48 protein-coding genes, 3 tRNA genes and 1 pseudogene (1 of these 52 only partly in view) are annotated in these 45878 nt (G+C 56.4%); 34 read left to right on the top strand and 18 right to left on the bottom strand.

The features are described 5' to 3' along the window. From deoD to deoC, 4 genes and pseudogenes are all read right to left on the bottom strand, one after another. Window positions 1–507 (bottom strand): annotated as a pseudogene (gene deoD / locus UTM25_RS21715) (purine-nucleoside phosphorylase); the annotation flags it as partial. A gap of 90 nt (window positions 508–597) precedes the next feature. Continuing rightward, the gene (gene deoB, locus UTM25_RS21710) at window positions 598–1821 is read right to left on the bottom strand and encodes a phosphopentomutase (protein WP_047060214.1); all 1224 of its coding nucleotides are present in this window, start codon (window positions 1819–1821) and stop codon (window positions 598–600) included. A 52-nt stretch (window positions 1822–1873) separates the two neighbouring features. Beyond that, window positions 1874–3196 carry a thymidine phosphorylase gene (deoA, locus tag UTM25_RS21705; protein ID WP_194400816.1) on the bottom strand — a complete coding sequence of 441 codons (1323 nt, stop codon included), beginning with the start codon at window positions 3194–3196 and terminating at the stop codon, window positions 1874–1876. 109 nt (window positions 3197–3305) lie between these two features. Then, window positions 3306–4085, bottom strand: coding sequence for a deoxyribose-phosphate aldolase (gene deoC, locus UTM25_RS21700; protein ID WP_023310320.1), 780 nt, complete (start codon window positions 4083–4085; stop codon window positions 3306–3308). A 262-nt stretch (window positions 4086–4347) separates the two neighbouring features. Between deoC and UTM25_RS21695 the strand changes: the two genes are divergently transcribed. Both UTM25_RS21695 and UTM25_RS21690 read left to right on the top strand, forming a co-directional pair. After that, on the top strand, window positions 4348–5895 hold the full coding sequence (locus UTM25_RS21695; RefSeq protein WP_194400818.1) for a YjjI family glycine radical enzyme: 1548 nt from the start codon (window positions 4348–4350) through the stop codon (window positions 5893–5895). Beyond that, window positions 5870–6730 carry a YjjW family glycine radical enzyme activase gene (locus tag UTM25_RS21690; RefSeq protein ID WP_194400820.1) on the top strand — a complete coding sequence of 287 codons (861 nt, stop codon included), beginning with the start codon at window positions 5870–5872 and terminating at the stop codon, window positions 6728–6730. Before UTM25_RS21695 ends, UTM25_RS21690 begins: the two co-directional genes overlap by 26 nt. Here UTM25_RS21690 and UTM25_RS21685 read toward each other — a convergent pair. The 8 genes from UTM25_RS21685 to UTM25_RS21650 all read right to left on the bottom strand — a co-directional run bounded on the left by UTM25_RS21685 (window position 6725) and on the right by UTM25_RS21650 (window position 13088). Beyond that, window positions 6725–7507 carry a TatD family hydrolase gene (locus UTM25_RS21685; RefSeq protein WP_194400822.1) on the bottom strand — a complete coding sequence of 261 codons (783 nt, stop codon included), beginning with the start codon at window positions 7505–7507 and terminating at the stop codon, window positions 6725–6727. The two genes, UTM25_RS21690 and UTM25_RS21685, sit on opposite strands and share 6 nt — an antisense overlap. Beyond that, entirely contained in the window at window positions 7504–8556 is a 1053-nt protein-coding gene (locus UTM25_RS21680) for a patatin-like phospholipase family protein (RefSeq protein WP_194400824.1), read from the bottom strand. The genes UTM25_RS21685 and UTM25_RS21680 overlap by 4 nt, the downstream gene beginning before the upstream one ends. Before the next feature lie 122 nt (window positions 8557–8678). Beyond that, window positions 8679–8840, bottom strand: a complete 162-nt coding sequence (locus tag UTM25_RS21675) for a DUF1328 domain-containing protein (protein ID WP_003856556.1) — start codon at window positions 8838–8840, stop codon at window positions 8679–8681. A 127-nt stretch (window positions 8841–8967) separates the two neighbouring features. After that, a complete protein-coding gene (osmY, locus tag UTM25_RS21670) occupies window positions 8968–9585 on the bottom strand; it encodes a molecular chaperone OsmY (protein ID WP_194400826.1) in 618 nt (205 codons plus the stop codon). Window positions 9586–9884: 299 nt separating this feature from the next. Beyond that, the gene (gene prfC, locus UTM25_RS21665) at window positions 9885–11474 is read right to left on the bottom strand and encodes a peptide chain release factor 3 (protein WP_047173724.1); all 1590 of its coding nucleotides are present in this window, start codon (window positions 11472–11474) and stop codon (window positions 9885–9887) included. A gap of 91 nt (window positions 11475–11565) precedes the next feature. Further along, window positions 11566–12243: a pyrimidine 5'-nucleotidase gene (gene yjjG, locus UTM25_RS21660; RefSeq protein WP_168980448.1), complete on the bottom strand. Its 678-nt coding sequence runs from the start codon at window positions 12241–12243 to the stop codon at window positions 11566–11568. Between the two features lie 19 nt (window positions 12244–12262). Next, window positions 12263–12706: a ribosomal protein S18-alanine N-acetyltransferase gene (gene rimI / locus UTM25_RS21655; protein WP_194400828.1), complete on the bottom strand. Its 444-nt coding sequence runs from the start codon at window positions 12704–12706 to the stop codon at window positions 12263–12265. Further along, window positions 12675–13088, bottom strand: a complete 414-nt coding sequence (locus tag UTM25_RS21650) for a DNA polymerase III subunit psi (protein WP_194400830.1) — start codon at window positions 13086–13088, stop codon at window positions 12675–12677. Before UTM25_RS21650 ends, rimI begins: the two co-directional genes overlap by 32 nt. Window positions 13089–13190: 102 nt before the next feature. Between UTM25_RS21650 and rsmC the strand changes: the two genes are divergently transcribed. The 4 genes from rsmC to UTM25_RS21630 all read left to right on the top strand — a co-directional run bounded on the left by rsmC (window position 13191) and on the right by UTM25_RS21630 (window position 14712). Beyond that, the gene (rsmC, locus tag UTM25_RS21645) at window positions 13191–14219 is read left to right on the top strand and encodes a 16S rRNA (guanine(1207)-N(2))-methyltransferase RsmC (protein ID WP_194400833.1); all 1029 of its coding nucleotides are present in this window, start codon (window positions 13191–13193) and stop codon (window positions 14217–14219) included. A 172-nt stretch (window positions 14220–14391) separates the two neighbouring features. Next, window positions 14392–14478: transfer RNA gene (locus UTM25_RS21640), tRNA-Leu, on the top strand. A 28-nt stretch (window positions 14479–14506) separates the two neighbouring features. Continuing rightward, window positions 14507–14593, top strand: a tRNA-Leu gene (locus tag UTM25_RS21635). Between the two features lie 33 nt (window positions 14594–14626). Next, window positions 14627–14712: transfer RNA gene (locus tag UTM25_RS21630), tRNA-Leu, on the top strand. Between the two features lie 41 nt (window positions 14713–14753). On the opposite strand, the gene UTM25_RS21625 is transcribed toward UTM25_RS21630, so the two are convergent. Next, on the bottom strand, window positions 14754–15023 hold the full coding sequence (locus UTM25_RS21625; RefSeq protein WP_032660829.1) for a DUF1435 domain-containing protein: 270 nt from the start codon (window positions 15021–15023) through the stop codon (window positions 14754–14756). Window positions 15024–15238: 215 nt separating this feature from the next. Between UTM25_RS21625 and UTM25_RS21620 the strand changes: the two genes are divergently transcribed. After that, window positions 15239–16303 (top strand): GGDEF domain-containing protein, encoded by a 1065-nt coding sequence (locus UTM25_RS21620; RefSeq protein WP_029740020.1) that lies wholly within the window; start codon window positions 15239–15241, stop codon window positions 16301–16303. Between the two features lie 95 nt (window positions 16304–16398). After that, window positions 16399–17187, top strand: a complete 789-nt coding sequence (gene fhuF, locus UTM25_RS21615; RefSeq protein WP_194400835.1) for a siderophore-iron reductase FhuF — start codon at window positions 16399–16401, stop codon at window positions 17185–17187. A 94-nt stretch (window positions 17188–17281) separates the two neighbouring features. On the opposite strand, the gene UTM25_RS21610 is transcribed toward fhuF, so the two are convergent. Continuing rightward, window positions 17282–18628 (bottom strand): PTS sugar transporter subunit IIC, encoded by a 1347-nt coding sequence (locus tag UTM25_RS21610; protein ID WP_023310306.1) that lies wholly within the window; start codon window positions 18626–18628, stop codon window positions 17282–17284. A gap of 328 nt (window positions 18629–18956) precedes the next feature. On the opposite strand from UTM25_RS21610, the gene UTM25_RS21605 reads away from it, so the two are divergent. Beyond that, window positions 18957–19415 (top strand): YbaK/EbsC family protein, encoded by a 459-nt coding sequence (locus UTM25_RS21605; RefSeq protein WP_008502085.1) that lies wholly within the window; start codon window positions 18957–18959, stop codon window positions 19413–19415. A gap of 38 nt (window positions 19416–19453) precedes the next feature. Here the strand turns inward: UTM25_RS21605 and bglJ are convergent, their stop codons facing one another. Together bglJ and UTM25_RS21595 are read right to left on the bottom strand one after the other, a co-directional pair. Next, a complete protein-coding gene (gene bglJ, locus UTM25_RS21600; protein ID WP_194400942.1) occupies window positions 19454–20089 on the bottom strand; it encodes a DNA-binding transcriptional activator BglJ in 636 nt (211 codons plus the stop codon). Next, entirely contained in the window at window positions 20086–20823 is a 738-nt protein-coding gene (locus UTM25_RS21595) for a helix-turn-helix transcriptional regulator (RefSeq protein ID WP_194400836.1), read from the bottom strand. Before UTM25_RS21595 ends, bglJ begins: the two co-directional genes overlap by 4 nt. A 410-nt stretch (window positions 20824–21233) precedes the next feature. Here UTM25_RS21595 and UTM25_RS21590 point away from each other — a divergent pair, with 410 nt between their 5' ends. The 18 genes from UTM25_RS21590 (at window position 21234) to UTM25_RS21505 (ending at window position 36445) form a co-directional block, all read left to right on the top strand. After that, entirely contained in the window at window positions 21234–22010 is a 777-nt protein-coding gene (locus tag UTM25_RS21590; protein WP_109845621.1) for a threonine/serine ThrE exporter family protein, read from the top strand. After that, entirely contained in the window at window positions 22001–22474 is a 474-nt protein-coding gene (locus tag UTM25_RS21585) for a threonine/serine exporter (protein ID WP_023310302.1), read from the top strand. Before UTM25_RS21590 ends, UTM25_RS21585 begins: the two co-directional genes overlap by 10 nt. A gap of 67 nt (window positions 22475–22541) precedes the next feature. Beyond that, window positions 22542–23183, top strand: a complete 642-nt coding sequence (locus tag UTM25_RS21580; RefSeq protein WP_194400838.1) for a TetR family transcriptional regulator — start codon at window positions 22542–22544, stop codon at window positions 23181–23183. Window positions 23184–23224: 41 nt separating this feature from the next. Further along, a complete protein-coding gene (locus UTM25_RS21575; protein ID WP_194400840.1) occupies window positions 23225–23677 on the top strand; it encodes a MarR family winged helix-turn-helix transcriptional regulator in 453 nt (150 codons plus the stop codon). Window positions 23678–23760: 83 nt separating this feature from the next. Further along, window positions 23761–24189, top strand: a complete 429-nt coding sequence (locus tag UTM25_RS21570) for an organic hydroperoxide resistance protein (protein WP_013095463.1) — start codon at window positions 23761–23763, stop codon at window positions 24187–24189. A 148-nt stretch (window positions 24190–24337) separates the two neighbouring features. Next, window positions 24338–24883 (top strand): primosomal protein DnaT, encoded by a 546-nt coding sequence (gene dnaT / locus UTM25_RS21565; protein ID WP_194400843.1) that lies wholly within the window; start codon window positions 24338–24340, stop codon window positions 24881–24883. Beyond that, entirely contained in the window at window positions 24880–25617 is a 738-nt protein-coding gene (gene dnaC, locus UTM25_RS21560) for a DNA replication protein DnaC (protein ID WP_194400845.1), read from the top strand. The genes dnaT and dnaC overlap by 4 nt, the downstream gene beginning before the upstream one ends. Before the next feature lie 83 nt (window positions 25618–25700). Further along, on the top strand, window positions 25701–26183 hold the full coding sequence (locus UTM25_RS21555; protein ID WP_121425077.1) for a DUF2501 domain-containing protein: 483 nt from the start codon (window positions 25701–25703) through the stop codon (window positions 26181–26183). Window positions 26184–26452: 269 nt separating this feature from the next. Next, window positions 26453–28744: a phosphatidylglycerol--membrane-oligosaccharide glycerophosphotransferase gene (gene opgB, locus UTM25_RS21550; protein WP_194400847.1), complete on the top strand. Its 2292-nt coding sequence runs from the start codon at window positions 26453–26455 to the stop codon at window positions 28742–28744. A gap of 180 nt (window positions 28745–28924) precedes the next feature. Then, window positions 28925–29563, top strand: a complete 639-nt coding sequence (locus tag UTM25_RS21545; protein ID WP_194400849.1) for an EAL domain-containing protein — start codon at window positions 28925–28927, stop codon at window positions 29561–29563. After that, on the top strand, window positions 29560–30102 hold the full coding sequence (locus UTM25_RS21540) for a helix-turn-helix transcriptional regulator (protein ID WP_194400851.1): 543 nt from the start codon (window positions 29560–29562) through the stop codon (window positions 30100–30102). Before UTM25_RS21545 ends, UTM25_RS21540 begins: the two co-directional genes overlap by 4 nt. A 32-nt stretch (window positions 30103–30134) precedes the next feature. Then, on the top strand, window positions 30135–30629 hold the full coding sequence (locus UTM25_RS21535; protein ID WP_194400853.1) for a spore coat U domain-containing protein: 495 nt from the start codon (window positions 30135–30137) through the stop codon (window positions 30627–30629). A gap of 2 nt (window positions 30630–30631) precedes the next feature. Continuing rightward, window positions 30632–31408, top strand: coding sequence for a fimbria/pilus periplasmic chaperone (locus UTM25_RS21530; protein ID WP_194400855.1), 777 nt, complete (start codon window positions 30632–30634; stop codon window positions 31406–31408). Further along, complete coding sequence (locus tag UTM25_RS21525) at window positions 31329–33617, top strand: fimbria/pilus outer membrane usher protein (RefSeq protein ID WP_233469405.1); 2289 nt, start codon at window positions 31329–31331, stop codon at window positions 33615–33617. The genes UTM25_RS21530 and UTM25_RS21525 overlap by 80 nt, the downstream gene beginning before the upstream one ends. Then, window positions 33608–34564 carry a spore coat protein U domain-containing protein gene (locus UTM25_RS21520; protein WP_194400857.1) on the top strand — a complete coding sequence of 319 codons (957 nt, stop codon included), beginning with the start codon at window positions 33608–33610 and terminating at the stop codon, window positions 34562–34564. Before UTM25_RS21525 ends, UTM25_RS21520 begins: the two co-directional genes overlap by 10 nt. A 126-nt stretch (window positions 34565–34690) precedes the next feature. Then, window positions 34691–35431: a winged helix-turn-helix domain-containing protein gene (locus tag UTM25_RS21515; RefSeq protein ID WP_194400859.1), complete on the top strand. Its 741-nt coding sequence runs from the start codon at window positions 34691–34693 to the stop codon at window positions 35429–35431. A 1-nt stretch (window position 35432) separates the two neighbouring features. Continuing rightward, complete coding sequence (locus UTM25_RS21510; protein ID WP_194400861.1) at window positions 35433–35906, top strand: hypothetical protein; 474 nt, start codon at window positions 35433–35435, stop codon at window positions 35904–35906. 29 nt (window positions 35907–35935) lie between these two features. Next, the gene (locus UTM25_RS21505) at window positions 35936–36445 is read left to right on the top strand and encodes a GNAT family N-acetyltransferase (protein WP_194400863.1); all 510 of its coding nucleotides are present in this window, start codon (window positions 35936–35938) and stop codon (window positions 36443–36445) included. Here the strand turns inward: UTM25_RS21505 and tsr are convergent, their stop codons facing one another. Continuing rightward, window positions 36446–38110, bottom strand: a complete 1665-nt coding sequence (gene tsr / locus UTM25_RS21500) for a methyl-accepting chemotaxis protein (protein WP_194400865.1) — start codon at window positions 38108–38110, stop codon at window positions 36446–36448. Between the two features lie 83 nt (window positions 38111–38193). After that, window positions 38194–38634, bottom strand: a complete 441-nt coding sequence (gene hpaR, locus UTM25_RS21495) for a homoprotocatechuate degradation operon regulator HpaR (protein WP_023334396.1) — start codon at window positions 38632–38634, stop codon at window positions 38194–38196. A 271-nt stretch (window positions 38635–38905) separates the two neighbouring features. On the opposite strand from hpaR, the gene hpaG reads away from it, so the two are divergent. The 7 genes in view from hpaG to hpaX are tightly spaced (at most 21 nt apart) and all read left to right on the top strand, a layout consistent with a single transcriptional unit that may run on beyond the window. Next, a complete protein-coding gene (gene hpaG / locus UTM25_RS21490; protein WP_194400868.1) occupies window positions 38906–40183 on the top strand; it encodes a 4-hydroxyphenylacetate degradation bifunctional isomerase/decarboxylase in 1278 nt (425 codons plus the stop codon). Beyond that, on the top strand, window positions 40180–41646 hold the full coding sequence (hpaE, locus tag UTM25_RS21485) for a 5-carboxymethyl-2-hydroxymuconate semialdehyde dehydrogenase (RefSeq protein ID WP_045400869.1): 1467 nt from the start codon (window positions 40180–40182) through the stop codon (window positions 41644–41646). The genes hpaG and hpaE overlap by 4 nt, the downstream gene beginning before the upstream one ends. 2 nt (window positions 41647–41648) lie before the next feature. Further along, window positions 41649–42500 (top strand): 3,4-dihydroxyphenylacetate 2,3-dioxygenase, encoded by an 852-nt coding sequence (gene hpaD / locus UTM25_RS21480; RefSeq protein WP_045355043.1) that lies wholly within the window; start codon window positions 41649–41651, stop codon window positions 42498–42500. Window positions 42501–42509: 9 nt separating this feature from the next. After that, complete coding sequence (locus tag UTM25_RS21475) at window positions 42510–42890, top strand: 5-carboxymethyl-2-hydroxymuconate Delta-isomerase (RefSeq protein WP_194400870.1); 381 nt, start codon at window positions 42510–42512, stop codon at window positions 42888–42890. A gap of 8 nt (window positions 42891–42898) precedes the next feature. Then, window positions 42899–43702: a 2-oxo-hept-4-ene-1,7-dioate hydratase gene (gene hpaH / locus UTM25_RS21470; protein WP_194400872.1), complete on the top strand. Its 804-nt coding sequence runs from the start codon at window positions 42899–42901 to the stop codon at window positions 43700–43702. Window positions 43703–43712: 10 nt separating this feature from the next. After that, window positions 43713–44510: a 4-hydroxy-2-oxoheptanedioate aldolase gene (gene hpaI / locus UTM25_RS21465; protein ID WP_058840497.1), complete on the top strand. Its 798-nt coding sequence runs from the start codon at window positions 43713–43715 to the stop codon at window positions 44508–44510. Window positions 44511–44531: 21 nt separating this feature from the next. Then, window positions 44532–45878, top strand: the 5' portion of a protein-coding gene (gene hpaX, locus UTM25_RS21460) for a 4-hydroxyphenylacetate permease (protein ID WP_194400873.1). 6 nt of this gene lie beyond the right edge of the window; only the first 1347 of its 1353 coding nucleotides appear in the window; the start codon lies at window positions 44532–44534; its stop codon lies off the right edge, out of view.

The following is a 45878-nucleotide window of genomic DNA, read 5'->3' as shown; positions in this document are numbered from 1 at the left end:
GAACATCTCGCCGCCGTCCGGGGCATAGAACAGGTCAGCAGAGAAGATGTTACCCACGCGCGCTTCAACGCCCAGCGCTTTTGCCGCGTCAACCGCGTCGCGCACCATACCGAAGTCAGCAATCGCCGCGAAGTCATGGTCTTTGAAACGCATGCGGTTAACTTTGGAATCGGTGCAGGCACCCATACCGATAACGATGTCGCGCAGCTTAACGTCCATGCGCACCGCGCCGCAGGAGCCAACGCGGATGATTTTCTTCACGCCGAAGTCGGTGATCAGCTCTTTGGTGTAGATAGAGCAGGATGGGATACCCATACCGTGGCCCATAACGGAGATTTTGCGGCCTTTATAGGTACCGGTGAAGCCCAGCATGCCGCGAACGTTGTTCACTTCACGCACGTCTTCCAGGAAAGTTTCTGCAATGTGCTTCGCGCGCAGCGGGTCGCCCGGCATCAATACGACGTCAGCGAAATCACCCATTTCTGCGTTAATGTGAGGAGTTGCCATCTTCAGTTCCTTTTACATTGTTTATTCTTTTCACCCTCTCCCTGTGGGAGAGGGCCGGGGGTGAGGCCATCAGACCTCACCCAACATGATTCAGAACATGGCCTTGCCATATTCCATGTCAGACGTACCAAAGTATTTCGCCAGGGTCTGGCCAATGTCCGCGAAGGTTTCACGGTGACCGAGCGAGCCCGGCTTCACTTTCGGGCCGTACACCAGCACCGGGATGTGCTCACGGGTGTGGTCGGTACCGGTCCAGGTTGGGTCACAGCCGTGGTCCGCGGTCAGGATCAGAATGTCATCTTCACCCACCAGCTCCATCAGCTCCGGCAGACGGCGGTCGAACAGCTCAAGACCTGCTGCATAGCCTGCGACGTCGCGACGGTGGCCCCAGGAGGAGTCGAAGTCCACGAAGTTGGTAAAGACGATAGTCTTGTCGCCCGCTTCTTTCATCTCTTTGATGGTGGCATCAAACAGCGCGTCCAGACCGGTGGCTTTCACTTTTTTGGTGATGCCGCAGTTGGCGTAGATATCTGCGATTTTACCCACGGAAACCACGTGACCGTCTTTCTCTTCAACCAGCTTCTGCAGCACGGTTGGCGCCGGTGGCTCAACGGCCAGGTCATGACGGTTACCGGTACGCTGGAAGTTACCCGCTTTGTCGCCCACAAACGGACGCGCGATCACGCGGCCAATGTTGTAGCCGCCTTCGGTCAGCTCTTCACGGGCGATTTCGCACAGCTCGTAGAGTTTATCCAGGCCGTAGGTCTCTTCGTGGCAGGCAATCTGGAACACGGAGTCAGCAGAGGTGTAGAAAATCGGCTTGCCGGTTTTCATGTGCTCTTCGCCGAGCTGATCCAGAATCACGGTACCGGAAGAGTGGCAGTTACCGAGGTAGCCCGGCAGGTTGGCGCGCTTCACCAGCTTATCGAGCAGCTCCTGCGGGAAGCTGTTCTCGTGATCGGAGAAGTAACCCCAGTCGAACAACACCGGCACACCGGCGATTTCCCAGTGGCCAGACGGGGTGTCTTTACCGGAGGAGAGCTCGTGAGCCCAGGCGTAGGCGCCCACGACTTCCGCGTTGCCGTCCATACCGGCAGCGATTTTACCGGTAGAACCTTCATGCGCTTTCACCAGACCGAGGCGGGTCAGGTTAGGTAGAGTCAGAGGGCCTTTACGACCGTTGTCCGCTTCGCCTTTTGCACAGGCTTCCGCGATGTGGCCCATGGTATCGGAACCCACGTCACCAAAACGTTCTGCATCTTCGGTTGCGCCGATGCCGAATGAGTCCAGCACCATAATAAATGCACGTTTCATAATTGTTCTCCGTACGTAGTGCTTAAAAATGATTGATCAGATCAGTATACCGCTATTCGGTGATACGACGATAGACAGTCGGTGTGGTTTCCGGCGCTTTATCGTCAAGCGTAATAGCCGCTTTCACCGCTTTTGCCGCTTCCTGCCAGCTGGCTTCGTCTTTCGCGTGGATCACCGCCAGCGGACGTTGACCGTCAACGCTGTCGCCCAGACGGGCCATATCGGTAAAGCCGACGCTGTAATCAATGGTGTCGGAGGCCTGACGGCGGCCGCCGCCCATCGAGACCACCGCCATACCCAGCGCACGGGTGTCCATTGCAGAGACAAACCCTTCGCTATCGGCATACACCGCTTTGCTGAGCGTCGCGGTTGGCAGGTATTTCGCGTAGTTTTCGACGAAATCGGTCGGACCTTTCTGCGCCGCGACCATACGGCCGAAGATGTCCGCCGCTTTGCCATTATCCAGCACCGCCTGAAGCTTCGCGCGCGCTTCTGCGTCGTCTTTGGCCAGCCTGCCGGAGATTAACATCTCAACGCACAGCGCCATGGTGACGTCAAACAGGCGTGGGTTACGGTATTCACCGGTCAGGAACTGCACCGCTTCGCGCACTTCGACGGCGTTACCGGCGCTGGACGCCAGCACCTGGTTCATGTCGGTGAGCAGCGCGGTGGTGCGCACGCCCGCGCCGTTGGAAACGCCAACGATCGCTTCGGCCAGCGCAGCAGAAAGTTCATAGGTCGGCATAAACGCGCCGCTACCCACTTTTACGTCCATCACCAGCGCGTCCAGCCCTTCCGCCAGTTTCTTCGCCAGGATAGAGGCGGTGATCAGCGGGATGGAGTCAACGGTCGCGGTGATGTCGCGGGTCGCGTAGAAACGCTTGTCTGCCGGAGCAAGAGAGCTGGTCTGGCCGATAATCGCCACACCAACGTCTTTAATAATGTCGCGGAAGCGGTTGTCGTCCGGGAAGATATCGAAGCCCGGAATGGCTTCCAGTTTGTCGAGCGTACCGCCGGTGTGGCCCAGGCCGCGCCCGGAGATCATCGGGATGTAACCGCCGCAGGCTGCCACCATTGGGCCGAGCATCAGAGACGTCACGTCGCCCACGCCGCCGGTGGAGTGTTTATCCACGATCGGGCCGTTAAGGTTGAGGCTTTTCCAGTCCAGAACGGTTCCTGAATCTCGCATCGCCATGGTCAGCGACACGCGCTCAGGCATCGACATATCGTGGAAGAAAATGGTCATCGCCAGAGCCGCAATCTGCCCTTCTGAGACGGTGTTATCACGAATGCCGTTGATGAAGAAACGGATCTCTTCATCGCTTAATGCATGACCATCACGTTTTTTACGAATAATTTCTTGTGCGAGAAACACGGTAACCTCCATGCGGAATCGGGGGAGTTGTGGCGGGTGGCGCTACGCTTACCCGCCCTACGATCCTGTCGACCGGATGAGCGAAGCGTCATCCGGCATTGTCTGGCAATCAGTAGCTGCTTGCGCTCTTACCGTCGCCGTGACCCAGCGCTTTCAGGAGGCTGGCCAGCAGGCTGGACGCACCGAAGCGGTAGTGACGGGAATCGGCCCAGTCGGCGCCAAACAGCTCGTCGGCAATCGCCAGGAACTGCTGCGCGTCTTCGGCGGTACGCACGCCACCCGCAGGTTTGAAACCAACGGTTTTAGATACGCCCATGTCGCGGATCACTTCCATCATGATGCGCGCGCTTTCCGGGGTCGCATTCACCGGCACTTTACCGGTAGAGGTTTTAATGAAATCCGCACCGGCTTTGATGGAGATTTCAGATGCCTTACGAATCAGCGCCTCTTCTTTCAGCTCGCCGGTTTCGATGATCACTTTCAGCAGCACGTTTGCCGCCGCGCACGCGTCTTTACAGGCTTTCACCAGATCAAAACCGACCTGCTCGTTGCCGGCGATCAGCGCGCGGTACGGGAACACCACGTCAACTTCGTCTGCGCCGTAAGCAATCGCCGCGCGGGTTTCTGCCAGCGCGATCTCGATATCGTCGTTGCCATGCGGGAAGTTAGTTACGGTTGCAATGCGCACGTCCGGCGTACCCTGCTCTTTCAGCGTCTTACGGGCAATCGGGATAAAGCGCGGGTAGATACAGATGGCTGCGGTGTTACCCACCGGCGTTTTCGCCTGATGGCACAGGGCGATGACTTTTTCATTGGTGTCGTCATCGTTCAGGGTGGTCAGGTCCATCAGTTTCAACGCGCGCAGGCTGCTTGCAGTTAAATCGGTCATAACATTCTCCAACGGCAGTGCCGTATAAATTTTACCTTGCGGGTCTGTGAGTATTCTAACATTCACCCGCATCCACACTTCGACATTCATCACAGTTAATGAAAACTGCATACAAATTTGCATTACTGTAATGAGATCTTCTTCAAACTTTAGCGCGTAAATTGCCGACTAAAGCAGCGATACCCCTTGTCGGATCAAAAGCCCCGACAGGCAGGCTTCCTACAATCCGTTCATCATCCGCAGAACACTCAAGGAAGCGACTATGCCTCACTCCAGCCCCGACGCCCTGCAACAACGTTGCCAGCAGATTGTGACAAGCCCGGCGTTAACCCCGGAACAAAAACGTCATTTTCTGGCGCTGGAAGCGGAAAACAACCTGCCTTATCCGGCACTTCCTGAGGCCGCACGAGCCGCGCTGGACGAAGGTTTTATCTGCGACATGTTCGAAGGCCATGCGCCCTACAAACCCCGTTACGTTCTGCCGGATTACGCAAAATTTCTCGCTAACGGTTCAGAATGGCTGGAGCTGGAAGGGGCTAAAGATCTGGATGATGCCCTCTCGCTGTTAACCATTCTGTACCATCATGTTCCGTCCGTCACATCGATGCCGGTGTATCTCGGTCAGCTTGATGCGATATTAACGCCATATGTTAGAATTCTAACACAAGAAGAGATCGATAGCCGAATAAAACGTTTCTGGCGCTATCTTGACCGTACGCTGCCCGACGCGTTTATGCACGCAAACATCGGGCCTGCTGACGGCCCCATCACCCGTGCTATTCTGCGTGCCGACGCAGAGCTGAAGCAGGTCGCACCTAACCTGACCTTTATCTACGATCCAGATATCACCCCAGACGACCTGCTGCTTGAGGTGGCAAAAAACATATGTGAATGCAGCAAACCGCACATTTCTAATGGCCCGATGAATGATAAAATTTTCACAAAAGGCCGTTACGGCGTGGTGAGCTGTTACAACTCCCTGCCGCTTGCAGGCGGTGGCAGCACCCTGGTGCGCCTTAACCTCAAAGCCATTGCTGAATACAGCACATCCATCGAAGACTTCTTCACACGCACGCTCCCGCACTACTGCCAGCAGCAAATGGCCATCATCGATGCCCGCTGCGATTTCCTGTATCAACAATCGGGCTTCTTTGAGAATAGCTTCCTGGTAAAAGAGGGGCTGATTGATGCCGATCGGTTTGTGCCCATGTTTGGCATGTACGGCCTGGCGGAAGCGGTGAATACGCTCTGTGAAAAGGAGGGCATTGAAGGCCGTTACGGAAAAGACGAACAGGCCAACGCGCTGGGCTATCGCATCAGCGAACAGCTTGCAGCATTTGTTGAAAACACGCCGGTGAAACACGGCTGGAAGCAACGCGCGATGCTTCATGCGCAGTCGGGGATCAGCTCCGACTCGGGCATCACGCCGGGCGCGCGCCTGCCCTACGGCGACGAGCCGGATCCCATCAGCCATCTGCTGGCAGTGGCCCCCCATCACAAGCACTACGCTTCCGGGATAAGCGATATTTTAACGCTGGATGAGACGATTAAACGCAACCCGCAGGCTGTGGTCCAGCTGTGCCTGGGCGCGTTCAGGGCGGGTATGCGCGAGTTTACCGCCAACGTAGCGGGTAACGATCTGGTGCGCGTCACCGGGTATATGGTGCGGCTATCGGATCTGGAGAAATACCGGGACGCGGGGTCAAGAACCAACACTACATGGCTGGGGGAAGAAGCCGCACGCAATACCCGTATTCTGGAACGACAGCCGCGCGTGGTTAGCCATGAACAGCAGATGCGCTTTAGTTAGTCAGGTTATTCCTTTTTCCTGCGTGGACGGGCCGGGCAGCCGCCTGGCGCTGTTCCTGCAGGGCTGCAACCTGCGCTGCAAAACCTGCCACAACCCGTGGACGATCGGCCGCTGCAACGACTGCGGGGACTGTGTGCCCCACTGCCCGCACGACGCGCTGACCATTCAGGCCGGACGCGTCTGGTGGCAGGAGAGTGACTGCCAGCAGTGCGACACCTGCCTGCACCTGTGCCAGCAGCAGGCAACGCCTATGGCGCACCGCTTCAGCGTGGAAGAGATCCTCACCCAGGTCCGCAAATCCGCCCCCTTTATCGAAGGGATCACCGTGAGCGGTGGTGAAGCCACAACGCAATTGCCGTTTTTGATCGCCCTGTTCACCGCGATCAAAGCCGATCCCGCCCTGCGCCACCTCACCTGCCTGGTAGACAGCAACGGTCTGTTAAGCGAAACCGGCTGGCAAAAGCTGCTGCCGGTACTGGATGGCGCGATGCTGGATCTGAAGGCGTGGGGGAACGAGCATCACCGCTTCCTGACCGGGCGCGAAAACCCGCAGATTAAGCAGAGCATCCGCTGGCTGGCAGATCGTCACCGTTTGACGGAACTCCGCCTGCTGGTTATTCCGGAGCAGTGTGATTATCTGGAACATCTCAAAGCGCTAACGACCTTTATCCACGGGCTTGGAAATGTGCCGGTGCGCATCAACGCGTTTCATGCGCATGGCGTTTACGGTGAGGCGGCCTCATGGCGCAGCGCCACGCCCGAGGACGTTGAACCGCTGGCACTGGCTCTGGAAAAACAGAAGATAACGGTGATCCGTCCGGCGCGTTACCTATAGCGTGATGCCAAATACCGAACGGGTATTTTCCAGCAGCGCATCGGCAATCACCTCTTCAGGCTCTTTTCGCAGTTCACACAGGGTGGTAAACACGCGCGCCGCCTGTTCCGGGCGATTCGGCTGGCCCTGAAAACCATTCAGCGGCATATCCGGCGCGTCGGTTTCCAGCAGAAGCGCCGACAGCGGCAGCTGTGCCATCACGTCCCGGGTTTTACTGGCGCGCGGATAGGTGATGGTGCCACCGACGCCGATTTTATAGCCCAGTTCAATAAAACGCTGCGCCTGCTGCAGGCTGCCGGAGAAACCGTGCACGACGCCCCTGCGCGGCAGATCGATGCGTTTCAGGTGCATCGCCAGCTTATCGTGCGTGCGTCTTGAGTGGAGGATCACTGGCAGATCTTGGCGCTTCGCCAGCCTGAGCTGCGCGTCGAGGATCGTCTGCTGGCGCTCAAACTGCGGATCCTCGCGATAAAGATCGAGGCCGATCTCACCGATGGCGACAAGTTTGTCTCCTGCGGTTTGCACGGCCTCATCAAGCCTCTCAATGTGCTCATCAAGATGCCGCTCAATCACAATCGGATGCAGACCGAGCGCGGCATAGAGCGCGGGGTGCCGCGCGGAAAGATCCAGCACCCGGGAAAAATAGGCCGCTTCGACTGCCGGCACAATGATGGCCTGAACGCCTGCCTCAGCCGCTTTCGCAATGCTTTGCTCTTCATCCCCCGTAAACGGCGGGAAATCAAAGTGGCAGTGGGTATCGACAAAGCGGAGCGTCACGCCAGATCCTCGTTATCCAGTAAAGCGTCATTCGCCTGCGGAATATCCATCAGCGGAGTCGTCAGGGCGTCGTTGGCGACAATCGCAGGCGGCAAAATAATGCGTTTATGGCGATGAAGCGGCGGTTGCTCCACCAGCATTTTCCCCACCGTCGCCAGGAAGTAACGCCCGCACAGCCGCCCCGTTTTGTAATCCATGCGCAGCGCAGGGACGCGGCTGCCCAGGGCCATGCTCAGCAGCGGCTTAGGCGGATAGATTTCAAAAATACGCAGCTTACCCGGCGGTTTTTCAATGAAGCGCTGCATCGCGCCGTATGTGGTTTCATGCTGCTTCGCGATGTTCACCAGCGGCTGCAGGCTGCTGTCGCCCAACCAGCGCTCCATCCGTTTGAACCACTGCGGCGTGTAATACATTTGCGACGGAACGGTACGGATCACCACAATGGTTTTCGCCCCGCGCCGGGCGGCTTCCTGCACCGGCACCGCGTCACTGATCCCACCGTCCAGATAGCTAATGCCGTCCAGAAGGGCACCGGTACGATAAAAGCCGGGGATCGCGCTGGAGGCGCGGATGATGTCCAGCCAGTTCTCCTTCTGCGGAGAAAAATAGCCCGGCGAATAGTCATCGCCCCGGCTGGCGCACATCCAGAACTCTTTGCCGCTATCAAACAGACGGGCAGCGGTATCCATGGCCAGCGGCATCTGGCTGGAGGTCGACTCCAGCAGCCAGTCGAGATCGATCAGGTTGCCGCCGCGCACAAAGCGCACCGGATTAAAAAATTCTTTTGCCGTGGTGTAGCGCATGATGACCTTTCGCGCATAGCCAGGCTGGTTACAGACATAGGCAGAGAGGTTCTGCGCCCCGGCAGAGGTGCCGAAGTAAAGGTCAAACGGGTTGAACTGCGCGCGCATAAATTCATCCAGCACGCCGGCGGTGAAAATGCCGCGCTGTCCTCCACCTTCGCAGACCAGCGCGAGTTGTCCTGCGCGAAACGGCTTTAACGTCAGCGGCGCAATATTGCCGAGCGTAACGGGAATTCGTTGCCCCACCTCTGCTTTCCTGTTTTTTGATTATTTTATAACACCACAGTAACGCACCCGACCTGTTACGCAAATAAGAAAAAGCCAGTCACAGTGACTGGCTTTATTTTGTTGAAGGAATATTGCGTTTGCTACGGACGTCTACGACCCGTAAACAGGCTGACCAGGAACAGAATAATACCTACAACGAACACAATCTTAGCTGCCCATGCCGCTGTACCTGCCAGTCCACCAAAGCCCAATGCGGCGGCAATTAACGCGATAACCAGAAATATAATGCCCCAACGAAACATAAGCTTCTCCTTTACCATAGTTAATGTCGGCCGCTAAACGTGAGCGCTCAGGTCACTCACCGGCGTTTTTCCAGAGTCGTTCTTATTTAGCCCGCAGGTGTTAGCCAGACGGGCGAATGGTCCAGATTTACTTCGTTTTCAGATCGTTTTTAACGCTTTTCACACCGTCAATCGCTTTCGCGATGGACTCGGCACGTTCACTTTGCGCCTGCGAATCTACCGTACCGGAAAGCTGAACCACACCATCGGTGGTTTCCACTTTCACCTTACGGGACGGCACGATGTCATCTGCTAAAAGTTTAGCTTTGATTTCGCTGGTAGTAGCGGCATCACCGGCATAACCTTTCACCGACGCGTTTTTACCGTCACGTACGTGCAGCTTATCGCTGACGGACGCAACGCCTTCAACGCCCTTCGCGACTTTCACCGCCTGTTCGGCCTGAGCCTGGCTTTCCACGAAGCCGCTCAGCGTGACCACTTTCTTGTCGGTCTTAACGGAAATATCGGTACTTTTGATGGATTCATCATCCACCAGTGCGGCTTTCACTTTTGCTGTGATTGAGCTGTCGTCCATGAAGTTGCCGACTTTATTCATAGAGCTATCGATTTTTTGCCCTGCGCTATCGGCCGTGGACTGGGCTTTATCCATGGTGGTACTTTCCGCCAGAGCGGAACCGCTCACCAGAACGCTACCCAGGGTTACAGCCAGCAGAGTTTTCGAAATCTTCAGTCTTGTCATATTCATCGATCTATTCCTGTGTTTACCCGTTATTCGGGCTACATACTTCCTTAGTAGTTTTATATATTGCGAATAAACACGGGGGCAAAATGGATAACCTAAAGTCATGCATTGAACAGTTAATTTATCCACGCCCGGTGTTAAACACTGAGTTAAATATAGAACACTCTCACAGAGCCGCTTTCAGAATTGGGTAAAAAACGCGCGAATAGCGTGAAATTGCGTTGAATTAAGAACATTCCGCAAGGGATTAATAAGACAGGAATTAAAGAAGAGCACGGCTCCCGCCGTGCTCTGAGAGGGGATTAGTGCTCGCGGGTTTTACGGAACTGAACGTCAGGGTAACGTTCCTGCGTCAGGTTCAGGTTCACCATGGTTGGCGCGATATAGGTCAGGTTATCGCCGCCATCCAGCGCCAGCTGAATTTCGTTCTTACGCTTAAATTCTTCGAATTTCTTCACGTCAGAACACTCAACCCAGCGCGCGGTCGCAACGTTCACAGACTCGTAAATCGCTTCCACGTTGTACTCGCTCTTCAGACGCGCGACAACCACGTCGAACTGCAGCACGCCGACCGCACCAACGATCAGATCGTTGTTCGCGATTGGGCGGAACACCTGCACGGCGCCCTCTTCGGAGAGCTGAACCAGGCCTTTCAGCAGCTGTTTCTGCTTCAGCGGATCGCGCAGACGGATACGACGGAACAGCTCCGGTGCGAAGTTCGGAATACCGGTGAACTTCATCATTTCACCCTGGGTGAAGGTATCGCCGATCTGAATAGTGCCGTGGTTGTGCAGACCGATGATGTCGCCCGGATACGCCTCTTCAACGTGCGAACGGTCACCCGCCATAAAGGTCAACGCGTCGGAAATCACCACGTCTTTACCGGTACGCACCTGGCGCAGCTTCATGCCCTTTTCATACTTACCAGACACCACGCGCATAAAGGCCACGCGGTCGCGGTGTTTCGGGTCCATGTTGGCCTGAATTTTGAACACGAAGCCGGTGAATTTCTCTTCCTGCGCTTCCACTTCACGGGTGTCGGTGTTACGCGGCATCGGGCGCGGCGCCCACTCCACCAGACCGTCCAGCATATGGTCAACGCCGAAGTTACCCAGCGCGGTACCGAAGAAGACCGGGGTGATTTCACCGCTCAGGAACAGCTCTTTGTCGAATTCGTGAGACGCACCTTTGACCAGCTCCAGCTCGTCGCGCAGCTGCGCGGCCAGCTCTTCGCCGACTGCCACGTCCAGCTCAGGGTTATCCAGACCTTTCACCACGCGAACTTCCTGAATGGTGTGGCCTTTACCGGTCTGATACAGGTAGGTTTCGTCTTTATAGAGGTGATACACCCCTTTGAACAGCTTACCGCAGCCAATTGGCCAGGTGATGGGCGCACAGGCGATCTTCAGCTCGTTTTCCACTTCATCCATCAGCTCCATCGGATCACGGATGTCACGGTCGAGTTTGTTCATAAAAGTGAGGATCGGCGTATCGCGCAGACGGGTGACTTCCATCAGCTTACGGGTCCTGTCTTCTACACCTTTCGCTGCGTCAATCACCATCAGACAGCAGTCCACCGCCGTCAGGGTACGGTAGGTATCTTCGGAGAAGTCTTCGTGGCCCGGGGTGTCCAGCAGGTTCACCAGGCAGTCGTGATACGGGAACTGCATCACAGAGGTGGTAATCGAAATACCACGCTGCTTTTCCATCTCCATCCAGTCAGATTTTGCGTGCTGGCTGGAGCCTCGGCCCTTCACGGTACCGGCAGTCTGGATTGCCTGTCCGAACAGCAACACCTTCTCAGTGATGGTCGTTTTACCGGCATCCGGGTGCGAGATAATGGCAAAAGTACGGCGCTTGGCCACCTCTTGCAGATAAGGAGACAACGTCATAATTAAATCTTCTTTTATAAGCGCGGCAGCACGCCACGCGTCATGGAATACAAAATTGCGGCTATTTTACCCATCAATGGGGGGCAGGCAATCATTGTTTACACAGGAGTTGCTCCAGTTCGTTCAACGACGTGACGGTCCAGGTCGGCTCGATGCCTTCAGGCTTCACGCGGCCATGCGCATTGAGCCAGACGGTCGACAGACCGGCATTCATACCGCCCAGAATATCGGACTCTGCCGTGTCTCCCACCATCAGTACACGATCGCGGTCAGGATTCCCGGCCTGCGACAGTGCATAATCGAAAATACGCGGATCCGGTTTAGGTACGCCCACCTCTTCCGAGATCACCAGCGCGTCGAAATGATCGCGCAGGCCGGTGCGCTCGAGGCGGATCTGCTGCAGGGCGGTGAAACCATTGGTGATGATCCCCAGTTTCACCTTGCCTTTCAACGCATTCAGCAGGGAAACCGCACCCGGCAGTGGCGCACAGATATCGGCCATCGCGTTCAGAAACGCATCGTTCAGCGTCCCTGGACTAACCTTTAAGCGTTCCGCCCAAACGTCAAAGCGCTGGTGCTGAAGCTGTAACGCGGTGATGGCACCATTCTGGTAATCCACCCACAGCGGCTTGTTTACCGCCTGATAGTCCTGAAAATCTTCAGCGGTGAAGGTCACGCTATAGTCGAGAAACATCCGCTGCAGGCCGCCGAACGAGTCAAACGTAAACAGCGTTTCGTCGGCATCAAAGAAAATCCAGTCCCATTTCATCGTTACAACCTTATATTCGTTATCCAATCGGCAGAGCCATTATGATGGCGTCTTCACGTCCCTCTGCGGTGGGGTAGTAGTTACGGCGGACTGTCGCCTCGTTAAAGCCTAAGCTTTCATAGAGCGCGATGGCGGCGACATTCGACGCGCGCACCTCCAGCCACAGGGTGAAAACGTTACGGGTTTCGAGCTCACGGATGAGGTGCTCGAGCAGTTCTCTTCCTAGCCCACGGCGCTGGAACGCGGGATCAACCGCAATATTAAACAGCGTCGCTTCATCAAGAACAACCTGCGTGATCGCGAAGGCGGCCATGGTGCCGTCAACGTCCAGACGGTAGTTCAGATACCGTTCGCCCTGATTGCTGGCGAAGGTTTTTTCGCTCCACGGAAAGGCGTGGGCGCGTGTTTCAATCGCAAACGCTGTGGTCAGGTCAGGCGTCGTGAGGGAAGAAATCGTGTTCATATTCGCAGATTTGTTGCCATAGCGCGCTGCGCGCTTTTGGGTTGGCTTTCAGTTCGTCCAGCGCTGGCGAGCAGATCTGGCTCCCCTGGAGAGGCATGTCGTTTACCTCCCCGATGCGCCAGCTGTTACAGCGGCTTTCGGGAGGAAGCATCGTGACACGCTCTGGCGTCAGCTGTAAAACCTCGTCGGCCGTCAGCTTCAGGCTGCGAAGGACATCACCGATAAGGGGTTCATTCAGGGCAGGCAGTTCTTCCGCCACCATCACCAGCCGAACGTGCGCAGGGATGGAAATGGCGATTTCGCCCTGCAACGCCGTCGGGCGACGCAAGGCCCACTGGGTGATGCCCAGCTGCTGCAACTGCCAGTCTCGTCGGGATGTCATAGGGAAAACTCCTGTCTCTCAGGCGCGCAAATATAGCAAATGTGTCGAAAGTGCGCCATCTACCTACTATAATCCCCGCCTGAGTTTATTGAGGAACAATTCATGTCTGCATTTACCCCGGCAAGTGAAGTCTTGCTGCGCCACAGTGATGATTTCGAACAAAGCCGTATTCTGTTTGCCGGAGATATGCAGGATGACCTGCCTGCGCGTTTCGACTGTGCTGAAAGCCGTGCCCACACCCAATACTACCACCACTGGCAGGTGCTGAGCCGCCAGATGGGCGAGCGCGCGCGCTTTAGCCTGGTGGCAGAGCAGAGCGATGTTGCCGACTGCGATACGCTGATCTACTACTGGCCGAAGAACAAACCGGAAGCCCAGTTCCAGCTGATGAACCTGCTCTCCCTGCTGCCGGTCGGCTGCGATATTTTCGTGGTGGGCGAGAACCGCAGCGGCGTGCGCAGTGCAGAACAGATGCTGGAAGCTTACGCCCCGCTGAACAAAGTCGACAGCGCCCGCCGCTGTGGCCTGTACCATGGCCGTCTGGAAAAACAGACAACGTTTGATCCACAGGCTTACTGGGACGAGTACCAGCTTGACGGCCTGACCATCAAAACCCTGCCGGGCGTGTTCAGCCGTGACGCGCTGGATACGGGCAGCAAGCTGCTGCTCTCCACCCTGACGCCGCACACCAAAGGCAAAGTGCTGGACGTGGGCTGCGGCGCGGGCGTGCTCTCTACCGTGCTCGCCAGCCATTCACCAAAAGTCCGCTTAACCCTGTGTGACGTGAGCGCCCCGGCGGTAGAAGCCAGCCGCGCAACGCTTGCCGCAAACGGCATTGAAGGCGAGGTGATTGCCAGCAACGTCTTCTCCGACGTCACCGGTCGCTTCGACATGATTATCTCCAACCCGCCGTTCCACGACGGTATGGAGACCAGTCTGGAAGCCGCGCAAACGCTGATCCGTGGCGCAACCCGTCACCTTAACAGCGGCGGCGAGCTGCGTATTGTCGCGAACGCCTTCCTGGCGTACCCGAAAGTGCTGGACGAAACCTTCGGCTTCCACGAAGTGATCGCGCAGACCGGCCGCTTTAAGGTCTACCGTACCGTCATGACGCGCCAGGCCAAAAAGTAATCTCCACTCCAGCAGGCCGGATAAGCGCAAGCGCCATCCGGCTCCGCATGGCGCCTGCATCGGCCATTTTTGCAGCAATCAAGGCGTCACGCGCACTTTTCTGTTGACGTAAAGCTGAAAACATCTAGAATGCGCCTCCGTGGTTACGATACTTTTACAGTATCGATGGTATGCGAAGGTGGCGGAATTGGTAGACGCGCTAGCTTCAGGTGTTAGTGTCCTTACGGATGTGGGGGTTCGAGTCCCCCCCCTCGCACCATAAATCACAATGATATTGCTCGCACTGGGCGAAGGTGGCGGAATTGGTAGACGCGCTAGCTTCAGGTGTTAGTGTCCTTACGGATGTGGGGGTTCGAGTCCCCCCCCTCGCACCAACGAGGCGATATCAACAATAGTAAGATGACTGTGCGAAGGTGGCGGAATTGGTAGACGCGCTAGCTTCAGGTGTTAGTGTCCTTAGGATGTGGGGGTTCGAGTCCCCCCCCTCGCACCAATTATCTTACATCCCTTCTGAAGTTTCTCTTGTTTTCCCTGTTATTTCAAACTCATCAGTATCACCAAAATTCCACTGACCAGTGCTACGCATGATGGCAGTAAAACAAAGTGGCGCAGCTGTTTATGCCAGATCATTCCAGACGTGACTAACAGGCCTGACACAATGATCGCTTTCCAGGTATCAAGGGAGAGATCGGCAAACATCAACCCGCCGAGAATGGCTCCCGGTAGCAATACCCCCCAACCACTGCCAAGCGCCCTGTTCAACATGATCTGCCCTCTCACAACGATAATGATAACCAATATCATATGACACACATTATCATTTGTCAGCTGAATGAATCAAAATCCATCGACCTTTACCTTTCCCGTAATGACAGGAATTGCCTAAGGTGATAAATTGCCCACCTGTTAACAACATCTAAAGATTTTCTGATAATTACTCTTTGAGTTATTTGCATGTTTTATTGCGAAACGGCACCTACTTATTTGTTTTAATTAAATTTTAATAAAAACGCACGACTATGACATCACAATCCTGGCGGTCTTTGGTTCACAGAAAATATCAATTGTCGTTACGTTTATTTTTATTTCTGAACGCAACCTCGGCAGTGTTCTCGGTAACAAATCCGCTCAATTCTGTACGCCTGTTATCTGCCCCACTTATTGCTATTTTCTCCATCAGCACCGGCCTGTTCGTCTGGCACTGGAGAAAGCGCGCGCGGAAGATAAATATTCCCGTTGTTTCAGGGATCTTCGGTATTTTGTGGGCCTGGCAAATTGTGTCTAAATTCGCCTTAATTACCCACGACCACGCGACGTATTTGTTAATCGCCCTATTAACGGTACTTTTTATCGGAACGCTGGCATTCGCCAGTAATATCAAAGCATTTACGCTGCACTCATTGCCCACCTTTATTGTCTGCCTGTGGCTAAGCGATCACGATATATGGCTGAGAATGACCTATTCTTTCGCACTTCCTGTGGTGGCAATTGCTATTCATAACATTTTGCAAACGCGTAACGATCGTTTTGCTCAGGAATTGCTCTCACGCCTGTTGGAAGAGCGAGAAACCCTTACCGATCTCAGCATGATGGACCCGCTTACCGGCCTCTATAATCGTCGTGGTCTGCAAAGCCGTCTGGAGAACCTTCCGACGGTAGAAAATGGCGAGCACTTTGTTCTGCTGATGGATATCGACCACTTTAAAGCCTATAACGATCATTATGGCCATATGATGGGCGACCAGGCGCTGAAGCGCGTCTCTGCGGCAATCCGCGACGCCGTGCGTTCTCGCGATATTGTGGCGCGTTTTGGCGGAGAAGAGTTTATGGTGCTGCTGACCAATATTTCACTCGAACATGCCCGCCAGACGGCAGAGCGGATCCGTCAGAAAGTCTACGATTTGAAAATCCCACATCTGTTTAACGAGAGTGTCGCGACAAACGTCACCATCAGCATTGGTATTGCTATTTTCGAGGATGAAGACGTGGAAGGTGCGCTGGAAAAAGCAGACAAAGCCCTCTACGAAGCAAAGCATATGGGGCGCAATAACATTCTGTTAAGCGAAGAGCTGCAGACGGCATAAACATCACGGCGATGTCACCCGGACAAAAGTCTTGCCATTGGTATGAGCAATAGTTAGGATTGGCAATCATTATCATTTAGATTTCTATCTATACTATGGCTACGCATACCGCACACATCGTCGACCCCCTCCTCTGGCGAGCGCCCCTCACCAGCGGGAATGTTTCGCTTGCGGATGCCATACGGGATAAGATTGCGGAGACGCGAGCCCACCTGCTGGACTTTATCCGGCTTGATGAAGCGCCCCCGAACCACGCCATGACGCTCTCAGAGTGGCGAAAACCGACAAAACTGCAGTCGCTTCTGGCCACCTATTCCGACCATATCTATCGCAATCAGCCCACTCTTACGCGGGAAAATAAACCGCTGCTCTCTCTCTGGGCACAGTGGTATATCGGGCTGATGGTGCCTCCCCTCATGCTGGCGCTGTTAACCCAGAAGAGCATGCTGGAACTCTCGCCGGATAATTTCCACGTCGAGTTTCACGAAACCGGGCGTGCGGCCTGTTTCTGGATTGATCTGCACGAAGACCAGAACGCTGAACGCCTGACGGCTCAGGAGCGCATGGAACAGCTTATCACCCAGGCCCTGATCCCGGTGGTGGAAGCGCTTGAAGCAACGGGAGAGATTAACGCGAAGCTTATCTGGAGCAATACGGGCTATTTAATCCACTGGTATTTAACGGAAATGAAGCCTCTGCTTGGTGATGAGAACGTTGATGCCCTGCGTCAGTCCTGTTTCTTTGCAAAACAGCTTTCCGATGGTCGCGACAACCCGTTATTCCGAACTGTCGTGCTCCGTGATGGGCTTCTGGTTCGCCGCACCTGCTGCCAGCGCTACCGTCTGCCAGATGTTAAGCAGTGCGGGGATTGCACGCTCAAGTAGTCTGCCCGGCCTGATGCCCTTACCCTGCCCCTCTCCCGCAGAGAGAGGGAACAAACACTAAAAACGGCAACCTGAGTTGCCGTTTTGCTTTTACCTAAGCCACCTGCTGATTGTCCTCTTCCGCGTTACGCTGTGCCTCTTCCGCTTCCTGCTCCAGCAGCTGTTTCTCGTACACTTTGAAGAACGGGAAGTAGATGATTGCCGATACGCAGGCCAGAACCACAACCAGAATAGCCGCGCGGAAATCCCAGCCCAGAGCCCACGCTGCGCCTATTGGCGCCGGTGCCGTCCAGGGGACCACTGAGATGACGCGGCCAATCAGGTCAAACGTCATAGCCGCCCAGGCCAGCACTGCATTTACCATCGGTGCCAGCAGGAACGGAATAAAGAACACCGGGTTCATCACAATTGGCGTACCGAAAATGACGGGTTCGTTGATGTTAAAGAAGCTGGGTACCACGCTCAAACGCCCGATGGAGCGTAAATGCGCTGAACGGCTACGCAGATAGCAAATCACCAGCCCCATCGTGGCGCCCGACCCGCCAATCACGATAAAGAACGTCCAGAACGCCTCCATAAAAATATGCGGCAGAGGCTGGCTGGCGGCCAGCGCGGTCTGGTTAGCGCCCAGGTTAGTCAGCCAGAACATCTGCAGCATCCCGGAGACGATGGCGGCTCCGTGGATCCCGGCGAACCACAGCAAATGGCCAATCAACACGGCCAGCAGGATCGCAGGCAGGGAATCCGCTGCGGAAACCAGAGGTTTAAAGACCGACATAATGGCCTGCGGGATCAGCATACCGAACTGAGACTGAATGAGCAGGCTCAGAGGATAAAGCGTCAACACCACCACCAGCACCGGGATGAGCAGATCAAAAGAGTTTTTGATCATCGGAGGTACCTGGTCTGGCAGGCGAATACCGATGTTATGCGCCTTGAGGAAACGCATCATCTCAACGCAGTAGATCGCCACCAGAATCGCGGTAAAAATGCCCGTTCCACCCAGGCTGTCGACGGGCAGCGTGCCTTTGGTTTTCGGTGCCGCAACCAGCAGAAACGCCATCAGCGACAGCATGGCGCACATAAACGGGTCTAACTGATGTGATTTGACATAGTGTTTGCCAAGGTTATACGCAATGGCCGCACAAATATAAATGGACATAATGCCCATCGTCATATCAAACGGCGTCAGGATCTGGCCTTCAAACTGCTTCGCCATATCCAGCCAGGCTCTGGCGAAACCCCAGGTGGTATCCGGCGAAAATGGCGGGTATGCGAACACTAACAAAAATGAACCCACAATCATAAATGGCATCGCGGAGATAAACCCATCACGAATAGCCATAACATGACGCTGGGAAGAGATCCGCCCGGCAATCGGGCTGACGTAATTTTCAACAAAACGGAATATCAGGTTAAATGCAGCATGGTTGGCAGACATGGCAGATCTCCTGTCAGACGTTTGTTACGGGCGCATTTGCGCCGCACGTTGTTCCATAAATCAGCTTCACAACCTTGCTGGCTTGTGTACCAGCGGTACTGCTCAGACGGAATGGTTTCATAATGTGCTCTTATTATTGGATACAGGGGACGTTACGTACTCAGTATTAATCGACGCATCACGCTCTGCAACCGGTTACTGTAACCGGTTTCCGTGATTGTGAAGAGGATCCAGAAATCAACGGTTCGGGATATTTGTTACTTAAGAGATATTTACAGAGCCTGAATGCTTATGACAGATTACGCAGGATATTTGTCAGGAGGAAACAATGAGTTTGCAGTCTGTACAGCAGTTTTTTGCCGACAACGCGCCGGATATAGACGTCATTGAACTTAGCCAGAGTACCGCTACCGTTGCGTTGGCTGCTGCCGCCCACCGTGTTGAACCGGGACAAATCGCCAAGACCTTATCACTGAAGGTGAAAAATGAGGTGATTCTGGTGGTAGCAAAAGGCGATGCGCGCCTGGATAACAAAAAGCTGAAAGATACCTTTGGTGCAAAAGCGCGAATGCTCAGCAGTGATGAAGTGGTGACCATCACCGGTCATCCCGTTGGCGGCGTATGCCCGTTCGGCCTGGAAAACCCGCTTGCGGTTTACTGCGATATTTCATTAAAGCAGTACGCCGAAGTCCTGCCCGCCGCAGGCGCAATTCATAGTGCCGTGCGTATCTCACCTGACAGAATGGCAGAACTGACTTCCGCAAAATGGGTTGATGTCTGCATCTGATTGATGCGCCAGAGCCTGCCTGGCGCGCAACAGACAGGTTATAAAAAGGTCGGATTGCTGAGTGTCGAGCTTTGCAGTTCTCTTGCCGGAAGGTGGGTAATAATATCTGCCGCATCGAGTAACCCTACGTCAGAATTCACCCCCAGCTTCACCATCGCGTTAAACTTATGCGCCCGGATGGTCTTGATATTGCGTTCAAGCTGTGCCGCGATTTGAGGAATGGAATAGCCGCAAGACATATAACGCAATATTGCCCGTTCCGTTGGGCTTAACATTCTGCTTTGACTCCGGTACCAGTGGTTCATCATATTGTCATTGATGCGCAGGGTTTCACTCAGTAACACCATAAGTTCATTCTGCAGGTGCTCAAGCGTCAGCGATTTGCTGACCACACCGTGAAGGCGTGACGGGGAAAGATGGCTAATTAATCTTGCTTCCATATCATCAGCGACCAGGATAATGCGCTGGATATGGCCATGCGTAAACGCAAAATCCCGCAGGTGCGCCAGGCAGTTACGACGCTCTTCTCGCGCATCGGAATATGAATAGATCAGCGAGAAAAAATTGATGTGCTGAAGTGCTTTCTTAAAGCTGTCAAATTCACTAAACAGATGCAGCTGATAATGATTCAGGCCAGGCATCGCAAAAAGATGCTGTAGCCCAACAGCACTCATCGCGCAATTTTCGACGATGGCGATATGTCTTGTTGAATCGGTTTTTTCCATTCCTCGAACTCTCCATAGGCTGACATCAAATTCAGCTCTCGCATTCCCTGTGTACTGTTTATCCAGGCGTACATATCGGCATTACTGCGTAATGACAGCCGTCGCATCGCACTGTTTTTCTGCGCACTGACGGTTTTATTACTCTTCTTGAGCAATGTGGCGATTTGGTTAATCCCCCATCCTTTACCTAACAGCCGCAATACTTTGCGTTCGGAGTGCGTGAGCGCGATAACCTGTTCTTCTTCTTCCCCCGGACTTTGAGGTTCCGGGGTTAGCAACGCCTGGCTTACCCGCTCTGCGCGTTCGCTACCTGCCCGAATAGCGTTAACAAGCCCTTCAATGGGTTCAATATCAGAAAGCAACGTACTTTCCGGACGCACAAGTAACTCGACGGCAATAGGGTTAAGCGGCCGCGAAACTAAAAAGATCCAGTGAATATTCCGGTATTGATTCAATAAACTGAAATACTCTTCGAGCGCGCCCCGAGGATTCCAGTATTCGCCTGAAATATCGGCAATGATGACGTCAGCGCGGCGTAGCTGGAGCAGTGTTAACTCCTGCAATGAGCTGCAATAGGTCAATTCAAAATCGGGGAAATGGCGAGTCATCACGCCCCCTAACCCATTTTGCATGACCGGTATCCGGCTAATGATAACGCTATGCTTACCGTGCAAAGACAACATAGACCCTCCGTGTCCATTCTTCATGTGATGAGTAACGTTAAAATGCATCAACGTATGAGTATTTTTCGTCCCTGAGTGTAAAGCAGGTTAATGCAAGCAGAAGATGAGATGTATTCTTAGTTTAAGAAATGCCTAAACAGCAGTAATATCTCATAAAGCGAAATTAAATTTAATTGCAGTGTCATTAAAATAACTACAATATAAAATTAGAATAACTAAATATAAATAACTTATATTTTAATATTAATAATTCACCAAAATGATGAATTAATCCCAACCCCTTCCGCACTTAAGGGCAGTAACTGTTTGCATAAACCTTGATCTGGCCCACAGCAAGTGGCACTGCACTTTGTGCTAAAAATAATCGCTATGGGCCAACCGGCAACTTTCCACCTTCTTCAGGACAATACATGCAGGCAGATCGGTCAACGCAGCGTGCTATCACGCGGCTATGTATTCAGTGCGGTCTTTTTCTGCTCCAGCACGGCGCGGAAAGCGCATTGGTTGAGGAGCTTTCCACCCGGCTGGGACTGGCGCTGGGTATGGATAGCGTAGAAAGCGCTATTTCATCTAACGCCATCGTGCTGACCACGATCAAAGACGGTCAGTGCCTGACCTCCACCCGCAAAAACCATGACCGCGGCATTAACATGCACGTCGTGACCGAAGTGCAGCACATCGTCATCCTCGCTGAACATAAGCTTCTCGATCTTCGGGAGATTGAAAAACGGTTCAACCAAATTAAGCCATTACGTTATCCGCGCTGGCTTGTCGTGGTGATGGTAGGGCTGTCTTGCGCCTGCTTTTGTAAGCTCAATAAAGGCGGCTGGGACGGCGCGATCGTCACCTTTTTCGCCAGCAGTATCGCCATGTACGTTCGCCAGCTGCTGACGCACAGACAGCTGCATCCGCAAATTAACTTCTGCATTACCGCATTTGTCGCCACCACGGTTTCCGGCCTGCTGCTGCGCCTGCCGCAGTTTGCCACTACCCCGACGATTGCCATGGCCGCCAGCGTGCTTCTGCTTGTTCCGGGCTTTCCGTTGATCAACGCCGTTGCCGACATGTTTAAAGGGCACATTAATACCGGTCTGGCACGCTGGGCTATTGCCAGCCTGCTGACGTTGGCGACCTGCATCGGCGTAGTGATGGCCATGACACTCTGGGGGTTACGCGGATGGGCGTGATAGATTTTCTGCTGGCGCTGGCACAGGACATGCTTCTGGCCGCCATTCCTGCCGTCGGCTTTGCGATGGTGTTTAACGTTCCGCAACGCGCTCTGCGGTGGTGTGCGCTGCTGGGCGCGATTGGCCATGGCTCGCGAATGGTGATGATGACCGCAGGATTTAACATCGAATGGTCGACATTTATGGCCTCCATGCTGGTTGGCAGTATCGGCATCCAGTGGTCGCGCTGGTATCTGGCGCATCCCAAGGTGTTCACCGTCGCCGCCGTGATCCCAATGTTCCCGGGCATATCTGCGTATACGGCGATGATTTCCGCGGTGAAAATCAGCCATTTTGGCTACACCGAGCCGCAGATGATCCTCCTCCTGAGCAACTTTCTTAAGGCCTCGTCCATCGTCGGCGCGCTCTCCATCGGCCTGTCGATCCCCGGGCTGTGGCTGTACCGCAAACGCCCACGCGTTTGATATTTGTGTTATTTCGCTGCCATGGAGATAATCCTTCTGGTCCGTTTGGTGAAAATAAGGAAAGGATGTGGCTAACCCTGGCAGCGAACACCTCGAGCACAGCGAAGAATCCAGCCTGAAAGAGAAAATTTTTCAGAGCGCCATCGCGCTTTTTGCCGAGTATGGATTGAACGGTGCCCGCATGGAGCAGATCGCGGAAAAAGCGGGCACCACCAAACGCATGGTGGTTTACCATTTTAAAAATAAAGAGAATCTCTATCTCCTGGTTCTGGAACATGTTTACACCCAGATTCGCGCCAGTGAAAAAGCGCTAAGCCTGGCGGGAATGCCCCCCGTCGAAGCGCTGGTCAACCTGGTTGAAGCCACCTTTGACTATCATGCCGACCACCCGGACTACATCCGGATTATCTGTATGGAAAACATGCAGCGGGGCCGCTTTATGCAGCAGTCGAGCTATCTTCGCCAGGTCAACCGTAGCGCGCTCGACCTGCTGGAGGGCATCCTGCTCCGGGGCAAAGAAAAACAGCTCTTCAGCCAGACGGTTGACGCCCGCGATCTTCACCGCCTGATAAGCAGCTTCAGCTTTCACTACGTTGCCAACAGTTACACCTTCACGCTCCTGTTTGAAGACGGGGCGGACGAACAGGCTCAGCGCCAGCACTACCGCAAAATGGCCGTTCAGGTGGCGCTCCGCTACACCTGCCCATAAAATTGCTTGCAATTAAATCGCACACTACTTATATTCATCTCATGAACGCGAAAACGAACGACGCAACCGCTGCGCTCAAGCTGGATAACCAGCTCTGCTTTGCCCTCTATTCGGCAAACCTGGCGCTCAATAAGCTGTACCGGCAACTGCTGGCACCGCTGAACCTGACCTACCCGCAATACCTGGTGATGCTGGTGCTGTGGGAGCAGGATGACATGACGGTGTCGGACATCGGCGAACGCCTGTTTCTGGACTCTGCAACCCTGACGCCGCTGTTGAAACGGCTGGAAAGTGCCGGGTTAATCAACCGTCACCGTTCGCGCCAGGACGAACGTCAGGTCGCCGTCACCCTGAGCGAAGCGGGACGTGAACTGCAGCAGCAGGCATTGGGTATCCCCCATGCGGTGGGTTGCGCAGCGCAGTGTGATACCGACACCCTGCTGGCGCTCAAACAGCAGCTCGAACTTTTGCGACAACAGCTACACCGCGCGTAAGACTATACTTTACGCGTGATTATCACCCATATATATCGCACGCTATTTAATAGCACACACTTAAGCAAGATGAGGAACCTGCCATGTCTTTAGAAAAAGTTGTTTATACCGCCAAAGCCAAAGCAACCGGTGGCCGTGACGGTCGAGCCACCTCTTCCGATGGCGTACTGGACGTAAAACTGGGCGTGCCAAAAGAGATGGGCGGCATGGGGGGAGAAGTGACGAACCCTGAGCAGCTGTTTGCTGCCGGCTACTCTGCCTGCTTCCTGGGCGCGATGAAATTTGTGGCGGCGCGCGATAAATTTACCCTGCCAAAAGAAGCCTTTATTGAAGGCGAAGTGGGTATTGGCCCGCTGCCAACCGGTTTTGGTATTGAAGCGAAACTGAACATCCACGTTGAGGGTATGGATCCTGCAGAAGCCAAAAAGCTGGTCGACGCGGCGCACATTGTTTGCCCGTACTCTAACGCGACCCGCGGCAACATCGACGTGACCCTGAATATCATCGCGTGATAAATGCCTGATGACGCTGCGCTTATCAGGCCTACGACCGTAGCCCCGGTAAGCGCAGCGCCACCGGGGAAATCCCCTCCTTCCCTTTCCTCTCTCTGTGCTACCATAAGCCCATATCTCGCCCGTAGTAATCAGTAGAGTAAGCGTTATGTCCTCCAGAATCCTGACCACCAGCATTGCTGGCATTGATGCCTTTATGCGCGACCCACGCGGTGTGTTGACCCACGCCGAAGGCGGCACGGTTGCAGTTTTTGCCGACAACGTTCCGGCGTTTTACGCAATTACACCGGAACGCCTGGCACAGCTTCTGGAGATCGAAGCGCAGCTGTCGCGCCCGGCGAGCGATGTCACGCTGGACAACCAGTTCTTTGATGAACCGGTGAATGTCCCCGTGACCGTTCCGATGGGAAAATTTGCCCTTTACGCGGGCTGGCAACCGGATGCGGATTTTCAGCGGCAGGCCGCGCTGTGGGGCATTGCGCTAACCCAGCCGGCCACCGCGGAAGAGCTCGCCGCTTTTACCGCCTGGTGGCAGGCGGAAGGTAAAGTCTTCACCCATATTCAGTGGCAGCAAAAGCTCGCGCGTCATCTTCAAATCACCCGCGCCGGCAACAATGGGCAGCCAAAACGCGATATCAACGCGTTTTCAGAACCGGATAAACAGATCCCCAGCGGATTCCGAGGTGCGAAATGAAGAACGTCGGCGACCTGATGAAACGTCTGCAAAAAATGATGCCTGCCAATGTGAAGCCTGCTTTCACCACGGGTGAAGAGCTACTGGCCTGGCAAAAAGAGCAAGGAAAGATCCGTGCCGCCGCGCTCGCCCGGGAAAACCGGGCGATGAAAATGCAGCGCACCTTTAACCGTTCCGGTATCCGTCCCCTGCACCAGAACTGCTCGTTCGATAACTATAAAATCGAAACCAACGGGCAGATGAACGCCCTTGCCGCCGCCCGTCAGTACGTAAATGAATTCGACGGCAATATCGCCAGCTTCATCTTTAGCGGCAAGCCGGGCACCGGAAAAAACCACCTTGCAGCCGCTATCTGCAACGAGCTGCTTCTGCGGGGTAAATCGGTTCTTATCATCACCGTGGCCGATATCATGTCCGCGATGAAAGACACCTTCAGCAACCGCGAAACCAGCGAAGAACAGCTGCTTAACGATCTGAGCAATGTCGACCTACTGGTCATCGACGAGATTGGCGTTCAGACCGAATCCCGCTATGAAAAAGTGATCATCAACCAGATAGTCGATCGCCGCTCCTCGTCCAAGCGCCCCACCGGCATGCTGACGAACCACAATATCGACGAGATGACCCGCTTACTGGGTGAACGCGTCATGGACCGCATGAAGCTGGGTAATAGTCTTTATGTCATCTTCGACTGGGAAAGTTACCGCAGCCGCGTTACCGGCAAAGAGTATTAAGACAGTTCCAGAAATCGCCGACAGGTCCCAGGTATATACTGGTACCCATTCGGCCCAAAACGGACCTTTTTGAGAGAGCCATGATGAAAAAACAGATTCTAATCAGCACCTTTTTAGGCGCGCTGCTGGTGACCGGCGCAGCGCAAGCGGCGTCATGGCAGGAGTCTCTGTCAAGCGCAGCAAATGAGCTGACCAAAGAGAGCAGCAGCTCTCAGGGTGGACTCTCCGCTTCTTCCCTCACCAGCCTGCTGGGCAACAGCTCTCAGAGCCTTAGCGCGGGCACGATGAACAACGCGGCGGGGATTCTGGAATATTGCGCGAAGCAAAAGCTGGCCTCCGTGACCGACGCGCAAAACGTGAAAAATCAGGTGCTGGGTAAACTGGGCCTGGATACCCAGGAGCAAAAAGCGGACACCAACTATATGGACGGCATTCAGGGCCTGCTGAACGCGCAAAACGGGCAGCAGCTTAACCTGAGCACCCTCGGCAACTCTTCTCTGGCAAAACAGGTGAAAACCAAAGCCTGCGATCTGGTGCTGAAACAAGGCGTTAATTTCCTCTCCTGATCCATCCCATTTTTGCCACAACACGCCGCGTTTAATGCGATAGTCTTGCAACGCGGCGCTAAATGAGCGTTTTTCCTGGTTGCCACCGCCTCAGCGTCTGTTTGTCAGGATGCGACCTTCTTCATAAAAACGATTTTCTAAACCAAATCCTAACAACAGCACACTTTCGTGACACTAAAATTGCAGCTTAACGACATCGCAATTACATTGTATGACCCAAAAAATAAACAGTTAGCCAGCGAAGCACCTGGCGTCATGAGGATATGCTGTTGTCAGAATTCATGTCTCTTATCCTTTTTCTGGCTTCTGTCGGCGTCTATGCCTGCAAAGCCGGCCGCAACACCTGGTGGTTTATCGCCACGCTGGTGGTACTCGGCATTTTTATTATTTTAAACATTACCCTATACGCCAGCGACTACTTTACCGGTGACGGTATTAACGATGCCGTGCTCTACACCCTGACGAACAGCCTGACGGGCGCGGGTGTGGGCAAGTACATTCTTCCGGGGCTCGGCCTTATCGTCGCGCTGGTGACAATTTTTGGCGCGCTGGCCTGGGTGTTGCGTCGACGTCGCCATCATCCGCATCATCATGGCTACAGCCTGCTGGCGCTATTCCTGGCGCTGGCCTCCGTCGACGCCAGCCCGGCGTTCCATCAGATCACCGAGCTGGTGAAATCCCAGTCCCGCGACGGCGATCCTGATTTCGTGGCTTACTACAAAGAACCGTCGAAAACGATCGCCAACCCGAAACTCAACCTGGTTTACATCTACGGTGAAAGCCTGGAACGCACGTACTTTGATAACGATGCCTTCCCGAACCTGACGCCGGACCTGGGCGCGCTGAAAAACGAAGGTCTCGACTTCAGCCACACCATGCAGTTGCCGGGTACGGATTATACGATTGCCGGGATGGTTGCCTCCCAGTGCGGTATCCCGCTGTTCGCGCCTTTTGAGGGTAACGCCTCGGCCTCCATGTCGACGTTCTTCCCACAGAATATTTGCCTCGGCGACATCCTGAAAAACTCCGGCTACGAAAACTATTTTGTGCAGGGAGCAAACCTGCGCTTTGCCGGAAAAGACGTGTTCCTGAAATCCCACGGTTTTGACCACCTGTATGGCTCAGAAGAGTTAAAAACGACGGTTGCCGATCCGAGCTACCGCAACGACTGGGGTTTCTATGACGATACGGTACTCGACGAAACCTGGAAAAAATTCGAGGAGCTTTCCCGCGCGGGCAAGCGTTTCTCCCTTTTTGCGCTGACGGTGGACACCCACCATCCGGACGGGTTCGTTTCGCGCAGCTGCAAACGCAAAAGCTATGACGTCGACGGCAAAAACAACAAGTCTTTCAGTGCCGTTACCTGCAGCCAGGAGCACATTGCCGCGCTGGTCGAGAAAATCAAAGCCTCGCCCTGGTTTAAAAACACCGTCATCGTCGTGTCGTCTGACCATCTGGCGATGAAAAACAGCGCCTGGGATCGGCTCAACAAGCAGGATCGCAGCAATCTGTTCTTCGTCCTGCGCGGCGACCAGCCGCAGCAGGAGGTCATCGCCACCAAACGTAACTCCATGGATAACGGCGCAACCGTGCTGGACATTCTGGGCGGCGACAACTTTATTGGCCTTGGGCGCAGCACGCTGTCGGGGCAATCCCTGTCGGAAGTCTTCCTCAACATGAAGGAAAAAATCCTCGCCTGGAAGCCAGACATTATCCGCCTGTGGAACTTCCCGAAAGAGATGAAGGACTTCACCGTCGATCGGGATAAAAACACGATTGCCTTCTCGGGCAGCAGCTTCCGTCTGCCGCTGCTGGTACGCGTGTCGGAGGGGCGCGTCGAGCCGCTGCCGGAAAGCGAATATTCCGCGCCGCTGCGCTATCAGCTGGCCGATTTTGCGCCACGCGATAATTTCGTATGGGTCGACAGGTGTTACAAAATGGGCCAGCTCTGGTCGCAGCCGCTGGCGCTTTCTACCGACTGGTGCGTCTCTCAGGGTCAGCTTGGCGGGGAGCAAATCGTACAGCACGTGGATAAAGCCCAGTGGAAAGGCAAAACCGCGTTCAACGATACGGTGATTGATACCGCGCGCTATCAGCACAACGTCGACATGCTGAAAATCAGCGATAACGATATTCGCTACAAAGCGGACAGCTTTATCTTTAACGTGGCCGGCGCGCCGGAAGAAGTGAAGCAGTTTAGCGGCATCTCGCGCCCGGAGTCCTGGGGACGCTGGTCAAACGCGCAGCTGGGCAACGAGGTGAAAATTGAGTACGCCCACCCGCTGCCGGAACAGTTCGACCTGGTGATCACCGCCAGAGCGTATGGGCCCAACGCAAACAAGCCCGTCCCCGTGCGCGTGGGCGATCGGGAGCAGACGCTGACGCTTGGGAACGACGTGAGCACGCATACGCTGCATTTTGAGAACCCTTCGCGCAGCAATACCCTGGTGATCGTGCCGCCAGATCCGCAGTCCACGAACGAGGGGAATATCCTTGGGCACTCGCCGCGCGAGCTCGGGATCGGCATGGTTGAAATCAAAATCGTCAGCAAAGCGGGTTAATACGCGTCACGCCCGGCGTACTGCCGGGCATTTATGAAAATAAATAATCCTATATCAGACTTATAAATTAGATAAAAACACTTTATATAAGCCATTTTTATCTATAAATATCCCGCCAAAACACAAATCCATAAAATGTGCGACTCCTGAAATCACAACGGAGCGTTACGCACTTTTATCATGCTAACCGGCTATAAGTTCGAATCCATCCGGGCACTGCGCAGTGAAAATGTGGTTGCCTGGGAGGTATTGTCTACGGCAAAGCCCCACGTCAATCTTGAAGATTACTTTGGCTCGATGCCCGCGACGCAGCGTAAAGCGCACTTCTTTGCGCAGCTTCGTCACGCCATGTTTTGCAAGGATGGCGACAAGTATTATCTCAATGCGACATCGGATTTACTGCTGGAAACGGACTTCCTCGACAGGCTAAAAGAAGAGACACCCTGCCCTGAGAGACTTGCTATCGAGGTCACCGATCTCCATACGATGGTCCAGCTTGAGGATACGCAAAGCCAGGCGCTACGGAAATGCATCGCGACGCTCCATCAGTGGGGGATAGAAGTGTGGGCAGACGATGTCTGCGAAGACCTTCTTCCCGATCTTCTGACCAGCCAGATCCGCTTCTGCGGCATCAAAATTGACAAACATACCTTCTGGAACGGGCGGATCGAGCAGGCAAAGTTTCTGCATCTCACCCGCCAGTGCAAGCGCGTCGCCAGCAAGGTGCTGATCGAAGGCATCGAAACCGCGGGTGATTTCGCGCTGGCCCGCGCCAGCGCGGCCGATTACGGCCAGGGCTATCTGTGGGGTAGAAAATGACCCCTTTCATTCCGAATGCTGGTTATCAGGTTATCGTTCTGAGCGGGAATACGTTTTTATGGCTTGGCCTCACTTCGACGATCTCGACGGCCGTTACTCCTCGCCCGGAGATGTATTGGATCCATGACGTTAATCCGGAAGGGCTTTTGCACCTGCAGGAACGGCTGCTCAATACGCACGCCGGAGAGAACTGGCTGGTATTTACGGATGCCGCGCGGGTCTGCGACGTTCACGCCTGCCTGCGCAACGAGCGGGTCCGAGTGGTCGCGGACAACCTCTCGTTTGCGCAGCTAAGCCACTGTTTTAGCGACACGACATTCGCCATCGAAAACGCCGCCACGCTCTCGCATCAGGAGAGGCGGGTTTGCATGTTGCTCCATAAAGGATTCAGTCCGGTTCGCATCGCAAAAATCATGAATAAGTCCCCTAAAACGATCTACACCCACAAGCGTAACGCGATGAACAAATTCTGTTGTCACAGCCTGGCGGAATTCCATCGAAAACTCTGCCTGCTGGACGCTCAGTCATTCGCTTTGTAATTGCACTGTTACTCACGTCAGGAAATAAGATCATGAAAATTATTCCCACCCTTGTATGTTGTTCCGTTCTCCTGCTTCCTGCTGCTGCGATCGCCGCAGACAGTACCGCAAGCGCGACGATGCACGTATCACTTGAGGTAGTGAAGTCGTGCACCCTTAAAGCCAACGACCTCAACTTCTCGCGTCACGGCTCCGATGAGTCGAGCGAAATCCAGGCCAAAACGCAGGTCGATATTGTCTGTACCAACGGTACGCCTTTCACCCTTACAGCCACCAGCAACGACGGCGAAAACGGTACCTTCTGGCTGAAGCCGGAAAACGGCGAAACGGGCGCGCAGAAGATTGCGTGGAAACTCTTTGCCGACGAAGGCAAACAGACGCAAATCACCGACACGAATGGCCTGGACGATACCGGCAACGGTGCGGAACAGGAGGAAACGCTGTATGGCGTCATTGACGCCGGGGTGCTGACAACCGCCCAGGCAGGTACCTACAGCGACGATATCACGTTAAAACTGGAGTACTGATCGTGCGTCGCTACTTTCCCTGCTTCATTCTGTGGCTCATGATGCTGGCGCTGCTGTCGCGCTACGCGCTGGCCGCCACGCTTCAGGTGGCCCCGGTAACGCTCGACCTGCAGAGCAATCAGCGGGCAGCGGCGGTCTATCTCACTAACAGTGGGAAAGCGGCCATCCATGCGCAGATTCGGGTGTACGAATGGACGCAAAAAAACGGTAAAGATGCTCTGGTGGCCACCGGGGAGGTGGTCAGCAGCCCGGCGATGACATCACTGGCGCCGGGCCAGCAGCAGCTGGTGCGCATTATCGTCATGCAGCCTGGCGTCCGTGCACAGGAGCAAAGTTACCGGCTGGTCATTGACGAGCTGCCGGACGCCACGTCCCGTGCCGCCAATCCCAACGCGGTGCACTTCCTGCTGCGCTACTCGATTCCGGTGTTTATTGCCGGGAACCAGAACGCGCCCGCCAGCCACGATGCACTGAGCTGCGAGCAGGCAGAAATGCCGGCCACCCTCCGCTGCTTTAACGCCGGAAACCGCCACATCCGCCTGAGCCACCTTGAGGCCCTGACGGCCGATGGGCAGGTTGTAGGCTCGATTAAAGGCCTGGCGGGCTATGTGCTCCCGGGACAAACCGCCCTTTTACCGCTTAAGCAGGCTTCACGACACGCGCTCAGCACGCTGCGCGTCTATCTAAATGATGACCACCATGCCAGCCAGATACCCCTGCGCCCGCTCGCTTCTCGCGCTCCTGTTTTGGCTACCGCTCATGCTGTCAGCCCGGGCTGAACCCGCCGACACCGTACAATGGCTGGCCATTACCGTGAACCACGCCCCGCGAGGCGAGCTCTGGGCCTGCCGGGTGGTGGATAATGCGCTATGGATAAGCCGCAGCGACATGAAAAAGCTGGGGCTTCACGCCCCGGACGATCGCGCCGGGTGGGTTGAGCTGACGTCCCTGCCGGGCCTGAAGGTCAATGTCGACGTGCTGTCCCAGCAGGTGTCGATTACCGCAGAGGCAGAGGCGTTCGAGGGCCAGCAGCATCTGACCGTCTCAAAGCCCACGCCGATGTACCGCTATCCTGATGCGCAGCCCGTCAGCGCGTATACGCTCGGATACGCGCTATACGCCAGCGATGCGCAGGGGAAGCGCCAGCTTAACGCCCAGACCATGCTGACCGCGTCCGGAGGGTTACCCGGAACGTTCAGCAGCAGTTTTTCAAGCCATGCCGGGGAGGAAAACAGCGCAGGTCGGCCTACCCACACCCGTCTCGAAACCCGCTGGCAGTGGGATAACACCGACTCGCTGACCACGCTGGCGCTGGGCGACAGTATCACCACCGGCACGCGCTGGAGCCGGCAGGTACGCTTTGGCGGTCTGCACTGGGCACGTAATTTTGAGCTTAATCCCCAGCTCAATACCGAACCGCGCAGCCGCTACAGCGACACGGCCGTGCTGCCTTCCACGGTCGATCTGTATATCGATGGCCTTAAGCAGAGCAGCCAGCGCGTCACGCCGGGAGACTTTCTGCTGGATACCCTGCCCTCCTTCACCGGCAGCGGGCAGGCGGAGGTGGTCATTACCGATATCAACGGTCAGCGTCGCGCCGTACAGCTCGATCTCTACGGCGCGCCGGGCATGCTGGCGGAAGGGCTCAGCAGCGGCTCGCTGGACATCGGCTGGATGCGGGAAAACTACGCCCGGCACTCCGACGACTATGCCGACTCGCCTCTGCTGGACGCGGGCTGGCGCTATGGGGTGAATAATCACCTGACGCTGGCGCTGCACACGGAACAGCAGCGCAGGTTGCGCAACGTGGGCACGGGCGCTGACTGGCTGGTCTCTCCCGCCGTAGGGGTGGTCAGCCAGCACGTTGCCGTGAGCGACAGCCCTTACGGTCAGGGCGTTCAGTGGGGCCTCGGCTGGCAGTGGAACGGGAGAGGAACGGGCATTTCTGCCAGCACCGTCCGTACCGGGGCTGGATTCGCCGACAACGCCCGTATGAGCGGTGCCGCGCCCGTCAGACGCAGCGACAGCGTTTGGGTAAGCCAGTCTATCCCCCACTTCGGCACCGTGGGCGCGGGCTGGGTACAGCAGAACATTCAGGGCAATACACAGCGTTACCTCAACGCCTCCTGGTCGTTGTCGCTGCCAGCACACATCTCCACCACGCTGAGCTATACCCGCTCGTTTACGGATTCGTCGAGTCACGTTCAGCTGCTGCTTTCCGTCCCATTGGGTCGCGAGGACACGCTCTCCGTTCAGGCCAGCCGGGATAAACCGCGCATGGATTACCGCCACCAGCCGGACGATGAGGCCGGCGGCTGGTCATGGGAGCTGGGCCAGGGCTTTGGCGAACGACGTGAAAGATATGCGGACGTAGGCTATCTGGGCCGGGCGGGCGAATGGCACGTTGGGCTGCAGCAAGGTGCTAACCAGGGCAACCAGTACGCCTCAGCCGAAGGCAGCCTGACGCTGCTGGACGGCAGCCTGCACGCGCTGCGCTATATCCAGCAGGGCATGGCGCTGGTGTCAACGCACGGCATTGGGCACGTACCGGTAATGCTGGAAAACCGCCCGGCCGGTGAAACGGATGAGGACGGTTACCTCCTGCTGACCGACCTGCCGCGTTACCACAACAGCAAAATCAGCATTAACCCGCTCGATCTGCCTGCCGATGTGATCGCCCCTGTAACCGACATGCATGCCAGACCGGGCAACAGCAGCGCGGTAAAAGTCGATTTTAACGTCCATCACGCCGTCACGGTTCAGGCCCGACTGGTCGACAGCCGACGCAGGCCGCTCCCGCTGGGCAGCGTCGTGTCAACGCCGCAGGGTGCGACCATCGTAGGACGCGACGGCTTTATCTGGCTTGAAGATCCGCCCCTGCCGGGTGAACTGGTGGTGAAGACCGGTGAGGGGGAGTGCCGGGTCACGCTTCCGGCGCCCCGTACCGCGTCATCTATACAGAATATCGGAGAACAACTGTGTCATTAAGAGCGCCGTTATTATTGCTGCTCGTCCTGTCCGTGAAGGCGATGGCGGCAGCCTGCTGGATAACCTCAACGCCCGCCATTAACTTTGGCAACGTCGTGGCGGGCAACACAACCTCCGTCAACACCGAGGTAAAATTTAGCTGCCAGGCCGACAACGAGGGCAGAACGGAATATATCAATGTCTGCCTGAGCAGCGTAGACGCCCCGCCCTTTGAGATGATCTCGCCGGGGGACCAGGAGGGGAAACAGTATACTCTCCTCTTCCGCCTGCTTAACGGCGCAGCGCGCTCTCAGGAGCTGGGGCCTGCCAGCAGTGGGAACCTGATTCAGCAGACCCTGGCCGCGGAAAGCAATGCCAACGTCAGCGGTACCTTTCCGCTTATCGCCACCATTCCGGCAGGGCAAAGCCAGCTTCCGGCCTACCACTATTACAACTACAACATGAATCTGCGCATCGCCTGGCACAGCGCCATGCGTCAGGATGCGCTGCAAAACTGCTCGGACGGTTCAGCAGAGGGGGAGCAGGTGCAGGGCGGCACCAACGCGCAGGCCGAAATCAGCCAGGGATGCTACATCGAGCGCGTAACTCCGCTTAACTTCGGCACCCTGACCAGCACCGCTACCCTGCGCCCGACGCGATCCACCGCCACCGTCACCACACGCTGTCCGGCCGGGATCGCGTTCACCCTTGCCATGGGCAAAGGCAACCATGCCAGCGGTAGTCAGCGGCAGCTCTGCAACAGCGAGGGCCAGTGCCTGCGCTACGGGCTCTGGCAGGATGAAGCGGCCACGCAACGCTGGGGGGATCAAAGCAGCGGCGATGCGCTGCAGGTCACCAACCCTGCAGGCGGCACCCAGAACTACACCGTTTTCGGCGAAGTCCCGGCACAGCCGCTAACCGGTACCGGGGAATTTATTGATGACGTGATTATCACGCTGACTTATTAAACCACCCAAAATCCTGTCTGGATCAATGTTATCGGTAACAGTGGCGTTAAAATAGCCAGCAGTGCTGCCCGGAGGGCGTAAGCCTTCTCTTTTTATTCGCTATCTCTCTTTTTATTACAACAACTTATGAAATACCTGCTTGCTGACTCCATCGTCTATAACGACGAGGACGGTTCTGTTTCTCTTATCAATGCGCCTGATGAAGATGCGCAGCTCCTCACCTGTACGGCCAATACCATCCTGAGGCTGCTGGTTCAGCATCATGGGAACGTGGTCGAACGGGAAACCTTTCTTCAGGAAGTCTGGGATCGGCGAGGGCTCCAGGGGTCTAACAACTCCTTAAACCAGTACATCAGCATTCTGCGCAAGATGCTGGCGACCCTGCTTCCCGACGAGCTCTTTATCGTTACCGTACCGAAAACAGGCTTTATGCTCAGCGCAGACGTCACGGTCACCCCGCTGGAGGAGGCGCCACCGACCGAAGAAACGGCGAAACCGGCAAGGCGCGTTCGCCCGGAATGGCTGTTCTGCGGCGCGCTCACGCTGGTCGTCGTTGCGCTGTGCATCTGGATCGCGCTCATCAAGCCAGACAACCCGCAGCGGGAGATCCATCTGCTGACGCATATCGGCACCTGCCCGGTATACACCTTTACGCCGCTGGCGGACGTGTTCCATGAGAAGGCGATTACGCTGGCTCAGACTCTTCAGCAGGACGGCCATCTTCCGTGCCTGAAAAATTCTATTTTCTACATGCACATTCAGAGAACGCTTTTCTACGGGCACGAAGGGCGGCTGGTGCTCTCCCAGTGTTCCCTCACGCGGGGTAAAGCCAGCGCCTGTCGTACGCTTTACTATTACGAGTGGTGATATGAAACACAAAAAAGTTTGGCTAATCCTTTTCCTCAACCTGCTGCTGCTGGGCGCCGCGCTGGCGTGGTACTTCCATACGCCCCCGCTGTCGGTGGCCTGCGATGGAAACCTGACCTTCTCCGACCGGCGCGACAGCCACGATTTCACCTTTGACGGCGAGATCATTATGCGCTTCCACCCCGACAAAACGGGGTACATCACGCTAAACGGCAGCGTGGTGAATGCGCCGCGCAGCTGGGAGGTTTCCCGCCAGGAGATGTTTAAATGGCGTCACGTGGAGGGCGAACTGTATGAGATTGTCATTCAAAAAGTGGAGCGTTTTAGCCACGATGCCATGCCGCCCGGGGTCTTTGAAAAATACGTTGCCGGTTTGACGCTCGGAAATAAAAGGCTCCTGACAATAGAGCGCACGCCGGAAGACGCGCTGGTGATCAGCAATTTTTACTCGCCGGTGCTGATCTGCTCGGAATAATGTCGACGGGTCAGGCTATACTTGCCGCCATGAATATTCGCATTCGCCCCACTACCCCTAACGACGTTACCGCCCTGCCCGCCATTGAACGCGCGGGGGGTCAGCGCTTTCGTGAAGACCCCGACCTCGCCTGGCTTGCCGACGGCGAGGTCATTTCCGCTGAGCAGCACCTCGAGTATGCCGAACGTGGGCTAAGCTGGCTGGCGCTGGCGAACGACCGGCCCGTCGGGTTTATCCTTGCCGAGGTCCATCCTTCATCACTGTTTATTGTCGAACTTTCGGTCGATCTGGAGTGGCAGGGCAAAGGAATTGGCAGGCAGCTCATCGCCTGCGCGGCAGACCATGCCCGGAAAAGGGGGCTGACGGCGCTGACGTTGACGACGTTCAGGGACGTACCGTGGAATGCGCCGTTCTATGCGCGGCTGGGGTTTAAAACAATGACGACGCTGACGCCTGAACTGCGTCAGAAAAGGGAAGAAGAGGCAGCGCACGGTTTCGCGTATGAAACGCGCTGCGCCATGCGCCTGCCTCTTATTTAATTAAAACGTTTCCCAGTTATCACCTGCATCAGCGGTAACCGTTTTACGCGCCATCGCCGGTGCTGCAACGGTTTTCGCAGAAGCGAATTCGCGCGCTTTCATCTGCTCCTGCTGAATGCGGAACACCGCCACGGCCTGCGTCAGGCGGCTCGCCTGCTCTTCAAGGGCGGCGGCCGCTGCGGCAGATTCTTCTACCAGCGAGGCGTTCTGCTGGGTCACGCGATCCATCTCTGCCACCGCCAGACCGACCTGGTCGATACCGCGGCTCTGCTCGTCAGACGCAGAGGCGATTTCACCCATGATGTCCGTTACGCGGGTCACCGCGTTCACGATCTCACCCATGGTTTCACCGGCGCTTTCGACCAGCGTTGAGCCCACTTCCACGCGGCCCACGGAGTCTTCAATCAGGCTCTTGATCTCGCGAGCCGCCTGGGCGCTGCGCTGGGCCAGGTTACGCACTTCACCTGCCACCACCGCAAAACCACGACCCTGCTCACCCGCACGCGCCGCTTCTACCGCCGCGTTCAGTGCCAGAATGTTGGTCTGGAAGGCGATGCCGTCGATCACGCTGATAATGTCGGCAATTTTCTGCGAACTGCCCGCGATATCACGCATGGTCTGCACCACGTTATCCACCACTTTGCCGCCTTTCTGCGCGGTTTCAGAGGCGCTCAGCGCAAGATGGCTCGCCTGACGGGCGTTTTCGGCGTTCTGCTTAACGGTCGCCGTCAGCTGCTCCATGCTGGCAGCGGTCTCTTCCAGGGAAGCGGCCTGCTGTTCAGTACGGGAAGAGAGGTCGTTATTGCCCATCGCGATTTCGCTCGCGCCGCTGTAGATCGCGTTCGCGCCGTTACGCACGTCGCCGACGGTACGCACCAGCTCGCCCTGCATATGGCGCAGCGAGTCGGCCAGTTCACCCATCTCGTTGGTGCCCTGAACCTCAATGCGCTTCACCAGGTCGCCGCTGGCGATATGGCGAATGTTGTCGATCAGACGATTCAGCGGAGAGATCAGCGTCTGCTTGATGTTGAGCCAGACGGCCACAATCACCACCAGCACGGCAATCAGGACGCTGATCAGCACCCAGATAGCCTGAGTGTAAGAGCTGTTACTGTCTTTGACCGCCGTTTCGTACAGCTTGTCGTTCTGCTGCAGGTAGCTCACGTACTGCTTCTCAAAACCGTCCTGATAGCTCTGGGTCGGCTGGTCGAAGAAGGCGTTGATTTTGCCTGCCCCCAGCAGCTGAATCAGCTCCGCCAGCGCGCCGTGGTAAATATCATAGTTACGCTTGATCTCCATGGCATCCGCATCGCTTTGACGCGGATCGCGCGGCAGGGCTTCGTAGGCAGCCCAGTTTTTTTCCGCCTGTTTCAGAGACGTAGACGCGATTTGCATCAAATCGTTAACGGTCGCGCCGCTGCCGATATTGCTCTGATCCATCATGTAGCGGATACCCGCACGGTTCAGGGTATTACGGGTTTGCAGCAAAGCTACCCAGCTGGCGTTCAGCGTGGATTGTTGCTGGCGAATGGTTTGCAGGACGGTGAAATTCTCTTTGTCATTCTTAAGGGCATTAAAGAAAAGACCACCGGACGTGAGTTGTAAAAGGCCAAATATCGCTAAAACCAGCATTAAGCTGGTGACAATCTTGATACGGTTTAACATGTTTTCTCTTTCCTCAGACAGATACAGAATTTTCGGCCTGGAAAGGGAAAACTTTACGAAAATCATCCTGGAATTTGTGGTTTTTACTCTTCTTCCCGCGCTGCGTTATGCCGGTTTCCGAGTTCAATAAACTCTTCCAGCAGCGCCGTCAGCTGTTTCATCTTCTCCGGCGTGTATTCCGCCTCGATCTGCTGATACGCCTCTTCGACCTGCGCCTGGGCGTGTTCATACAGCGCATTCCCCTCTTTGGTTAGCGACACGTACAGCTTGCGCTGGTCGTTCACCGGCTTTAAGCGCAGCACCAGGCCGTCGCGCTCCATCCGCGTCAGAATGCCCGTCAGGCTCGGGCGCAGGATGCAGGTGCGAAACGCCAGATCGTGAAAATCCATCGACGGATGTTCAGCCAGCACGCGCACAATGCGCCACTGCTGCTCGGTCAGGTTATGGCGCTTCACGATCGGGCGGAAGTACGACATCGCCGCTTCCCGCGCCTGCAGCAGCGCGATGGTTAATGAGTCATGCATAGCCTTTCCCCTTAACATCATTAACAAGTAAACAATCACTAAAAGATGTTTTTATAAACAACACGTTTTCCGTCAAAAAGTCTAACAGAAACCCAGTAATTTTATTAACTGTTTGATTTTAATATAAACAAATCACAGGATGTAAATTTATTGTTATTCCCATCACAAATCTTTCACTTCTGATTGCGAAATAAACAGCAAAAGCATAAAACCAGATCATTAACATATTAATGAAATCGCAACCCGGACCACCGGGGTGAGGAGTATATGAATGAAAGGTACCGTTTTTGCCGTCGCCCTCAACCATCAAAGCCAGCGTGAAGCCTGGCGTGAGGCCTTTGAAAAAGCGCCATACAACACGCCGCCGAAAACAGCGGTGTGGTTTATCAAGCCGCATAACACGGTGATTCGCGCGGGCGAGCCGATCCCCTTCCCGCACGGGGAAACGGTATTAAGCGGCGCGACGGTGGCGCTGGTCGTGGGCAAAACCGCCAGCAGGGTGCGCGTGGAGGACGCCGCGGAGTACATCGCGGGATATGCGCTCGCCAACGAGGTGAGCCTGCCGGAAGAGAGCTTCTACCGCCCGGCCATCAAGGCCAAATGCCGGGACGGATTTTGCCCGCTCGGCGAGCTGATCGCCATTGATAACGTGGATAACCTGACCATCATCACCGAGATCAACGGCCGCGAAGCGGACCACTGGAACACGGCCGATCTTCAGCGTAACGCCGCCGAACTGCTGAGCGCCCTGAGCGACTTCGCCACCCTCAATCCCGGCGATGCGATCCTGCTCGGCACCCCGCAAAGCCGCGTTGAGATCCGCCCGGGCGATCGCGTGCGCATTCTGGCAGAAGGCTTTCCGCCGCTGGAAAATCCGGTGGTGGATGAGCGTAGCGTCACTACTGCGCACAGCACGCCGCCGCACGCCACGCTGTTTGCCCTCGGTCTGAACTATGCCGATCACGCCAGCGAGCTGGACTTCAAGCCGCCAACCGAGCCGCTGGTATTTATCAAAGCGCCAAACACCTTCAACGGCGACGGCCAGACGTCGGTGCGCCCAAACAATATCGAATACATGCATTACGAAGCGGAGCTGGTGGTGGTCATCGGTAAAACCGCGCGTAAGGTCAGCGAAGCCGAGGCGATGGACTATGTTGCGGGCTATACGGTCTGCAACGACTACGCTATCCGCGATTACCTGGAAAACTACTACCGCCCGAACCTGCGGGTAAAAAGCCGCGACGGGCTAACGCCCATTTCCCCCTACATCGTGCCGAAAGCGGCAATTCCCGATCCGCACAACCTTGCCCTGCGCACCTTCGTCAACGGCGAGCTGCGCCAGGAAGGCACCACGGCGGATCTGATCTTCAACATCCCGTACCTGATTGCGTACCTGAGCGATTTTATGACCCTGCAGCCGGGCGACATGATCGCCACCGGCACGCCGAAGGGGCTGTCCGACGTGGTGCCGGGCGATGAGGTGGTGGTGGAAGTGGAGGGCGTGGGACGCCTGGTGAACCGAATTGTCAGCGAGGAGACTGCAAAATGAAAAAGATTAACCACTGGATCAACGGTAAAAACGTTGCCGGAAGCGAGTACTTCCACACCACCAACCCGGCTTCCGGCGAGGTGCTGGCAGAAGTCGCCTCCGGCGGTGAAGCTGAAATTCACCAGGCCGTCGCCGCCGCCAAAGAGGCGTTCCCGAAATGGGCGAACCTGCCGATGAAGGAGCGCGCGCGCCTGATGCGTCGTCTGGGCGACCTGATCGACCAGAACGTGCCCGAGATCGCCGCCATGGAAACCGCCGACACCGGCCTGCCGATCCACCAGACCAAAAACGTGCTGATTCCGCGCGCCTCGCACAACTTCGAGTTCTTCGCCGAGGTGTGCCAGCAGATGAACGGCAAAACCTACCCGGTCGACGACAAGATGCTCAACTACACCCTGGTGCAGCCGGTGGGCGTCTGCGCGCTAGTGTCGCCGTGGAACGTGCCGTTTATGACTGCCACCTGGAAGGTTGCGCCGTGCCTGGCTCTCGGAAACACCGCCGTGCTGAAGATGTCTGAACTCTCCCCGCTGACCGCCGACCGTCTGGGCGAGCTGGCGCTGGAGGCGGGCATTCCGGCGGGCGTGCTCAACGTGGTGCAGGGCTACGGCGCGACGGCGGGCGACGCGCTGGTGCGCCATCACGACGTTCGTGCCGTCTCCTTCACCGGCGGCACCGCCACCGGGCGCAACATCATGAAAAACGCCGGGCTGAAGAAGTACTCCATGGAGCTGGGCGGCAAATCCCCGGTGCTAATTTTTGAAGACGCCGACATCGAGCGCGCGCTGGACGCCGCCCTGTTCACCATCTTCTCGATCAACGGCGAGCGCTGCACCGCGGGCTCGCGCATCTTCATCCAGCAGAGTATCTATCCGGAATTCGTGAAGCGCTTTGCCGAGCGCGCCAACCGCCTGCGCGTGGGCGATCCGACCGATCCGAATACCCAGATTGGCGCGCTCATCAGCCAACAGCACTGGGAGAAGGTTTCCGGCTACATCCGTCTCGGCATCGAAGAAGGGGCAACCCTGCTGGCGGGCGGCCCGGACAAACCGACCGATCTGCCTGCGCACCTGAAGGGCGGCAATTTCCTGCGACCAACCGTGCTGGCGGACGTCGATAACCGCATGCGCGTGGCGCAGGAAGAAATCTTCGGGCCGGTGGCCTGCCTGCTGCCGTTTAAGGACGAAGCGGAAGGGCTGCGCCTGGCCAACGACGTGGAGTACGGCCTGGCGTCGTACATCTGGACCCAGGACGTCAGCAAGGTGCTGCGCCTGGCGCGCAATATCGAAGCGGGCATGGTGTTCGTCAATACCCAGAACGTGCGCGACCTGCGCCAGCCGTTTGGCGGCGTGAAGGCCTCCGGCACCGGCCGCGAGGGCGGCGAGTACAGCTTCGAGGTGTTCGCGGAGATGAAGAACGTCTGCATCTCCATGGGCGACCATCCGATTCCAAAGTGGGGGATCTGACCATGGGTAAATTAGCGTTAGCGGCAAAAATCACCCACGTTCCGTCGATGTACCTCTCCGAGCTGCCGGGGAAAAACCATGGCTGCCGCCAGTCGGCCATCGACGGGCATAAAGAAATTAGCAAGCGCTGCCGCGAGCTGGGCGTGGACACCATCATCGTGTTCGACACCCACTGGCTGGTGAACAGCGCCTACCACATCAACTGTGCGGACCATTTTGCGGGCGTCTACACCAGCAACGAGCTGCCGCACTTTATCCGCGACATGACCTACGACTACGACGGCAACCCGGAACTCGGCCAGCTGATCGCCGACGAGGCGGTGAAGCTCGGCGTGCGCGCCAAAGCGCACAACATCCCGAGCCTCAAGCTGGAGTACGGCACGCTGGTGCCGATGCGCTACATGAACGCGGATAAACACTTCAAAGTAGTCTCCATCTCGGCGTTCTGCACGGTTCACGACTTCGCCGACAGCCGCAGGCTGGGCGAGGCCATCGTCAGCGCCATCGAAAAATACGACGGCACCGTGGCGGTGCTCGCCAGCGGCTCGCTGTCGCACCGCTTTATCGACGACCAGCGTGCGGAGGAAGGGATGAACAGCTACACCCGCGAGTTCGACCGTCAGATGGACGAGCGCGTGGTGAAGCTGTGGCGCGAGGGGCAGTTCAAAGAATTCTGCAGCATGCTGCCGGAGTACGCCGACTACTGCTACGGCGAGGGCAACATGCACGACACGGTGATGCTGCTGGGGATGCTCGGCTGGGACCAGTACGACGGCAAGGTGGAGTTCCTCACCGAGCTGTTCGCCAGCTCCGGCACCGGCCAGGTTAACGCCGTTTTCCCGCTACCCGCGTAAGGAGCCACCATGCCGCACTTTATTGCTGAATGTACCGACAACATCCGCGAGCAGGCCGACCTGCCGGGGCTGTTTGCCAAAGTGAACGAGGCGCTGGCCGCCACGGGCATCTTTCCCATCGGCGGCATCCGCAGCCGCGCCCACTGGCTGGACACCTGGCAGATGGCCGACGGCAGGCACGATTGCGCCTTTGTGCATATGACGCTGAAGATTGGTTCCGGGCGCAGCCTGGAGAGCCGGGAAGCCGTGGGGGAGATGCTGTTTGCGCTGATCAAAACGCACTTCTCGGCGCTAATGGCGAGCCGCTATCTGGCGCTGTCGTTCGAGCTCGACGAGCTTCACCCGACGCTCAATTACAAACAAAACAACGTGCACACGCTCTTTCGCTGAGGTCTTTTATGCTCGATAAACACACCCATACTCTGATCGCCCATCGTCTGCATCAGGCGGAGCAATCCCGCGAGCAGATCCGCCAGATCTCTCTCGACTACCCGACGATCACCATCGACGACGCCTACGCCGTCCAGCGCGAATGGGTCAGCCTGAAGATTGCCGAAGGCCGCGTGCTGAAGGGCCACAAGATCGGCCTCACCTCCAAAGCGATGCAGGCCAGCTCGCAGATCGGCGAGCCGGACTATGGCGCGCTGCTGGACGACATGTTCTTCCACGACGGCAGCGACATTCCCGTCGATCGCTTCATCGTTCCGCGCATCGAAGTGGAGCTGGCCTTCGTGCTGGCGAAACCGCTGCGCGGCCCGAACTGCACGATCTTCGACGTCTACAACGCTACGGACTACGTGATCCCCGCGCTGGAGCTGATCGACGCCCGCTGCCACAACGTTGACCCGGAGACCCAGCGCCCGCGCAAGGTGTTCGACACCATCTCCGATAACGCCGCCAACGCGGGGGTGATCCTCGGCGGCCGCCCGATTAAGCCCGACGAACTGGATCTGCGCTGGATCTCCGCCCTGCTCTACCGCAACGGCGTGATCGAAGAGACCGGCGTCGCCGCAGGCGTGCTTAACCACCCGGCGAACGGCGTGGCGTGGCTGGCGAACAAGCTGGCGCCGTACGACGTGCAGCTTGAGCCCGGCCAGATTATTCTCGGCGGCTCGTTTACCCGCCCGGTGTCCGCCAGCAGAGGCGACACCTTCCACGTCGACTACGGCAACATGGGCTCCATCAGCTGCCGCTTTGTGTAAGGAGGCAACCATGCAAAACGCATTCAAAGCGGCGCTGAAGGCGGGCCGCCCGCAAATCGGTTTATGGCTGGGGCTCACCAGCAGCTACAGCGCCGAGCTGCTGGCCGGGGCAGGCTTCGACTGGCTGCTGATCGACGGCGAGCACGCGCCGAACAGCGTGCAGACCGTGTTAACCCAATTACAGGCCATCGCGCCCTATCCCAGCCAGCCGGTAGTGCGCCCGTCGTGGAACGACCCGGTGCAGATCAAGCAGCTGCTGGACGTGGGCGCACAAACCCTGCTGGTGCCGATGGTGCAAAACGCCGACGAAGCGCGGCTGGCGGTACGTGCCACCCGCTACCCGCCCGCGGGCATTCGCGGCGTCGGAAGCGCCCTGGCGCGCGCCTCGCGCTGGAACCGCATCCCGGATTACCTGCAGCAGGCCAACGACGCCATGTGCGTGCTGGTGCAGATTGAAACCCGTGAGGCGCTGAAAAACCTGCCGCAGATCCTGGACGTGGAAGGCGTCGACGGCGTGTTTATCGGCCCGGCGGATCTGAGCGCCGACATGGGCTTTGCCGGCAATCCGCAGCACCCGGAGGTGCAGGCCGCCATCGAGCAGGCGATCGCGCAAATCCTTAGCGCGGGCAAAGCGCCCGGCATCCTGATGGCGAACGAGCCGCTGGCGAAACGCTACCTCGAGCTTGGCGCGCGGTTTGTCGCCGTCGGCGTCGACACCACCCTGCTCGCCCGCAGCGCCGAGGCGCTGGCGGCACGTTTTATCGAACAACCGGTTACGTCAGTTAATAACAATAAATCCGTCTACTAAACGTAAGATCTGGAGCGCACCATGACGACCTCTACCCTGCAAACTCATGATAATAAAGCTGTTGAACATCGCGCCATTAACAAGCTGTTCCGACGCCTGATCGTCTTTCTCTTTATCCTGTTTGTCTTTTCGTTTCTCGATCGCATCAACATCGGCTTTGCCGGGCTGACGATGGGTAAAGATCTGGGCCTCACGTCGACCATGTTTGGCCTGGCCGCGACGTTGTTTTACGTCACCTACGTGCTGTGCGGGATCCCGAGCAACATCATGCTGGCGAAGATCGGCGCGCGCCGCTGGATCGCCGGGATCATGGTGGTGTGGGGCATCGCCTCCACCTGCACCATGTTCGCCACCAGCCCTGAAACGCTCTACGTCCTGCGCATGCTGGTGGGCATTGCCGAAGCGGGCTTCCTGCCGGGGATTTTGGTCTATCTCACCTGGTGGTTCCCGGCCTATCACCGCGCCCGCGCCAACGCGCTGTTTATGATCGCCATGCCGGTGACCATGATGCTCGGCTCGATCCTCTCCGGCTACATTCTGGCGATGGACGGGCTGTGGAACCTGAAGGGCTGGCAGTGGCTGTTCCTGCTCGAGGGGCTGCCGTCGGTAGTGCTCGGCGTGGTGACCTGGTTTTACCTCAACGACACGCCGGATCAGGCCACCTGGCTGGACGACGACGAAAAGCAGGCGCTAAAAACGATGATCGCCCGCGAGCAGGAGGTCGCCATTGCCCAATCCGTCACGCCGCGATCGACGCTGCGCGAAGTGCTGACCCCGGCGGTGCTGCTCTACACGCTGGCCTACTTCTGCCTGACCAACACGCTCAGCGCCATCAACATCTGGACGCCGCAGATCCTGCAAAGCTTCAACACGGGGAGCAGCAATATCGTCATCGGCCTGCTGGCGGCGATCCCGCAGTTTTGCACCATTCTCGGGATGATCTGGTGGAGCCGCCGCTCCGACAGGCTGAAAGAGCGAAAAAAGCACACCATCCTGCCGTACCTGTTCGCCGCGGCGGGATGGATGCTGGCCTCGGCCACCGATCACAGCCTGATCCAGCTGCTTGGCATCATTATGGCCTCAACCGGATCCTTTACCGCCATGGCTATATTCTGGACCACGCCGGATCGGGTGATTAGCCTGCAGTCCCGCGCGGTGGCGCTGGCGGTGATCAACGCCATCGGCAACGTCGGATCCGCCGTTAGCCCGTTGCTGATCGGCATTCTGCGTGATGCAACCGGCAGCTTCAGCTCCGGGCTGTGGTTCGTGGCCGGGCTGCTGGCGATCGGCGCGCTGGTGTTGACGCGCATCCCGATGACGCAGCGCGAAAGCCTTGAGCGCGAGCCGCGCGTCGCGGCGCAGAAGATC

It is taken from the genome of Enterobacter sp. 61D5, from assembly GCF_034107965.1.
GTDB classification, from domain to species: domain Bacteria; phylum Pseudomonadota; class Gammaproteobacteria; order Enterobacterales; family Enterobacteriaceae; genus Enterobacter; species Enterobacter cloacae_M.
Note: the sequence above shows the minus strand (reverse complement) of the source record. Positions and strands in the feature narration are given on the sequence as shown.

Bases quoted from the DNA above. Each gene is read 5' to 3' on its own strand.
- UTM25_RS21540 (WP_194400851.1), top strand. From the start codon at position 29,560: ATGACCCCTTTCATTCCGAATGCTGGTTATCAGGTTATCGTTCTGAGC.
- hpaD (WP_045355043.1), top strand. From the start codon at position 41,649: ATGGGTAAATTAGCGTTAGCGGCAAAAATCACCCACGTTCCGTCGATG.
- tsr (WP_194400865.1), bottom strand. From the start codon at position 38,110: ATGTTAAACCGTATCAAGATTGTCACCAGCTTAATGCTGGTTTTAGCG.
- UTM25_RS21505 (WP_194400863.1), top strand. From the start codon at position 35,936: ATGAATATTCGCATTCGCCCCACTACCCCTAACGACGTTACCGCCCTG.
- UTM25_RS21575 (WP_194400840.1), top strand. From the start codon at position 23,225: ATGAACGCGAAAACGAACGACGCAACCGCTGCGCTCAAGCTGGATAAC.
- rsmC (WP_194400833.1), top strand. From the start codon at position 13,191: ATGTCTGCATTTACCCCGGCAAGTGAAGTCTTGCTGCGCCACAGTGAT.
- fhuF (WP_194400835.1), top strand. From the start codon at position 16,399: ATGGCTACGCATACCGCACACATCGTCGACCCCCTCCTCTGGCGAGCG.
- dnaC (WP_194400845.1), top strand. From the start codon at position 24,880: ATGAAGAACGTCGGCGACCTGATGAAACGTCTGCAAAAAATGATGCCT.
- dnaT (WP_194400843.1), top strand. From the start codon at position 24,338: ATGTCCTCCAGAATCCTGACCACCAGCATTGCTGGCATTGATGCCTTT.
- rimI (WP_194400828.1), bottom strand. From the start codon at position 12,706: ATGAACACGATTTCTTCCCTCACGACGCCTGACCTGACCACAGCGTTT.
- UTM25_RS21515 (WP_194400859.1), top strand. From the start codon at position 34,691: ATGAAATACCTGCTTGCTGACTCCATCGTCTATAACGACGAGGACGGT.
- UTM25_RS21525 (WP_233469405.1), top strand. From the start codon at position 31,329: ATGCCAGCCAGATACCCCTGCGCCCGCTCGCTTCTCGCGCTCCTGTTT.
- UTM25_RS21475 (WP_194400870.1), top strand. From the start codon at position 42,510: ATGCCGCACTTTATTGCTGAATGTACCGACAACATCCGCGAGCAGGCC.
- hpaR (WP_023334396.1), bottom strand. From the start codon at position 38,634: ATGCATGACTCATTAACCATCGCGCTGCTGCAGGCGCGGGAAGCGGCG.
- hpaH (WP_194400872.1), top strand. From the start codon at position 42,899: ATGCTCGATAAACACACCCATACTCTGATCGCCCATCGTCTGCATCAG.
- UTM25_RS21695 (WP_194400818.1), top strand. From the start codon at position 4,348: ATGCCTCACTCCAGCCCCGACGCCCTGCAACAACGTTGCCAGCAGATT.
- UTM25_RS21625 (WP_032660829.1), bottom strand. From the start codon at position 15,023: ATGATATTGGTTATCATTATCGTTGTGAGAGGGCAGATCATGTTGAAC.
- hpaG (WP_194400868.1), top strand. From the start codon at position 38,906: ATGAAAGGTACCGTTTTTGCCGTCGCCCTCAACCATCAAAGCCAGCGT.
- UTM25_RS21690 (WP_194400820.1), top strand. From the start codon at position 5,870: ATGAACAGCAGATGCGCTTTAGTTAGTCAGGTTATTCCTTTTTCCTGC.
- UTM25_RS21570 (WP_013095463.1), top strand. From the start codon at position 23,761: ATGTCTTTAGAAAAAGTTGTTTATACCGCCAAAGCCAAAGCAACCGGT.
- hpaI (WP_058840497.1), top strand. From the start codon at position 43,713: ATGCAAAACGCATTCAAAGCGGCGCTGAAGGCGGGCCGCCCGCAAATC.
- UTM25_RS21555 (WP_121425077.1), top strand. From the start codon at position 25,701: ATGAAAAAACAGATTCTAATCAGCACCTTTTTAGGCGCGCTGCTGGTG.
- deoC (WP_023310320.1), bottom strand. From the start codon at position 4,085: ATGACCGATTTAACTGCAAGCAGCCTGCGCGCGTTGAAACTGATGGAC.
- UTM25_RS21675 (WP_003856556.1), bottom strand. From the start codon at position 8,840: ATGTTTCGTTGGGGCATTATATTTCTGGTTATCGCGTTAATTGCCGCC.
- UTM25_RS21620 (WP_029740020.1), top strand. From the start codon at position 15,239: ATGACATCACAATCCTGGCGGTCTTTGGTTCACAGAAAATATCAATTG.
- osmY (WP_194400826.1), bottom strand. From the start codon at position 9,585: ATGAATATGACAAGACTGAAGATTTCGAAAACTCTGCTGGCTGTAACC.
- hpaE (WP_045400869.1), top strand. From the start codon at position 40,180: ATGAAAAAGATTAACCACTGGATCAACGGTAAAAACGTTGCCGGAAGC.
- UTM25_RS21535 (WP_194400853.1), top strand. From the start codon at position 30,135: ATGAAAATTATTCCCACCCTTGTATGTTGTTCCGTTCTCCTGCTTCCT.
- UTM25_RS21610 (WP_023310306.1), bottom strand. From the start codon at position 18,628: ATGTCTGCCAACCATGCTGCATTTAACCTGATATTCCGTTTTGTTGAA.
- UTM25_RS21545 (WP_194400849.1), top strand. From the start codon at position 28,925: ATGCTAACCGGCTATAAGTTCGAATCCATCCGGGCACTGCGCAGTGAA.
- bglJ (WP_194400942.1), bottom strand. From the start codon at position 20,089: ATGAGTGCTGTTGGGCTACAGCATCTTTTTGCGATGCCTGGCCTGAAT.
- UTM25_RS21605 (WP_008502085.1), top strand. From the start codon at position 18,957: ATGAGTTTGCAGTCTGTACAGCAGTTTTTTGCCGACAACGCGCCGGAT.
- UTM25_RS21650 (WP_194400830.1), bottom strand. From the start codon at position 13,088: ATGACATCCCGACGAGACTGGCAGTTGCAGCAGCTGGGCATCACCCAG.
- prfC (WP_047173724.1), bottom strand. From the start codon at position 11,474: ATGACGTTGTCTCCTTATCTGCAAGAGGTGGCCAAGCGCCGTACTTTT.
- UTM25_RS21585 (WP_023310302.1), top strand. From the start codon at position 22,001: ATGGGCGTGATAGATTTTCTGCTGGCGCTGGCACAGGACATGCTTCTG.
- UTM25_RS21595 (WP_194400836.1), bottom strand. From the start codon at position 20,823: ATGTTGTCTTTGCACGGTAAGCATAGCGTTATCATTAGCCGGATACCG.
- UTM25_RS21590 (WP_109845621.1), top strand. From the start codon at position 21,234: ATGCAGGCAGATCGGTCAACGCAGCGTGCTATCACGCGGCTATGTATT.
- deoB (WP_047060214.1), bottom strand. From the start codon at position 1,821: ATGAAACGTGCATTTATTATGGTGCTGGACTCATTCGGCATCGGCGCA.
- UTM25_RS21510 (WP_194400861.1), top strand. From the start codon at position 35,433: ATGAAACACAAAAAAGTTTGGCTAATCCTTTTCCTCAACCTGCTGCTG.
- yjjG (WP_168980448.1), bottom strand. From the start codon at position 12,243: ATGAAATGGGACTGGATTTTCTTTGATGCCGACGAAACGCTGTTTACG.